A 55,902-nucleotide genomic window follows, 5' to 3' on the forward strand; every position below is an offset into this window, starting at 1 on the left:
CATCTACATCAGTAACCTTGAGTTCCCAAGGTAATTTTTGCTGTTCAACTATTGCACGTATTGCATGATATATAGCGTAATGCGCCCCACCATACCATGCGGTTACAACATTAATCTGAAACTTTTTGTTGGGATGCGATCGCGATGAGAATGCTTTCATTAGTCTTCTTTTCGGGGTGTTGTTTAGCAAATGTGATTTTTTTAATTTATATTGGCTATTTCTTTCTCAAACAATCGCAGCGCTCGAACCACAGCGAGCTTTTAACACATGGCTTTTTATTGATGAAGAAAAGTCTCTTACTCTAAAACTAAAATTTTCTTTCCATTAATACTTGGAGTAACTCAATTTATCGCCGTCACTACCTCTGTTGGAGTAATTCTGTTGCTTTTGTTTGAGCGTTAGTGGTGAGAATATTCTGCAAAATCTCAGGAATTTCAAACACGGCTTGATTATTCACAGCGGCAATATTTGTACGATATTGAGCAAAATGCTCTGGTTGAAGAAACTTTTCAACTGCCTGATCAATATTCCGAAAACTGTTAATTACCAGACCAACCTTTTTCTGTTGAATCCATTCGGTGTTGTATCGTTCTTGTGGTAGTGTAGCAGCATTACGTTGCACAATTACTGGTAATTTCATCGCCAGTGCCTCGCTGATGGAACCGGGGCCTGGTTTACCAATAAAAAAATCGGCAAGGTGCATATAGTAAGGAATATCCTGAGTAAAGCTAGTGACAAACCTCTTTTGAGTACCTTGGCTTTCACGTAGAGCTACAGCTAGTTGTTCATTGCGTCCGCAAATAAATATTAGTTGAAGTTTTTGTTGAAAACACTCTAGACGCTTGGCAATTTCTAGCATTGCCTTCGAGCCAAAACCACCAAATAATACAATCCCTGTCAGACAGTTTGGATCTAAACCTAAACGTTCTCTTTCAGTCTGGCGTAGGCGTAGCCCGTCGCAGGCATCGCCTGCAATCGGTTGATAAAAACGTGGGTGAATAATCAACCCGGAAGTTTTAATAATTCGCTCTGGTTGCACTCCTAAAGAATGAGCTTGCTCGACTGCTTTTTCAGTTGCACAGACAATATAATTTCCGGTTTCTGGTTCGATATAAAAACCAGGGGGTGAATCAGCAAAATCCACACAAACAGTTACTAAAGGCGTGTCTGGTTTGCCTTTCTGTAAGCTATCCCATAGTCCTTTGTTATACAAAGGTAATAAAGAAATCACCAGATCTGGCTGTTGCTGACGCCAATATTCTGCAAAAAATTCGACACCAGCATCGTAATTCAGTTTAAAAAGTAGTTTATCTAAAGCCAAGATTAGCGGATAAAGCCATGTCCACCCGCTTTTGAGCATCCGGTTATACAACTCGCCGCCTGTAAATCCAGTTAGCAGCTTGTAGATATCTACTATCTTTTGTTGTTGGGTGAGGCTTTCTACTAATTCATCTACATCAGTAACCTTGAGTTCCCAAGGTAATTTTTGCTGTTCAACTATTGCACGTATTGCATGATATATAGCGTAATGCGCCCCACCATACCATGCGGTTACAACATTAATCTGAAACTTTTTTTCTGCACATAACGTTGATTGCAATGTTTCCATATATACAAATAATTTCCTCTAAAAATTGGATTACATACTTTTGCGGAACATGATAGCCATCCCCGAATGGAAACTGAGCCAATAGCCGAAAATAGCGTAAAAGAGGAACTTAAAAGAGGTCAAAGCTTTTCCGAGTTTGAGTGGCTCAAAAACAGTGTCCACTGAGCCGTCGAAAAGGCTTACATACGTGCTCATAGCTCGACCATTGAAGCCAAACAAGGGTGTATCGTCAAATCTCCGATCAAAGAAATCTACAGGCTCCCATCCCTGACAACGCCCTAAATATTCAAGGGATTCACGTGTGTATATATGAAGGTGGTAGGGGACATGAACAAAGTTATAATCATCGGGTAAGTCGGGCCGATTGAGGTTGAGATTAGCGGCATCGGGTGTACCGATTAAAATATAACCACCAGGGGAAAGCAGGCTGTTTAATTTGCTTAATAAAACATGAGGATCTTCAACATGTTCGATGACATCTTGGCTCAAGATGTAATCAAATGACCCGCGCTGTAGGGTTGTAGGATCACCAAAGCCGTCCTCTGGCGCGTAAGGATCATAACCGTAGGAATTGGCAAAGCCGCGTTGTCGTAGATATTGTACAAACAAACCGTTAGCACCACACCCATAATCAAGCAATGAGTGAGTTTTGGAAAACCCATGCTTTGTCAACTGACGGCATAAGTTGCCATAGATAATTTGATATATCCATGTCAATTTAGCTTCAAAAAGAGGGAATTTTGCGTAGTAATGATCTAGATCAACGATATCTAGACAATGAATCGTTTGGCAATCAGGACATCGCCACACCTTGAACTTTTCGTCTATAAAGGCTCTGACATTACAAGGGAATGTAGCAAATGCAGATTCATCATTTAAATCAACGCGATAATGGCAAATCGTACACTCAAGGCGTTGCGTTATTGTGGTGGCTTGTTTGTGCTTCATTACTTTTATGAGATTGAATTTGCTATGTCTTTCTCAAACAAACCCAGCGCTCTTGCTACTGCATGATCCATGTCGTAGTATTTATAATCTCCAAGCCGCCCTGCAAATAGTACAGTTCCGTTGAGTTTCTCTACTTCTTTGAGGTATAAGCTCAGGCGATCGCGATTATCTTCATTGAGAATAGGATAATATGGATCGTTTTTTCCTGGAACATAAGCTTGAGGATATTCCATCACCAAAGTGGTTTTAGAAGAAGTTTGTCCTGACAAATACTTCTGCTCAGTGATCCGGGTAATATCGTAGTCGTTGGGGTAATTAACTGTACCAACTTCTTGATATGATTCCTGATCTAAAGTTTCAAACTGAAAGCGCAAGCTACGATACGGCAATTCTCCATACATATAATCAAAGAAAGTATCAATTGAACCAGTACAAAGTATCCGATTAAACTTAACGTCGTTGATAATCTCGCGGTAGTCTGTGTTTAACAATACTTTAATATTTGAATGAGCCAACATCCGACGGAACATTTCTGTATAACCAAGCTTGGGCATAGCTTGGTAGGGGTCTTGAAAGTAACGGTTATCCCGACTAATGTAAACTGGAACACGTCCTGTAACACCGCGATCGAGTTCTTCTGGTTTTACTCCCCATTGCTTCATGGTGTAGCGGAGAAAGACATTTTCATAAATGTAATCAGCTAGAAAGGTTAGTTCCCCGCTAGTACTCTCACGCAGTTTCAAAATAGGTACTTTAACACCAAAACCAAAGTTTTCTAAAAGTAAATTTTCCAGCTTCTCTGCATATTTTGGTGGAAAAAGAGCATAGAGAGAATTTAAATTAAAAGGAATAGGGACTTTCTTGCCTTCCACTACCCCAAGCACATGATGATAGTAGTGTCTCCATTCTGTAAATTCAGACAGATAATCCCAGACTTTTTTTGACTTAGTATGAAAGATATGCGGCCCATATTTATGAACTAAGATGCCATGCTCGTTGTAGTAATCGTAAGCGTTTCCGCCAATGTGATCTCGTTGTTCGACAATTAGCACTCTTTGCCCTAGCTGAGTCGCTATTCGTTCAGCCATTACACACGCTGAGTATCCCGCCCCTATGATCAGCCAATCAAATATCATTTATTTAACTCCAATTATTTTTTCGACAGCATCAATATTTTTGAACCTTAAATTTGGCAATATTACTGTTTAAAGTTTTGGATTTTAACGATTTCAAAAAGGTAGTTACCTTATTAGATGCCCATACATTAGCCCATCCAAATTGGCTCGATGAATTAATTATCTAAGTCTTTCAAGTAGATGCTCTCCTACCCGCAAAGCGTTCGCCATAATTGTTAGCGTCGGGTTCAAAGCAGCACTAGACGGGAAAAAGCTCCCATCAACAACGTAAAGATTATCAACATCGTGGGTGCGGCAATTTATATCAAGTACAGAAGTTTTAGAGTCTTCACCAAAAAGACAAGTACCACATTGATGCCCAACGTCTTTCAAGGACATCTTTGTCGTAATGTAAAGTGAGGATAAGCCAATTTTTTTATCTGACTCGATAGACTTTAAAACATGCTTCCAGCGTTTGATTAAACGATTAAATGCTTCTTCATTGTTATTTGTGTAGTCGAGAAAAATCTTCTGATCTTTAACACGTACACGATTGTTGAGATCTGGCAAGTCTTCAGTCATCAAGAACCAACCAAGAGCACGATTTGTCACTGCCTCATATATTGCGCTGGGTAAAGGTGGGCCATTAATGGCAGCTCTCTCTTTAGAGATATTGCCAAGGGATTGCACGTGTCCCATTGGGTAATCAAAATCTTTTTCTCCCCAATAAAAATCATTAATAGCAAGCGTTTTAGGATAAATTATAGGATTAGGTTTAATATTCAAAACTACGATCGCCCCGATCTTATGCGCCATATAATTGCGTCCAACAAGATTAGAACTATTTGCTAATCCGTCTGGATGTTGGTCATTGGCCGATTTGAGCAACAATACTGCTGAGTTGATTGCCCCACAAGCGACAACAACTATATTCCCCGAAAATGTCTGGCAGTTGCCTGCAATTTCTGCTTCTACTTTCGTAACCTCCCGACCCGACGCACTGGTATGTAAGCGCAATACTTTGGCTTCGGTGAGCAAAGTCAGATTGGGATAAACCATTACTGGACGTACACCGTTAACGTCAGCGTCAGCTTTGGCATTGATTAAACATGGGAAGCCATCGCAAGTATCGCAACGAATACAAGCACTTAAAAACCGATTGACTTCATTGAGCTTGATGCCAAGGGGCTGGTAAGAAGGATGAAAGCCTTTATCCTTAAGAGCATAGTTGATTTGTTGAATGTATGGCTCGTGGCTGATTGGTGGAAAGGGATAGTCTTCATTGCTTGGCGGTTCAGTTGGGTCAAAACCGCGCTGACCATGTACTTCGTAAAGTCTTTCAGCCTGAGTGTAGTAAGGAGCAAAGTCTTGGTACTTTAAGGGCCATTCTGGTGAAATACCATCTTTATGAATGACTTTTTCAAAGTCCCGTTCGCGGAATCTATATAGGGCGCTACCGTAAAATTTGGTGTTACCACCAACGAAATAATGTGTAAGTGGATGTATTACTTTGCCTCTTTTGTCGTACCACACTTCAGAAGTTCGATAGCGGTCTTTTTGAATAACTTCTTTAGAATCCCAATTAGCTTTTTCTTTAAGAAGAAAAGTACCTCGTTCTAAAACCAGAATTTTTTTTCCACTTGGTGCTAGGACATTTGCTAGAGTTCCACCACCTGCACCCGTACCAATAATGATGACATCGTAATGCTCTGTAACCATTTTTGCTGCGTTTTCAAATAAGTTGCGTATTAACTAAGTAAGAAGCTTGGACGCAATTTAGTTGTAGACAAGATTCCCCGCTTGCATTTGCTTTTCTGCACAACTTTGGTTCAACTCCACCACACCAAATCGCTGAAAAACCATATCGCCAAATTGTGGTGAAAGTTGTGAAATCGCAAATAAGATTTTGGAAGCAGTTCCATCTAGTATTACTTCCTTTTGGTTTTGCTTAATAGATTGAAGTACTGCGTCTGCCACTTCTGTTGGTTGAGCAACGTGACCTGCACTGGGCGCTGTGATATCAAGAGCATGATACATTCCGGCATCGGTACATCCAGGACAAACTATCGAAACCCCGACATTAGTATTGGCTAATTCCTGCTGTATTGCATCCGACCACATTATTAAACCAGCTTTACTGGCTGAATAGATGCTGTTATAAGGCGCTCCCTTTTTGCCTGCCGAAGAGGCAATATTGACAATATGACCGCTATTGCGCTCTAGCATGGTCGGTAGTAGCAAACGAGTTAACTCCATCGGTGCTAGAAGATTGGTCGTCAATATAGATTGAAAATCTTCTAAGGTGTAGTTCTGGAAAGGTCGGTATTTTTCTATTGCAGCATTATTAATCAAAATATCGATTGGGCCTGCAAGTTGATGAATCTGCTGCGCTAGAACTGATAATTTTTCCAATTTGCTGAGATCAAATGGAACACTTATTCCTTTACCTCCCGCAGCTTCGACTTCAGCACATATTTTATCTAGACCTTTGGGAGAACGAGAAACGCTAACTACAGTAGCCTGTTCTTTTGCTAGAGCACGAGCAATAAATGCTCCAATTCCACCGGATGCACCAGTCAAAACAACTGTTTTACCTGCTATATTTTTCATCTTTCTCCTTGATTTAATATGAAAATTAGAATGCGATCGCTTTTTAAATTCCTCCAAAATATTTCTAAAAATTTGTACGATAAAATTTGGGATATACTCGACCCATCTTCAAACTGTAAGTGGTTTTTGAGCAGCTTTTAAGTTGGAATTTTTGAGTATTATTTCCAAATTTTCGACAACTTCAAATACAGCCCGATTGTTGTAAGCTTTGACATTAGTTTGATAGCGAGCAAAGTTTTCTGGCTGGATGAGTTCTGTGACAGATTTGTTAATATCACGAAAATTATTAACTACAATACCGAACCCGTTATCTGCGAGCCAGTCAGCGCTAGCCCGTTCTTGAAATAGTGTCGTGGTATTATTGCATTCTGTAATTACTGGTAGATTCATCGCTATAGCTTCGCTGACTCCGACACTACCCGGTTTGCCAATGAAAAAATCAGACAAATGCATGTAGTAGGGAATTTGATTTGTAAAACCTTCAACAAATCTCGGTAAACGACTTTGACTATTTCGCAAATCTCTGGCTAGTTCTTCATTGCGTCCGCAGATAAATATGAGTTGCAGATTTAGTGATGACTGCTCCAAATGCTGGGCAATTTCGAGCATTTCTTTTGAGCCATGACTGCCAAATATAACTAAGCCAGTGGGTAAATCTGGCTTTAGTCCCAAACGTTGTCTTTCAATTTGGCGGACTACGCCACTCACAGGCTCATAAAATCGAGGATGAATTACTATACCTGAAGTCCGAAAAATTCTTTCATCTGGATAATCGCAAGATTGCGCCTGCTTAACTGTTTGTTGGGAAGGACAGATGAGAAATTGCTTTTGGGCTTCTATCCAGAAGTTAGGAGGACAATCAGCAAAATCCGTGATTGAAGTAACAAAGGGAATGCCTGGTAGTTCCGCCTGTAAGCTTTCGTAAAGCACTCGGTTTACTAGTGGAAGCAATGAAACCACTAAATCGGGTTGATGCTCGCGCCAATATTTTCTTAAAAGGTTTCGCCAAGCAGAATGACGGAAGCGAATTTGTAACTTGAACAAAGGAACTGACAAGGGATCGTTAATAATTTTTGCCCACTTTTTTTTCAGTACAAAATTGTTATATATGTACTGGGGCTGAGTTGTTCCAAATATTTCTTTAAAAACTTCGACTACTTGAACTTCCCAAGGTAAGTTTCGCTTTTTAATAACTTCTATTAAAGCATTGGCAGTGCTCCGATGGCCTGCGCCCATATCGTAGATCATGAAATATACTTTTTTCATCTAATTTCATCTCCTCTATTTCTACCTGGTAATTGTTTTTTATTCTGAATACTTATTTATTTAACTAAACTCGATTTTTTCCGAGAATTTTCGGCGCGGATCTGATTTTCTATCCGCATTTTATTTAGCTTCGGTATGCCAATCCACTGATTAACTACATCTCCAAATCGAGGAAAAAATTGTTCAACTGCAAATAACAGCTTTGTCAGATTTTCTGTAATGGGATTGCCATTAACCATTACTTCTGCTTGATTTTGCTCTATTGCTCTGACTACTGCTCTCGCCACATCTGCTGGTGTAGACACACCTCCAACACTTGGTACAGGGACGCCAGTATCAGCGAGCATTCCCTGTTGAGAAACATATCCTGGACAGATTGAGGAAATTCTTACGCCAGTACCAGCTAACTCTTGTCTAACAGCATCAGACCACATGAGTAAACCAGCTTTACTTGCAGAATAAATACTGTCGTAAGGATGTCCCTTTTTGCTAGCTAGAGAGGACATATTAACAATATGACCGCTAGTCTGATTTAACATGCTCGGTAATACCAAGCGAGTTAACTCCATAGCAGCAAGTAAATTAACTAACAAAACTGACTGAAGATCTGCAAGGGAATAATCTGGGAAGGCTCGATAGATTTCTATGCCAGCATTGTTAACTAAAATGTCAACCGAACCGGTAAGCCGCTCAATTTTTTGTAGCAAGATTGGGAGTTCTTCCACATTGCTAATATCAAAGCAAATACCTATGGCTTTACCGCCTAAAGCATCAACTTCCGCACATATTTTATCTAGCCCCTCTTGCGATCGCGAAATGCCAATTATGGTTGCTTGTTTTTTCGCCAGCGCACGAGCAATAAATACACCGATACCCCGTGAAGCTCCCGTTAAAACTACTGTCTTACCTGCTATGGTTGTCATATTCAGTTATTAGTTATTAGCTAGGTTTTCGGTAAAAGAAGCAAAATGTTTTCCACCTAATTCAATTTGTTCTTGTTTAATTCCGGTTTCTAATCTGGCTAATAGATACTCCAAATCACTAGTGATGATATTTGTGCCGTGATCTGGTTCGAGCAAGCTAGCTAAAGTAATGTTGTCATTTTTGCTTGCTAAGGTATGAATGCCGAGAAAGTTGAAAACTCCTGATTCATAAGTTCCACAAGGTACTGAAGGATTATCAACTCCAGTGCAATACTCGTTTGGCTGCAACCACTCCCTTGAAGGATATCCATGAAAATGAATCATTGGTGCGCCGTTTTTAATTAGTTCAGGTGTGTATAAGGCTGCTGCAAGAGCAATCCCAACCAAAACGTAGAGATCGTAAGAAGGTTTAATATCTACTACTGTTGGATCGATTCCTTCCGGTATTTGCAGACATAATTTGTTTTTTAAACCAATTCTGAGAATATCGCGCTCAAGGCTTAAATCTGTTTTATTTGAGCCGGAACGAGAACTTACTAGCCAGATATCAGGAATTTGCTTATAAAAGTATTGATTTCCTATTTTTGTTTTTACATATCGCCTACCTGTATCATTTTGACGAACTTCCTTATTACTGAATCCTTCTACAGCTAATAAATTTTCCCACTCATTCTCAGATATTTCGCGATCGCCTACATATTGCGGTGCTTCTGCATAAGCAACAAAACCGTAAGAAACACCTGTTCTGCCGTTAACAATCGAGTCAACAATATCTTTATGAGATTTCCTTTTAATAATTTCACCTAGCTTAAACCCAGAAGGAAATAAACCTGTTGCTGCTAATTCTTCACTCAATTTTACCAATTTAGCAGCATAAATAGATTCTTGAGGATCGTATTTACCTACTTCAAATCGGCTCATTGGTAAAGGTGCGATCGGAACATAAATTTTAGGAATTAAGGATTTAAAAACAAAGTTATCAAATTTTTCTCTAGAAAAGAGGGAATCGGAAAGATTCATATTTAAAATAGAAATATTGCTATCAGATACGCCAATAACAATCTCTGAAAACGTCTTTACCAGAGTATTTACACCAATGGCTATTTTTTGTTGATATGGAACTTGTGAGTCAACAAAATTCTGATCTAGTTCTGCAATTAAAATTACCAAGGTAGATGTCGGGTCTTCAAGACGTTGCATTGCATGGTCTTCAGCCCAACCAATTAACTTAGCAATTGTTGAAACCGACATTTTGCGATTTTTTAAAATAAAATGACAATAAAGTTGATAAAAATTTTCTGCTACAAAGCTTTTAAATTTGTCTTTTAAATACACAGGTCTTTCAACATCAATGACGCCATTAATATCAGCTTTAACAAACCTCATTTTAAGAGTTTTTTTCCATTTAGTTAGAGGAATATCAATTTCATAGTTAAACTCTCTTGTTGCGTCTTCCCAAGAGACAATTTGCACTCCATAGTTCTGAAGCTTAAGTTCTAATTCTTCTCTAAACTTGGAGATAATTTCGTTTTTAAAACCTTTTGGCAATGGTCTAAAAGTGACTTTGATTTGTTTCGCCATCACATTGGGGTCGATAATCGGCGACTTGAATTGTATAGGCGATGTCTGGCAAAATCCACCAAGTAAACGACCAATTGTCTGGAGGCTAAGTCCCGGCCCATCAGGGATGAAAGTGTCGCAATCATCATTATTTTCACGCAGAAACGAGAGAATTTCTGTTTTACGTGCGGTTATATCTGCTTGAAGTTGTGGTGTCAGAATTCCCTTAGGAGAATTAACCCTGAGCTTGTCATTATCAGCCCACAACTGAACACCCTGCTGAGTAAGATTTGTCAAAAGTTCTGATACGTTCATAATCAACTCAAAATTCAAAAATAATTTTTACAGTGCGGTAAATTATTTCAAAATTGCTAAAATTTTCAAATTTCAAACATTTCTAATTCTGAAGCTTTTAATTCTTCAGCTAAATATTGGGATAATGATTCAATATTGGGATAATTCCACATGATGAGTGGAGATAACTGTAATCCAAAATGTTGTTTTCCTAGGTTAGCAATGTTCATTGTCTGTACTGAATCTAAACCGTAACTATCGAAAGGTGCTCGGGTATCGATTTCATCAGCATCAGTTCCTATCTGTTCAGCAATTTGACAAGTTAGCCAATCTTGCATATCTTCTGCTGTCATCAATTTAGTACTGATTTGTTGATTCAAAGTTTGTTCTTCCATTAATATTTACTCCCTTGATTTTTCAACGGATGTTCCATTTATTAGCTGTATTTGTTGAGCTAATACTTCTAATAATTCCGGCACTAATTTCATTTGGGCTTCTGAGAAATTACCTGTCTCCCTTAACAGCTGAGCTATCTGTTGGGTTTCTCCTGAGTGAAGAAAGTTAGCATCGGCTTGACTATTGTGTTCTAACGTGGTTATTTCTTGGTGTACATTTTCAGTCGTTTTAAACCAGTAACGCTGTCGCTGAAAAGGATAAGTTGGCAGTTGGAGACGACTACGGGGATAATCTCGGTGAAAGCTAGACCAGTCTATTACTGCTCCATGAATAAATAATTCTCCCAAACTGTGGAGTATTTCCAGCCAATCCTCTTGTCCTTGATGCAAGCTAGATAAGCAAACTCCTACTTCCTCTGGTATGGAAGTTAATTTTGAGGCGATCGCCAAAAATACGTGATCACCTGCTAAAGTCTCTATACCAGCAGTCAATTTCCCTGGTTGCTGCAAATGACAACACCAATATTCAGCAGTAGCTATTTCCTTTGTAGTTAGTTCTCGAGGAAGACTAGAAATTAGGGAAATTTGTGGTTGAGAGTAGTTAACTTCTTTGGCGATTTCTGCAAAAGCCTCAACCATCTTTTCCGGCTCCAAAGAAGCTTGCATTAAACGACTTCGTTGTGTAACCAGCTTTAGAGCATCTTCGAGAGCAAACACGCCAGCTACGCAAGCAGCAACATATTCTCCTACGCCATAACCCATAACTACTTTGGGTTTGATGCCCCAAGATTGCCATAATTCGGCCAGGGCATACTCTATAGCAAAGAGAGCAGCTTGATCTAACACAGAACTCTCTTTGCTGGCTGGATACAGAATCTCAAGGAGAGACTTTTCTAAGTCAGGTTGGAGAATTTGGGCGCAGCGGTCAATAGCTCTACGAAAAGTGGGCTGAGTCTTATAGAGTTCCCATCCCGTAGAGCGAGATTCTATCCCCTCACCAAGAAAGAAGAAGGCAATTTTTGGGCGCTTTCTGCCCTTTACCTTACCCTTTAACAATCCAGCAGTTTCCTTTTGAGCGATAAAAGCATTTAACTGCTGGCGTAACTGCACGACGGATTCAGCCACGATACAAAGACGATGCTCAAAATGTGTCCGTCCTGTATTGGCACTAAAACAGACATCTGCCAGGGATACATCAGGATTAGATGCTAAAAAGTCTTGATACCTTTGTGCCAGTTCTCGCAGAGCCAAATCACTTTTTGCTGAGAGTGCGACTAAATGGCCCCGACATTGAACATCTACGGGCACTGGCGCTGATATTGGTGCTTCTTCTAAGATGACGTGAGCATTGGTGCCTCCGAAACCAAACGCACTTACACCAGCCAAACGACTCTGTTTGCCACGATACCATTTCTGAAGCTCCGTTGGAATTGAAAATGAGGTATTTTCCAGAGAAATATAGGGATTAAGCTGCTTCAAATGCAGGTGAGGAGGGATTTCTTCGTGTTGCAACGAAAGGACTACTTTGATCAAAGCAGAAATCCCGGCAGCAGCTTCCAAATGACCAATATTTGTCTTGACTGAACCAATCCAACAGGGTCTATCTGGCTCGCGGCCCTCCATGAGTGCGGCTTTTAAAGCTTTAAACTCGATCGCGTCTCCGATGGATGTGCCAACGGCGTGAGCGTCAATGTAGCTAATCTCTGCCGGTTGCACTTTGCCATTTTCTAAGGCTTGACGAATTACCGCCTGTTGAGCGAGTCCATTAGGTGCAGTAAGACTATTGCTCAGCCCATCTTGGTTAACTGCTGAACCTCTGATGAGTGCGAGAATGTTGTCTTTGTCTCTCACAGCATCACTGAGGCGCTTGAGCACGACTATGCCACAGCCTTCTCCCCTGACGTAACCATCAGCGCTGGCATCAAAAGACTTACACTGACCAGCAGATGACAGCAGGCGCGTCTGAGATGAAGAGATGGTCGAATCCGGCGATAAAATTAAGTTTACTCCACCAGCTAGGCACAAATCCGATTCTCTGTTTCGTAAACTCTGGCAGGCTAAATGGACTGTAACCAGAGACGAGGAGCAAGCAGTATCTATTGCCATACTCGGGCCACGCAAATCTAGCAAATAGGATAAGCGATTGGCTGTAATGCAGGGAGTTGTTCCCGTGCCACTATGTAATCCGATACAAGAGAAGTTTTTATAAAGAAGCCGATGATAATCGATAGTACATAGACCGATAAATACTCCTGTCTGACTGCTAGCTAGACTAGTCGGTACTATGCCTGCATTTTCTAGAGCTTCCCAAGCTACCTCTAAAAATAGTCTTTGTTGGGGGTCTGTATGCTCGACTTCATCTGGAGAAATTCCAAAAAAGTCAGCGTCGAACAAATCCACCTGCTCTAGAAAACCACCCCAACGGGTGCTCATTTTTCCTGGGGTGTTGGGATTAGGATCGTAGAAGGCATCAATATCCCAGCGCTCTTTTGGTACTTGCGCGATCGCATCACTACCATTACGCAATAACTTCCAGAAAGATTCGGGATTGTTCGCTTTGGGAAAACGGCAACCAATGCCAATAATTGCTATGGGTTCCATTAAATTGTTTGCCCAATAGTATTGATCAATGCTGACTAGTGGTCTATCGCATTAATTTTGATAGTCATACATGTTTGTAGTAAGGACTTTAGTCGTTGATTTTTTAAGCACTAAAGTGCTTACTACAAACCTCTCAAAACTTTTACAACAAACCACTAGCGAGATATGAACTCGCCAGTCTAGCCATGAAAGTTGTACTCTAGCTCTCCTGCTCGATGACCGATTGGGAGAACTCTTTAAAGGTCTTAGTATTTTTTTGGAGTGCTTTGCTGATTGAGCCTCCGGCAGCCATAATACCCATTTCGCGGTTTATTTTCCATTGATAATCTAGGCGACTAAATAGTCTTTGCATCAATTCCAGGAGACTTTGATGATATTTGAGTCCGACGTGATAGCCTTCGTGTTCTTGACAGAAGCACTTTTCCATCCAATCGAGGGCTTCTTTGGTTTCCATGCCAAATAGAGGCGATTTCAAGAGTTTGTAGTAAAAGACCATTAGCATGGGGTCATCGTAGACGCAGCGACCGGGTAACACTCCAGAAAGACCGCTCAAAAGGTTGCGTTGCGCCATATAAATCGCTAAACCAGATACAAATTTCTCGTAAGCAGTTGGCTTCGGGAAATCCTTATACATATCTTTGGCGATAGTTTGGGAAATCGTGGTATGAAAAGCTTCGTCTAATAAGTGGTAGTAAGAGACAGCTGTTGGGGTGGGGATATACTCGCCTTTTTGCTCTAACTCTCGGAAATATCTGACATAAGGATATTCTTGGTTTTTGAGAATCGCATTAGCCGTATAACGCAGAGAATAATACTGACACGCCATAAACGGCGACATTCCCCAGTGAACAGTGAAAAACCGTAACCAATGACGTGGTGCGATTCGCCCTCCTAGACCATCTGCTGGTGCGGGGATCGGCTCGCCTCTTTGTTCTAACTCTTGCAAATACTTAGAGTAATACTGTTTTTTATCACTAAGCATCGTCTTAGCGATCGCATTTAAGGCATTGTCTCGGTATTCCGAAAATGTTGAATCACCATGACCTGATGAGGTGAAAAACTCTCGCACAGGATGGGGAATTAAGGGTCTAAGCCAGCTATTACTCTCTTTATCTGATTTGCCATAAAGGGAATTTCCCAATATGGTTTTACCAACTATGGCCATTTTCGTTTTGTAACCAATCTTTTGAAAGGTACGAATGTGGTAACTTTCTTGATCAGTTTCAAAATCGAGTTCGTTACACAGGGTTTCGTAACCACCAAAGGCGCGAAAAACGCCAGATGTTACCATGTTGTAAATGCTTGTAGTGGCTTCGCTAACCGCAGTATGGTTATAGTTGCCAACCCAATAAAGATGATTAAGCGCTAGTTTCTGTGAGGGAGAAATGGCATCGTAGAGAGGCGTTCCATAAAGGAGTGAGAGTTCGGGAGGACTCCAATAATAATTACTGTTACTAGCGTAGTTAAACTCATTACCTAAGTCTCTGAGTTTCTCGGTGTAGTCTGAGTTTGTGTTGTTCTGAAAAGTTTTTTCGATGATTATAGAATGCTTTGTTCCCTGTGCTTCTGACAACGTTGAAGCTGAAATTTGGGAATCTAGAGTTTTGTTTCCAAGGATCATAATTTTATCCTGAAAGAGTCACTGAAAATACTGAAATTTTTTACTTTTCTTGAGCTTTAGCACCAAGAATATTAAGATTAACTTTTAGTTTTTAACTGCGAGCTTAAATGCTGAACCAAAGCCTGAACAGTTGGGTAATCATACATGAGGGTTGGATCAATTTCTCTTCCTAGCCAGTCTTCTAGGTCGCCGGTCAAACCAACTGCTGCTGAGGAATCTAAACCATAACGGTCAAATGGGATCGTAACGTCGATTTCGTCTGAATCTACTTCCAGCAAGTTAGCTACATAGGAAACTATCCAAGCCTGAATTTCTGATGCTGTTGGTATTGGCTTGAATGTATCAACTTTGCTAGTCTCCAAAACCGGACTTATGGTGCTCATTTCTAGATTCTGCATTTCCATCGTTTAATCCTTCGCAAGTATTAATGAATATGTATGCTTCCTGCAATAGAATTGCCGCAGGTTCAGCTACGTAACTTTTTTGCCTCAATCATCTTTGCTGTAGGAATATTGACATTCCAGATCAGGCCAAAAAACTCTAGAAAACGGATAAACCAAGTACCTGGGTCAATTTGCCACCACTCAAATCCAGCAATGGCTGAGTTAGGAAAAGCATGATGGTTGTTGTGCCACGACTGTCCGCAACTGAAGATAGCCAACAATATGTTGTTTGTACTGTGGTCATGACTATCAAAGGGGCGATCGCCATAGAGATGGCAAATCGAGTTGGTACTTGAAATAATTTGCTGTCCGAGGAAAACTCTAACCAGCCCTCCCCATAAGAAACCTTGAAAACTACCTATCCATGTCCATGTCAATATCCCTCCTAGAAGAGTGGGGATAATAAGACCTAAAATTACCCAAATGTAGTGTAGTTGGTTAACTTTACTAATTACAGGATCTTGAAGTAGGTCTTTGGGAATCTTTAAATACCAAAGTAATCCAATTGCTACTACAGTTTTTAAACAAGGAATCAAGAATGTAGCTAAGGCTAACCGCCTGTAAATAGTTTGTAGGTAATCACTTGCGATTGTGATCTTCTGCCCTTGATGCACTCTCAAAAGAAGCTTCTCTTGAGAGATGTTATCTGGCTGTGTTGACATTAGTTAGTCTGTTCTTGGATAGTGTGATTCTTATTCATATCTGTTTACCAGCTGTGAGTTGTTCTAAAATAGAATCGACATCAGCTTGCAGATTCATAAACTTAGATTTATTTTGAGGATTCTCGCTCCAATCCTCTACAACATCTAAACTTCCAGAGAGAAACACAGTTCGACAAGCTAGACGGCGAATCTTACCACTGGAAGTTTTAGGAATACTTCCACTCTTGACGAGTACTGTAGCGCAAACCTCCAGCCCGTGATTTGCTACTACTGCTTCTCTAATACTTGCGATCACTTCTGGGACGTTTAACTTTCGCAAGTAACTGCGCTCTACTTCCTGAACAACAACTAGTCGCTCTAAACCCTTGAAATCAATGGAAAATGCGGCTCCACAACCGCGTCTCAGGGCTGGATGGCTATTCTCAACACTCAGTTCAATATCTTGGGGATAATGATTTTGCCCACGAATTATAATTACATCTTTGATGCGTCCTGTAATAAACAGTTCCCCATCTTGTAAAAATCCGAGATCGCCGGTGCGAAGAAATGGGCCTGACGCTGAGCGATCGCTAATATCTGTATCTGCTAGATATGCACGGAAGGCTGTCTGTGTCTCCTCATCTCGATTCCAGTAACCTTGAGCAATACTTGGCCCAGCTACCCAGATTTCCCCGACTTGCTCAGGAGTACAGAGGGTTAAAGATTCGGGGTTGACAATAATTACCTTTTGCTCTGGATAACTTTGTCCACAACCAATAATTGTCTGGGTATCTGTCTGAGCATTGTTAACCTTGACAATTCGGTTTTGCTCTAGTGCTGCTTTGTCTATATTGCAGGCGATTGGTAGAGCTGTTTTTTCACCCCCAGTTACCAGAAGAGTTGTTTCTGCCATGCCGTAGCAGGGGTAGAATGCTTCTTTACGAAAGCCACAAGGCGCAAAAGTAGAGGCAAACTGTTCCAATGTCTCGGCACGGACAGTTTCAGCTCCAGTAAAAGCAACCTCCCAACTGCTGAGGTCTAGATTTGCCAGTTGTTCGGGTGTAACTTTGCGTGTACATAAGTCGTAAGCAAAATTTGGCCCACCGCTAGTAGTACCTTTATGGCGCGTTATAGCTTCCAGCCAGCGGATAGGCTTTTGTAAAAAGTCCGCAGGCGATATCAGTGCTACAGAAAAACCACCATATAGAGGTTGAAGTATGCCGCCAATCAATCCCATATCGTGGTATGGAGGTAGCCAAATCACGCCTTGGCTATCGGGTGTATGTCCAAAACATCTGTGGATCACATCTGAGTTGTGCATCAGGTTGCCATGACTCACCATGACGCCCTTGGGATTACCCGTAGAACCAGAGGTGTACTGGAGGAAAGCTAAGCTCTCGCTATTTAACTCTGGTTGTTGCCATGCATTGCTCAAATCAGTGTTCAACTCATCTGTCGCCAACCAATGCAATCCAGCCAGTTCTAGACTTCCTTGACTGGAGGCAGACTGGAGGTTGTTCAACAATGTCGTAGAAGTCAGGAGTACCTTTGCTTGAGCATCTGCGGCTATAGTCTGCAACCTAGACAGTTTTTGATTTCGTCTGGGTGGGTAAGCAGGAACAGCGACAACACCGGCATATAAACATCCAAAGAAGGCAGCAATATAATCTAGACCAGGCTGATAAAGGAGTAAGGCACGTTCACCAGAGACATTTAGAGACTGAAGAGTGGCTGCGATCGCCTGCGCCTGGATATGTAACTCTTGATAAGTCAGCGATTCTGCTTCTGTGTCTCTATAGTGCAAAAAAGTATAAGCTTTCTGTTCCGGTTGATTTTGTGCTCTGTAACTCAGTAATTCAACTAATGTTGAGAAATGGTACTCGTTGATCAAATTGGAATAAGTACTCATCTAATGCACCTCTATGGCATTACAGTTATCCCTACAAGATGGAGTTGCCTACCTAGTCTGATGACAAAGCAATGCAACTATCTCGAAACTAGATACCCTATCTCGATCTATTGTTTGAATTTGATATACTACTTACAAATTGTGACTTAGTAGGCAATACTTAGTCAGGTACTATCTAAGCAAACCGCTAAATTACATATCTATAGCCGGAATAATGATAATTTGCAGCCTTGAAAATAGATTGATATTCCTATAAGGTTTTAACTACATCAATTCTGCTACTTGTAAATATCAAAATATTGGGTATTGGTGAGTTACAGTCTCAATCCAGATGTAGAGACACGATATACTGTTCTTCTACAAGAGTTGTGACATCAAACCAAATCACTTTCATCCTCTAAATCAGCAATACCAAATAAATATTGAACCCCAAATTATGATTGATAGATCAGACTAAATTAGTTTGATCATCAGTGCTGCGTTGGATCTGATTTCATCTTTGAATGATTTTTAACACAGATACTACAAACCTGAGCAAATTTACTCCGTGGGTTTAGGAGTGGTGGAATTTGCTCTCAAGCTTCTTGGTACTATGATGAAAATTTTTATGACACTGTAGAAAGCCGAACCTGCTAATCAGGTACTTTCTATACGTTGTGTTTACCTCAATGGATCACTCATCATTTGATATTTTCGCCAAAGTAGAATGATTCCTAACTTTCATAAGACTCTTAAGAAAATTCAGAAGTATTTAACACTACTTGATTTATACAGTATTTGAAAGTTGTTTTCCATCACTTATCCTTTGCTAAAAGTAGCAATTCCTTCTTTTTGTCTCTGATCAGGCTGATTTCGATGCTTTCTTCTCCAAGCGTGGGGAGTTGTTTTGTGATGTTGGCGAAACTGGCGGAAGAAATGAGCCACATTTTGATAGCCTATTTTCACAGAAATCATTTCTACTGTTTCGTCAGTTTTCAGTAGCAAGGTACGAGCCGCTGTCATCCGGTACTCAATAATCCAGTTTTGGACAGTTTGTCCTGTTTGACGTCTCACTAGATTGGTGAGGTAAGTTGAAGAGTAACCAACTTTAAGAGCTACGTCGCTAAGGGTAATTTGGTGGTGATAATTTTCCTCAATAAAGCCAAAGACTTCGTCCAACAATGAGTTTGACGGAAATGTAGACTTAAGAGTTGTTGGTTCTAGAATGTCAGCTAGTAAGGGTTTTGTAAATGGTTGAAACTGATGAATCTCACAGGCAGCGTAATACTGTTTGAGAATGGTTCTTTTTTCCAAACAGGCTGCGATCGCATTTAATAATTCTTCTACAGTACAGGGTTTAGTAAGATAGTCATCTGCTCCCAATTCCATACCTTTACGAATCTCATACCGAGCTTCTTTAGTAGTTACAAAAATCAAGGGGATCATTGCTGTAGAAGGGTTTTGGCGCAGCATGGTTAAGACACTATAACCATCCAATTTGAGAAGCGAAATTTCACTTATGATCAAATCAGGTAGCTCTTGCTGTGCCTGTTGAAAACCAACAAGACCGTTTTCAGCGTCTATCGTACAGAAACCTTCTGCTTTCAAGCATTTTAGGAAAAAATTTTTGGTTTCTACTTCAGGTTCAATTACCAAAATTTTTTTTCCATTTAAAAATCTTCTATTTATCATGGTAAGTAAGAGTTGTGTGGACTCGTCAATGGCCTTACTTTCTACCAAACGTCCTCATTGGTATTAATTTCACTTAAAACCATTTTTGTAAAGCTCTATTGACTCGTTCTAATTCTCATTATTTGGTATTAGAGGCTACCAAAAAATAAATCATCCAATCTTAATTTGTAGGGTATCTTAACGTACCACTGTGGGGAAGCAAGCTAGGCGTAGCGTACCGTAGGCGCGACGCACCATCTTGACTAATGTCTCACGCTGCGTTGGTCAGAGGTATAACGCAATGCCAGTTGCTACTACAAGTTGGATATTTTTTTAATTGGAAGTCATCTAATGAGAATTGGCTATGATGAAAAATCTCATTTGAAAGTAGATCTCAAGACTTTTGGTAAAAAGTCAGCAGCAAAATAAAACTGCGAGAAGCCTTCTATAGTTAATATTTATCCCTCCTTAGCTTCTATAACAATCAGAATCTCCTTAGAAGCATAGATTAGGATTTTGATCAAGGAAGATTGCACATTATGTGTTATTGGCTTGAGTAATTCTATTCCTCATGTAACCTGCACTCCTGTCATTGGTGTTGATGATATTGAACGTCACCATAGAAATACTTTCCTTGTTGAATTAAAGGTTTGTACCACAAGGGCAAACTTATTTATCTAACCAAGTCACCAGAGAACACTATGGAGTATCAAGAGTTACTAAATATCAGTAATTGAATTATTGCTTAGGCGTAGGCTACTGATTGTATCTATACCCAAAATTCATGCTGATATAAACAATAACGGAACATACACAAAAGCTTGGTATTCGTTAATTTAGCAAAAACAAACTTTTTCCATTGTGCTGGAATTATATTTTGTTAGCGCTTTTTAGAAAAGCCACTTTTAACAATACAGTTATTTTGATAATAATGCAACACCCTTACCGTAATCTTACGGGTTATTAAAAAAGATCGGGTTTTTACCCTATACAAAAAGCATCATTTATTTATCATAATTTTTCAGATATCTTTTGAAAATGTTAATTTCACTATGCTCCCTACACTGATAAGTCTCTATCTGTCTAACTTTCGGCTTTTTTGTTATTAGAAAGTCTCGTTCTTATTATCAAATTTTCGAGATAGTTTTTTCTTGTTCAATAAGTAAAAATAATAATATTATTATTCTCATCTATCTAAGGACATATAAACTATTAATCTTATAAGCAATTAAGAATACAAAGATACGCAATTAGATAAAGATTCTGTAAAGTAGAAGCAGGATAATTAAGCTAATATCAACATATCAGCTTAATAAAGGTAGTTTGGGAGAATCAAATAGTAGGGACATACTTCCAGAAAACCTTAATGTAGTGTTGAAAAATCATAATTTATATACTGCTCTTTTTTTCAACCCCTAAGCTATATTTGCCGGAATGGAAATTGCTACCTATTTAAATTAACTGGCAAGTACACATATTACTATTCAAATTAACTGGCAAGTACACATATTGCTATTTTAGAAAATTAACCAGTAAACTGATATTGGTAAATTTCTGAGTGATGAATAAGCTTAATTTAAGCAATACTCCCCCGCTTTCTGGCTTCTTTATAGGAAGTTCCGACATTTTTTAAACCAGCTTTAATCATTTGTTGTTCTAGGAGAGCAAAGAAACGTGCTTTATCTCCACCTTTGACTACGGCTTGATTATGGGCTTCAGCGATCGCTACGGGGTAGCCATATCCTTTTTGCACTTGTGCCAGCATCAGTCCTAGTGCTTGGTCAAACATGGTTGTATTTTCCGCTACCCATGCAGGAATTTCTATCCGGGCAATTTCTGTACCAACGTGGACATAGCAAAAGTAAATAGTTTGATCACCGTAAAGTTCGAGAATAGGAGTATTGCTACGCCACAGAGTGCCACGTTGTCCGGGTTTAAGTCTGGTTGCCCAAAGAGATGTATCTCGCAACTGCTCAAAAACTTTACAAGGTACTTTTTCTAACTGATTTGGGCAATAGCTTTTACAGTCTGGCACTGGATGGATACAAGCTAACAAACGCAAAAAATTCATACCTTCGATGTTACGAGAGGCACTGAGATAACCCATCAAAGGAATTTCGGCATTACGCATCTGCTGCCACGCTTCTAAGATGGGGGGTAAGATGCGATCGCGTGCATCATTAGGTAACTGTTCCAAAAACCAGTAAATTAAAGAACCGTCCACCATCGCCAGCGCTGGTGCTTCTCCCTTCGCCTCACACGCAAGTTCTGCTAACACCGTTGTTTCGGAGGCAGTACGGCGGAAACTCATCCATTCCTCGGTTCTAATGCCCCATTGTCGAGACATGTATAAATCTTCGGAGCGATAAAATACCTCTGGTAAACTATCGAGTAGGGGATGGCGATTTTGACCGTAGTGCAATACTATTCTGCCAATATTCAGGAGATAACAGTAAGCAATTTCGTGGTGATTAGGGGCAATTTGCGAACCATCGGTAGCAATGACAGTGTGTATCTTAGGAGGAACTGGGATATCAATGCAAGTTTCTAGCGGTTCAATGGGTGTAGCATTAGCAAAGAGAATGCGATCGCGCCATTTTTCTTGGCGATCAATTAAATCTTGTTGACATTCGTAGGCATTTTTTAGATGTTGTTGCGCCAATTCTAAACGCTGGCGACTGGCAGCAGCTTCTAAGGTAAGATGCTGACTTAAACCCTGCATTTGCCGCGCTAGTTTCGTAAGATCAAGCATAGGTTTTCAGATTTTATTCTCCCCACTAAAGCTGTTGATAATTTAACGCTCTTTTTCAATACCAAGCAGAAAAATCTTTAGCGAACTGAGACAGTGATAATAGCTGAATTCGCGGATCATTTTGGGCAGCTTCCCTTTCTGCTTGGGTATTATAGCCCCAATCTGCAAGGAAGAGTTTCACATCTTCAAGGTCTGTTTGCTGTTGAACTAACTGCAATGTTTTAAGTCTGTCTTCTACAAACCATACATTAACAGCCTTTTCGTCTGCTGCTTGGATTAATTCGCGTAAAATTTCGTATTTAGGACGCTTGACTTCTTTACCAAAAATTGCTTTTGGCGGTAAGTTTACCCCTTCTTGCTGCAATAACTGCTGTACAAAACGCCCTTCTTTGGTAGTGACGATGTATACCTTTGCACTAGCAACAGTCAACTTAAGTTTTTCTAGCACACCCGGATAAAATCTATGCAGACTCAGCCAACCTTCTAAATCTGTGGTAATCCATTGATCGCGCAGATTGTCTAGTTTTGCACTAATATCTCTTGCTTGTAGGTTGTCATCTAACAAAATCTGTGGGGCGATAGTTACCCATTCCTGAAGAATTTTTTCATCAGGAATACCTTCCATTAACGCTTTAATTAAAACAGGCATTTCCCAACCAGTTTCAATTACAGGTCGTAGGCGATAGAATCTCAAAGCTAAATCATCTGGTGGTGTATCATTAGCAGGCGACCAAATTTGATAGTAGGTGCGCCACGCCACCTCAAAATATTCAATTAGTCCGTCGCAAATTACTCCATCAAAGTCTAGGGCTAAAATTGTCGGGCTACTTGTTATCATTGTTTTGAGGATTAAACTGCTGTTGCCAGCTTACTCGATCCGGGAATTATTTTTCTGTATAAAAATATCTTAATATATCAATTTCAGTAATTAAATATTATTAGCTATTATTTGAAAATTATCATTTAGCATAATATGCGATCGCAATACGAGCCACAGATTTTTTCTGCTGTAATTAAATATTTCGATGTGGAAGAAGAATTTTTATGTGAAATATCTAATAAAGTTATAATTGAAACTTCTCTAAATCAGATTTCTTGGGAAAATCTTCAAATTCCAGAAATCATAGTCTCTGGAATGAAAATTAATGGTTTTCCTAATCTCAAAAAAGAGACTTACAAGAATTTCATCTTGAGCAACAATCAACCTTACTTATTAACTCCATATATAAAAAATCAGCAAGTTACTCTGATTTCTAAAGAAGAGTTTGTCAAAGTTTTAGATGAGCCTGATTATCGGTGGTCTATTATTTATGGATTGACTCGACCAGGCTTTTCTGAGGATTTTTCACAGGCATTAATTCAGATAACTGCCCATTGTCCAGCAGGGCCATCCCAGTATGGAAGTCTACTATATCTGGAAAGAACTGATGAGCAATGGAAAGTCAATTCATTTTATGGTCTGTATAATCAATAGACAAATTTTGATTATCTCCAATTTATTTTTGATTAACACTTGGGATCAAAATCCCATGTCTAGGACTAAATAATAATGCCAATAAAAATAATCCTGATACTACTAAAACGATCGCAGGGCCAGAAGGTAAATTATAAAAGTAGCTAAGATACATACCGCTGATACTAGAAAAGACACCAATTACCGCCCCCAAAATCATTACTTCATGAAGACGTTTAACTAATAGATAAGCGGTTGCACCTGGTGTAATCAAAAGTGATAGCACTAAGATGACACCGACGGCTTTCATACTGGCGACAATTGTTAAAGCAATCAGCACCATCAATCCAAAGTTGAGCCGATTGACTGGCAAACCTGCGGCTTGAGCGCCTAAAGGATCAAAGGTGTAAAATAAAAGTTCTTTATATAATAAAATAACGACTATTAAAACAATCGCAGCGATGATTGCAGTGTCTCGCACTTCGTCAACGGTAACGCCGAGAATATTACCGAAAAGGAAGTGATTGAGGTCAATTTTATTATCTTTTTGAACTACAGTAATTAAGGTGATACCAAGGGCAAAAAATGCTGAAAAAACTATGCCCATTGCTGCATCTTCTTTAATCGGCGATCGCGTTCTAATCCAGGCGATCGCCATTGTACTCAAAACCCCGGCAATAAATGCCCCAATAAATATATTTCCTCCCACCATAAAGGCGATCGCTAATCCTGGTAAAACTGAGTGACTGATAGCATCACCAAGTAAAGCTAGGCGCTGCACCATTAAGTAGCTGCCTACAACGGCACACAGTAAGCCAACTAAAATAGCAATCACTAGCGATCGCTGCATAAAGCCATACTGTAAAGGCTCAATTAATGCTTGTAGCATAAACTGTCTTTCATGACGAATTACGAATTACGTTAGCGCAGCGGGGCGTAGCCCATTACGAATTATTTAAGCGGCATCAGAAAAGTACATTACTTTACCACCATAAGCTTGATACAGATTTGGTTCTGTGAGTACTTGTTGGCGTGAACCTGTGGCGACTAATTCACGATTTAGTAATATTAAATCATCAAAGTGGGTAATTGATTCGCCTAAATCATGGTTGACTACTAGCACGATTTTGTTAGCGGCAGCGAGTTCATGAAAGACTTCAAAAACCACTGATTGAGTTTTTTGATCGATACCGACTAAAGGCTCATCAAAACAGAAAATTTCTGCTTGTTGTGTTAACGCACGGGCTAAAAATACCCGTTGCTGTTGTCCTCCAGAGAGTTGTCCAATGGGGCGATCGCGGTATTCACTCATCCCAACCCTTTCAAGAGCGTCTTTTGCTACCTGGCGGCTAACTGTCGAAAAGCTACGCAACCACCCTGTTTTTTTCACCCGTCCCATCATCACTACATCCCAGACGGTGGCGGGGTAAGTCCAGTCAATTTGGCTGCGCTGTGGCACATAAGCTACTTTCTCTAATTGCTGCATCAAAGGTTTACCCTGATACAGCGCCATACCACTGCTAACGGGAACCAAGCCCAACATTGCTTTCATCAATGTACTTTTGCCAGCACCATTTGGGCCAAAAATTCCCGTCAGTCTTCCTGGTTTGACAGTACAGTTAACGTCCCTTAAAGCTTCTTGTGTACGATAGTGTACCCCCAGATGAGCAATATTAATTGCTGCTGTTGAACTCATATCAATAGGTTTGACAACTTTTGCAGGCAATTTCCCTATATTTGCCTGAGATAAGCTAAATTTCGGGGAAATAGAGACGTTTTTCATAAGTCTGCTTAAATATTCATTTCTTGAGCTTACTATAAAAATGAGAGAAATATGAAAAAATCTATAAATAGAGGTAATGTTCAAGATAAATGAAACTAATACTTAAGATAGACAGTTCTAATACTCACAGCAAAGCACCAGCTAGCAGGATGAAGAGAAAAGCCTTTTTTGCGCTGATTTTTAGACTTTGCTTGGGAATGCTTTTGCCTCTGGCTTTATTCAGTTGTACCCAAAACGACTCTAATCCCGATACTGCCAAGGGAGATAGAAAACCGCGAGTAGTTGCAACAAGCACGATTATTGCTGATTTGACACAAGAGGTTGCAGGAGACGAAATTCAACTGTCTGGAATTCTCAAACCGGGAACTGATCCGCATGTTTACGAACCAGTACCAGCAGATAGTAGGGTTTTAGAAGAAGCTGACTTGATTTTGTACAACGGATACAATCTGGAACCAGGACTAATTAAGTTAATGAAAGCCTCTGGTGGTAAAGCGCGTCAGTTAGCTGTGGGGGAAGTTGTCAAACCTTTGCAGTTAGAAAAAGGCAAAGGCGAAGTTGTGCCAGATCCGCACGTTTGGGGTAGTGCAGAAAATGCGATCGCAATGGTGAATGCGACACGGGATGCTTTGATTAAGTTATCACCTGAAGATCAAGAGCAATTTACGCAGAATGCATTGCAACTTACTAATGAATTAAAGCAGTTGCATAGCTGGATTAATCAACAGATTCAAACTATTCCCGCTCCTCAACGCAAACTTGTAACAACCCATGATGCATTTCAATATTATGCACGTGCTTATGGCATAGCGATCGCAGGGACTTTAATTGGCATTAGTACCGAAGAACAACCTAGTGCTCAAACAGTCCAACGCTTGGTAGAGTCAATTAAAAAGATTGGCGTTCCGGCAATTTTTGCCGAAACCACAATCAACCCAGCTTTAATTAAAACCGTGGCTCAAGAAGCAGGCGTAAAATTAGCGCCACATCCACTTTATTCTGACTCTATTGGTGCTAAGGGTAGTGATGGTGATTCTTACATCAAAATGATGGAGGCAAATACCCGCAGTATTGTAGAAGCATTAGGGGGAAAATATACACCCTTTAAATCAGTAAACAGTAAACAGTAAACAGTTATCAGGGGGTATGGTGGGGGATTTAAACCCGCCAGATAGCGCTTGCCACTAATCGGCTTTGGGTTATTAGTTTTCAGTTGAAAGTACTTGTCCCCTTAGTGGTTCTCCTTAAGCCCAATTATCTTGACTGATAACTGTTAAACCGCAGAAGTAAATCGAGCAGCAATGTTGGGGAGATAAAGGACGAAGTTTTTTACTGACAGTCCATTGTTAAGAGCGGAGCCGGAGATGCTCCGCTTCCGGTAAAGATTCATCATTATACTTTTTGCAAAAATACAGTTATGAGGAATTTGGAACTACAAATAGCCTGTAGTTTAATTCTGACCAAATTGATTTTTGTCAAGATATTTGTTCGTTAATTTTGATTTATTGACTATGATTTATCTCCAAAGTAAGAGATGATTTATAAATGTTTGATTTTATATCTAACTTAAGACATGTAACTTTTAGATTTATTCTCAAACTCTCTCTAGAGAAAGAACTATAAGTATCTTTAATTTTTTAAAATACCATTTAGTAGAGAGCAGATTTTTTAGTTGAAAAAGCCATGACTGATAATAATCAAGAAAGTCAAATTAATCAACCAGTCAGTGAAGATACTCATTTACGACCAGAGCCTAACGTGAAGGAAAGAAATTTAACTGCGAATCCGGGAGATGTAATCTCTGATGAACCTCAATCAGTTGAAGAAAAGGCTAAGCAGGTTGCTGTTGATTCACCAGACATTACAGGCGATCACATCACAGTACCAACTTACTTTGTTGTAGATGAACCCGATGGAGAAAAAAAGGCGCTTCACCATGTTAAAGATGCTGAAGAAATTTCTGATGTGATTAGAGAAGCACGAGTTGACGAAAATGGAAACCGGGTTTGGTGGTAATAACTAGAGCTAGTTAAGCGGAGGCGTAAGCAAGCACGTCTCTGCAACAATTATTGTTTCAATATGAGTAGTGGGTACTTCCAAATCAAATACTATGCCCCTACAAAAACTTATTCACTCTGACAGTTATAACTATCTGCTGTTTGTGCCCGATGTGTCACTACAAGACACTTTGTATCAAGCTAAGGAAATAAAAAAGCGGCTTTTCCCAACAATTCTATTTTTACATGGTGCGCCAGAGCGAGGCTCTAATTTAAATGATGTGAAAAGACAGGGACTTGCAAAGATTGTAGAAGAACAGCCAGACTTTCCGTTCATAGTTATTTCTCCTCAATGTCCCAGTGGTAAACATTGGTCTGAAGAACGGTTGAGTGTTCTTCTTGATGAAGCGATCGCATCTTACCCCATTGATCCGAATCGGGTATATTTGACAGGCTTAAGTATGGGTGGTTACGGAACGTGGCGTTTAGCAGCAGCACAGCCTCAACGATTTGCTGCCATAGCGCCTATCTGTGGAGGTGGTAATCCCCTAGTAGCGCCTAGGCTGAAAAACCTACCTGTATGGACATTTCACGGAACGAAGGATAATGTTGTTCCCCTAAGCGAGTCCGAAATAATGGTTGCGGCACTGAAAACTCACGGCGCAAATGTGAAATTTACAGTTTACCCAGAAGCCACTCATGATTCGTGGACTCAGACATATAACAATCCAGAACTATACAAATGGTTTTTGCAGTATCAGCGAGAGCAAGCTAGAGATTAGATTTACCAGAAATTACGTAAGAGCGATCGCCAGTATCTTCAACATATTTTCATTAAAAACGTTTTTTTATCTATAGAAAGTAAAAGTTTCAAGAAGACGTTACTTGCACCTTTGACACCAGAGTATACAGCCTCAATAATATTTGTACGTGGAAATTCGGGCTAATAGAAACTGGTATTCATAGGGCTGGTCATCTACTATGTTTTTTTTTAATTCAAAACCTAGCTCCAAGAATAGCCGGAATAAAATAGGCAAAGATTTTTGGAATCACAGTAACACTGTGCTCCTCATTGGATATTTAATCACTCTACCAATTTGTACATTGATAACCTTGTCTTCAATATTTCCTTTATTGACTGCCAGTTTATTCACCTCAATAAAATCCTCGCATTACTCTACATCAATTCCTTGGATAGATAATGCATCCGAATGTCAATATAGTGGCAGAAATTGGCGCGATCGCAAGTGTTGGGATGACCAACATAATCCCATGTTTTAAATCGATCTTAGTTTAATCAAGTTTGGAATTAGTTCAAAATGGATATGTAGCCTGTTATATCCAACCTTGAATCAACCTAACCCAGTGCGTAATCTGCAAGAAACCCATTTAAACCGTGCCCGCGCCAGTCTCAGACAAGCGCTATCTTGGTATGGGTATCTTCGCAAGTCAGGACAACTATCATCAAGCCCCGAATTAGCAGGTTTGGTGAAACCTGAATTGGAAGCTTTAAACTCCACACTCAACAAGCTTGACTCTAACGTGATTAGAATTGCCGCCTTTGGTTTGGTAAGTCGTGGGAAGTCAGCAGTATTAAATGCCTTGCTGGGAGACAAGATTCTGCAAACTGGCCCTCTGAATGGTGTCACTCAATGGCCGCGTTCCGTGCGGTGGCAGCCAGGTGGTAAGGTACTGGTGGAGTTAATTGATACCCCCGGATTAGATGAAATCGAAGGCGAGTCACGGGCGCAAATGGCGCGGGAAGTTGTACGTCAGGCAGATTTAATTCTATTTGTCGTTTCTGGTGACATTACCCGCACTGAGTATCAGGCACTTCTAGAATTGCGCCAGTCACAAAAACCCCTGATTTTGGTATTTAATAAGATTGATTTATACCCAGATATAGACCGGGCAGCGATTTACGAAAACTTGCAACAATTAGGTGCAGGTCATAGTCAAGCAAAGCCACTATTACCTGATGAAATTGTGATGGTGGCGGCGGAACCAGCACCAATGGAAGTACGAGTTGAATGGCCGGATGGTCGTGTTAGTTATGAATGGGAAACACCACAAACCCAAGTAGACGAACTTAAAGAGACAATTCTGAATATTCTCAATCGGGAAGGGCGATCGCTTCTGGCTTTAAACGCACTCATCCAAGCACGAGATGCAGAAGAGGCGATCGCTCAAAAAACTATCGACTTACGCGAACAAGAAGCTGAAGAGATTATCTGGCAATTTACCAAATACAAAGCTTTGGCAGTGGCGCTAAATCCGATTGCCTTCTTAGATATTCTCGGCGGAACATTTGCTGATTTAGCTTTAATTCGTTCTTTAGCTAGATTGTATGGTTTACCGATGACTAGCTATGAAGCAAGTAAAATTTTAAAAACGATTTTATTTAGTTCTGGTGGTTTGCTACTAGGAGAATTAGGCAGTAGTTTCTTATTAGGTTTGGGCAAGAGTACAGCTGCAATTGCTAGCGGTGATAATCCCACTAATATTACTGCTTACGCTGGCAGTGCGATCGCTCAAGCTGGTATCGCTGGCTATGGTGCATACTCCGTTGGCAAAGCCGCCCAAGTCTATCTCGAAAAAGGCTGCACTTGGGGACAATTGGGCGCTAGCAGCGTCATTCAAGAAATTCTTTCTCAAGTTGATCAAAATACAATTCTGTATCGTCTGCGACAAGAATTAGGAATAAAGTATTAAGAATAACTAACAATTGTTTTAACTGTTACCGTTTATTAGAGTTTATCAACTTCTATCAAGCTCCTCTGACAATTTATTTATATTCTCAGTTTGAGATACAGAATTGAGAAAATGACTAACGTTGTTTTCATACCTTTTTGAATCAACGATGACAAGACGGGAATTCCTACTCAAGTTTGACAAAAAATGACGGTGTTTACCACAGCATTTTTTGTGAAGCCTATCTAAACTAAAAATATGAGCTTAGTACGGTCATTACAAGCTCTACAGTTAACATCTATCTCAGTAAACAAGGTGAAAGTATCATGACGACAAGCTTAAACGGAAACCAAGCTGCTGAAACTGCAACTATTGAGCACGCTATTCTCGAAGCTATTAACGAAGCTCGTGCAGCTTGTGAGCAAGGTGGCAATCATTCTGCTGGTTGTGCTGTAGCTTGGGATATTGTAGAAGAGTTGCAAGCAGAGAAATCTCATAAACAGCAAGCAAAACACAATAAAACCTCCCTGGAAAACTACTGCGATCGCCATCCAGAAGCAGTAGAATGCTTAATTTACGACGTTTAATTCTTTCGCAAATCAGCTGTTGCTGATTGCGTTATTTGCTTAATTGCTGCTAAATCAGGCGGTGGTGTCTCACTATGTATTCCCAACCATAAAAGATATTCGATATTCCCAGCCGGGCCAGTAATCGGCGACCAAGTTAAACCTTTGTATTTCCATCCTAATTCTTGAGCCGCCTGTAAGACCTGGAAAATGGCATCAGCTTGGTCATTAGGATCGCGCACAACGCCTTTTTTACCCACACGGGATTTTCCGACTTCAAACTGTGGCTTGACTAACAATACAGCTTCCCGGTTAGCTTGAGTTAGCTGCCACAAAGCAGGCAAAATCTTGGTTAAGGAAATAAATGATACATCCACCACCGCCAAATCAGGAATAGGGTCATTCTCCCCATACAACTCATCTGCTCTTAGTTGTCGCAAGTTGGTGCGTTCGCGCAAAATTACCCGTGCATCATTTCGCAACCGCCAATCAACTTGTCCGTAACCGACATCAATACCATAAACTTGTTTTGCCCCAGCTTGCAAGAGACAATCGGTAAAGCCGCCCGTAGAAATGCCACCATCTAAACAAACACGTCCTGCTACGGGAATAGCAAACACCGTCAAAGCTTTGAGGAGCTTTTCACCACCTCTAGAAACAAAAGGCGATCGCTCCTTTATATTTATTTGAGCCGCAACATCAACTTCTGTACCGGGCTTATCAACTAGCTGCTGATTAACAGTAACTTCCCCCGCTTGAATTAGCCGTTGTGCTAAAGCGCGAGAAGAACATAAATTAAGTTCTACTAATAGTGTATCGAGTCGTTGTTTAGCCAATTAACACCAAATTAGGAAAGCATGTATTAAAGACAGACTGTATTAAGTCTTTTTAAAATATGTCTTAATTACGAATTAGTATAACTTGACTTGAAAATTGCTGAAATTTATAGGCGATCGCAAGATTAGCGAATCTAATTCAACTATCCAGTTTACAATAAACACTAAAAGAGTTTTTCCTTCTTAATCAGTGTCTAAGGCTACGGAGGAGTTATTATGCCATTACGGCAACCTCGTTACAGTAAAGAGGAATTTGCTCGTCGCGGTGATGAAATCTACGACTCTCAAGTGCGCCCACAAGTCGAAGCAGGTAATTATGGCAAGATTGTTGCAATCGACATCGAGACAGGTGGCTGGGAAATAGACACTAATGAAATCAATGCCTCAAGGCGTCTTGAGACTCGCTACCCAGATGCACAAATCTGGTTTGTGCGTGTTGGTTCTCGCTATGTCCGTCGGTTTGGATCTAGTCGTATCCACAAAGCAAAATGATTGTTGGAAGTGTGAATGCTGACTACGAGCCAATTATTATTCTGGGTATTTACGGTGCTAATGCTAAAGTACATGAGCAAACCGCTACTGTTGATAAAGGTTTTAACGGTTGGTTATTCTTACCGCCCGATTTCATTGCTGCATTAAAACTACTCTGGAAAAGACGAGGACGAGCAATTCTAGGAGATGGTAGCGAATGTGTGTTTGATGTCTATGAAGCTATTGTTGTCTGGGATGAGCAATTACTAACCATTCCGATTGATGAAGCTGAGTCAGATCCACTTGTCGGTATGTCACTGATGGAAGGTTACAGATTAACGGTAGAGGTAATCGAAGGCGGTCTTGTAAAAATTGAGAAATTGTGACTAGTCTAATGAGTAAATAAGCGATTCGGAGCGATCGCCACTCAATGTATTATTACTCAGCCCGGGCTACGCTAACTAACAGCACTTTAAAAAGCAAAATTATTTTATAGCGGCGTGATGTTGCCCTTTGGCGGCGAAAACTTGGATAAAAAAGCGATCGCTCTTTCCCAACACAGACAAAAGTGCGATCGCTATATTTTATGCTTATTCTTGGATAACTAAATATCCTGCTCGCTCAACTCACGAGTTATGTGGTCAAACGGCTCATCTACAAAAGCAGCATTAGCCACACCTGCTGTTGCTACTTGTTCCTTGACCAAATCCTTCATAATCTGGATACCACGAACCGTCGGCCCAATTGGTACTCCTAAAGAATTGTAAGTTTCGCGTAACCCTTGCAGTACTCGCTCATCCAACACATTTGTGTTACCAGCAACCAGCGCATAGGTAGCATAGCGGAGGTAATAGTCCATATCACGCAGACAAGCTGCATAACGACGAGTTGTATAAGCATTTCCACCAGGGCGAATCAATTCTGGCAGTTCTTCAAACAACTTCAAACCAGCCTGCTTAACAAGTCCCGCTGCATTAGAATTGATCGCTGCCGCCGCTTGTACTCGTGCTGTACCACTGTCAAAATAAGATTTAAGGGTGTCCATCGCATTCCGGTCAAAATACCGTCCGGCTACGTCATAATTCTTAATTAAGCTTGTCACTGCATCGCGCATTCTTTTTTCTCCCAATCATTGCTATCTATGGTTTGATATTTATTTGGCTGCTTTTATGCACCAACAAAAATTTGTGCTATTTAAATATAGATTCGGCACAAAAACAATCCATCCGTTACTTAAGGATTCTATGCCAAAGTTGACCCCTATTGAGATGAACTTTATGGTTTTATGCAGACGGTTAGGAAAGGTTAATCTAACCTGTAAACCAGATAATCTGTAACAAAAACTACAAAATACTGCAATCTCCTATATCTAGGATATTTCAGGAGGATATTCCAGGTGTGTCAAAACTTGGTTCAGATCAACAGGGTTAGAATGCTTTGAAGATTCTAGTTTTACTTTAAGTAATTGGCTAAAGAAGGAGTAACAATGACAACCCCGCAAGAAGTATTAAAGTTGATCCAAGACCAGAAAATTGAACTGATTGATCTAAAATTCATTGATACAGTAGGGACTTGGCAGCACCTCACAGTGTACTATGATCAAATCGATGAGAGTTCATTTAGTGATGGTGTACCTTTCGACGGTTCCAGTATTCGGGGTTGGAAAGCGATCAACGAATCGGACATGACGATGGTACTAGATCCAAATACCACTTGGATCGATCCGTTCATGAACGTGCCAACACTAAGTATAACTTGTAGCATCAAAGAACCCCGTACGGGGGAATGGTACAACCGCTGCCCACGCGTTATTGCCCAAAAAGCAGTAGATTATTTAGTCTCAACTGGTATTGGTGACACAGCTTTCTTTGGCCCGGAAGCTGAGTTCTTTATCTTTGACAGTGCCCGGTTTGCACAAACAGCTAACGAAGGCTACTACTTCTTAGACTCTGTAGAAGGCGCTTGGAATTCTGGTAAAGAAGAAAGCCCCAACCTAGCTTACAAACCACGCTTCAAAGAAGGTTACTTCCCAGTCGCGCCCACGGATTCTTTCCAAGATATCCGTACAGAAATGCTGTTGACAATGGCAAAATGCGGCGTACCCATTGAAAAGCATCACCACGAAGTTGCTACTGGTGGCCAATGCGAACTGGGTTTTCGCTTTGGTAAGTTGATTGAAGCAGCCGACTGGTTGATGATTTACAAATATGTCATCAAAAACGTTGCCAAGAAATACGGCAAAACCGTAACCTTTATGCCAAAACCGATTTTTGGTGATAACGGTTCTGGTATGCACTGTCACCAGTCAATCTGGAAAGATGGTAAACCTCTGTTTGCAGGTGATAAGTATGCTGGTTTGAGCGACATGGGATTGTACTACATTGGCGGCATCCTCAAACACGCACCAGCATTGTTGGCAATTACCAACCCCAGCACCAACTCTTACAAGCGCTTAGTTCCTGGTTATGAAGCTCCAGTGAACTTGGCTTACTCTCAAGGTAATCGTTCTGCTTCTGTTCGGATTCCTCTGTCTGGCACTAACCCGAAAGCCAAGCGGTTAGAGTTCCGCTGTCCAGATGCTACTTCTAACCCCTATTTAGCATTTGCTGCCATGCTTTGTGCTGGTATCGATGGCATCAAGAACAAAATCCACCCCGGTGAACCCTTAGACAAAAATATCTATGAACTTTCACCAGATGAACTGGCGAAAGTTCCTTCAACTCCAGGTTCTTTAGAACTGGCATTGGAAGCACTGGAAAATGATCACACTTTCTTGATAGAATCCGGCGTGTTTACGGAAGACTTCATTGAAAATTGGATTGACTACAAGCTGGCTAACGAAGTTAAGCAGTTGCAACTGCGTCCTCATCCTTATGAATTTAACCTCTATTACGATGCTTAATTAACAGCCAATCTCAATCTAAGAACATAAATTTAGCCACCCTAGTGGGTGGCTTTTTTTTGCAGAGTTATCAATTTAGACTCTTACTCAAAACACCTAGCTCATGGTGGCGTTGCTGCGCCCATAAATCATCCGAGTAGTGGGATCTATTTTTCCTTGAGTGGGGTTCCAGTAGTGGCCTAGTTCTTCATGTAAACCAAGTTCTTGTGCAGCACGCATCAACATTGATTGTTGACGATTCTTAACTTGCTGATGTTGACGTACCATTAATGCACGAGATTTTTCTGCAATAGACATAACCATAGTCCTCCCGATTACTGTAATGAATGTATTATTATTTTTGTCCTCTTGTTAATTATCATAGCAAAAATTCTGTATCATAAGCTACGAAATTAAATATTGTTATAAAATTTTATATTTATCGGAAAAAGCAGTGATTTTTTCCAGCCTTTGGGGGAAAAATCTCTTTCAATCTAACTTTGCCGACTCACATCTTGCTTTAGTTGGGTCTTGCTTTGGGGTATCTACCTTTCCAACAGTAGATAAATTATTCGTTACAATTGTTTACATAGGATAAATAGTAAGTACTCAAAACTCGACCTATCTCTATGTCTGACACTTTTACTAAGCTGACTTATCAGACTCTTCAACAGGGCAAAAATTACTTCAGTCTAGCTCACAAAACGCTCAGTTTACAGTTAAAGAACCTAACCTATCCCACGCTTGGGCAGAATATCAAACCTATCCCAAACGAGATTTTACTCAAACTTCAACAAAGATTGAATCAACTGCTAGAAACAGACTGGCAAGATGCCCAAAAAGGAGTATATCCAGAGAGTTTGCTGTTTGATAACCCTTGGGAGGACTTTTTTTGCTACTATCCGCTAGTGTGGTTAGATTTACCGCAAATCTGGGAACGGGTTAAACAAAATAAATATCAAGACTTTGCGCCGGAAATCGAGACGGATGGTTATCCCAGCTACTACGTGCAGAACTTCCATCATCAAAGCAATGGCTACTTGAGCGACCTATCAGCAAATTTATATGACTTACAAGTAGAGCTTCTCTTTGGTGGCACAGCCGATGTGATGCGGCGGCGTATTCTTGCTCCTCTTAAGCAGGGGTTAAAAGCTTTTGAATCTGTTCCACCACGACAAGTCCGTATTTTAGATGTTGCTTGTGGAACTGGGCGTACTCTGAAGTTAATGCGAGCAGTACTACCTCAAGCTTCTTTATTTGGTACAGATTTATCACCAGCTTATTTGCGTAAAGCAAATGAATCGCTGTCTCAAATCCCAGGAGAATTGCCGCAACTTGTGCAAGCAAATGCCGAAGAGTTACCCTATCTAGATGATTATTTTCATGCTGTAACTTCTGTTTTCCTCTTTCATGAGTTACCAGCGGCGGTGCGTCAAACGGTGATTGAGCAATGCTTCCGGGTGACAAAACCAGGTGGAGTCTTTATTATTTGTGACTCAATTCAGTTGGGTGATTCACCTGAAATGTTGTCTTTAATGGACTCTTTCCCTGAAACTTTCCATGAACCCTACTACAAGCATTACACCACTGATGATTTGGTAGCACGTTTAGAGAAAGCAGGCTTTGAGAATATTGAGATGCAAGTCCACTTTGCAAGCAAATATTTCATTGCTCGTAAGCCAGCTTGAGAGAGTATTTATAAAGTAAATATTAAATAGTGATGTGACAAGCCTTAAATGTTGCAAAAAAATTCTAGTAGCGCGTCTAGCCTAATTGGTTGGGTAAACAAATAGTTATCATCTTGGAGAATTAAGATTCTGCGAATTTTATCAACCCAATATTTGAAGCTTGCTGCGCTACTACATCTACGTCTAACGCACTATTTTAGATGTGTCAGTCCACTACAATAATTTGATTTTTACTTTATAAATTCGTGAAAATGTTAGATCCCCGACTTTTCAAAAAAGTCGGGGATCGGAACACAACAAAGCTATGCTAATAACAAGCTCAAATGAGGCGACAGGAATTTCATGCTTCGGTTAAAGATGCCGAATAGTTGCCACTAAAATTAATTTCCTGATACAAATAACCAGCTACTTGACGCATGAAAAAATCTGTTTGGAAGTAAGATGAGGTTGCTTTAAGTCTATTTTGCAACAAGCGAAATATGTGAATTAGATGTATTTTAGATTAACTGATACCCTAAGTTACATCTATTTTTAGATTGGTTGAAGAGTGAAACGCAGAGTTTACCCGAAATACAAGCAATATTTGTCTGACTTTTGAGAATTTGGTGATGCGTTTGATAAAGACAGTCAATTTTGTGGGCGTTTTGATTGCAAGGGTTTTTGCCAATTATATATACAGAGTTTACAGTTGAAAGACTTGGCGATCGCTCTTTGTTTTTTCTGTGTCAACTGTTGTATTTCTGCTACAGAGGTAGTGTCAAAAATGTCAAGCATCACAATACTCTGTTTTCTTGTACTTTGATTCCCTTGCGATAAGAAGCATGACCCGAAATTACTTAAACAACAGGATAGATATTTACGAAATTTTCTGTTAGCTCTCTGCGTCCACTACCCCGATGAGACGGAATTTTTGGGTTATTCTTGTTCGCCGAGAGCAACTGTTGTGAATCAGGCGTGGAAAGCAGTTGATCGGATAATTGATTGACCATTGCTTGGCAGTTAGAAGCTAAGGGGCCGAACGCCAGACTCGATACTAAAAGTGAAATGGCAGCACGCATAGCAGATGTCTATTTTGGAACTCTCCAATTCACTGATACTTAGCTTTTTAATGAATATCCGGACAATTTGCAGAAAAGTATTGTTCTTTACTGAAAATAAACTACTTTTGTACTCTGTCTAGATGTTCGACTAATAACCAATTACCGACGTGATTTTGACGACCCCATACTGTGATTAATTGATCGTGGGGACAAATTTGCAATTGCTGATTAATATGCGATCGCAAAGTCACAAGCTGCCAAGTTTGCCCTTGATTTTCAGCAGGTGCGGTAATAATAAATCTGTAATTTTGCTGATCTAATCGGTGTAAAATACCTTGGAAGCAGTGACTTTCTCGTATTAATATCTTGTCAAAAGCAGAGTCATAAGATTTATCCCACGATGGGCAATTACCACTTGCTGGATAGGCTTGTGGGTTATCTAAGTAATACAGTTGCCAGTGCAGCCAATCCGAATGATTGGGTGGAAGATTAAATAAAGGAAAAATTGCCGCTCTTGCACGATGATCTTGTAATAAAGCGGCTTGTAGCACTCTAACAGCTAAATCTCTTGGTTGACAGTTTAACTCAACGCACATCGCTGCTGCCATCCCCGCTGCTTGACCAATGCCCATAACCACAGGTTGTAATCTAGTGGCCCCATTGGCGATATGAGAGACAGAAATATTCTTTTCACAGACCAAGAAACCATCTGTTGCGGCTGGAATTAAGCAACTGTAAGGAATTGTGAAGGGAGTCCCAGTCCAACGTCCTCCCCAGCGAAGAGATTTAGGTTGTAGGGTAAACTGAACCCCAGGATAGTGATGGTCATTGGCGTAGTTACCAAAAGCGATCGCTTGGCAAACGTCTTTGGCGATCGCATCATTAAATATAGATGCAACACTACCTCCTGCTACTGGCAAGATATCCTGTTCTCGGACAGTAGTCAGTCCTACTAAGCGGCGGCTTTCGCGGTAGTAGGGATGCAGTGCAAAAGCAGTAGAGGGAGAAGGAAACAGTTGTTCTGCCAAGCCATAGCGACGACCAAGCTGATTTTGGATAAAACGAGCAAAATTTTGGCTGTGCCAGCGACATTCTTGGAGAAATTCCCTTGTGCTTTGTTCTGAATCTATCAGACGCCCTACTCCTTCGCCGTAGTCATTGCCACAGATTGGCCAGTTAATCATGAATCGGTCATCAGGCAAACGCCCGTAATTCAAAAATTTCTCTGCTCCGTAGCCATCCCAAGCACCTGTAAACAGCGATGGATTTTCGTTAGGAGCCGCCGGAATTTCTGGTGCGACGGCTTCACCAAAGTCTTGCATAATCACTACCCAAGTGGGTGCTTGCACTGGATATTTTTTGGTGAAAGAGTCAAAAGTCACTGGTGCGCTGGGTTCTCCCCATTCAGATTGCAGTTCCCAACCCCAGCGGTAAGGTATCTCAGCTAAAGCTAATAAATCTCCTAATTCTGTGGCATCGAGAATAATTTTGGCTGTGACAGTAAAATCAGCAAAGCGGACGCCAGTAATAGAATTACCTTGCCGGAAAACTTCTATTGGCACTTGTCCTGCAATCCAATGCAGATTAGGCAACTCCTGTACCCAGTCTGCAAAAATCTCTGCCCCAATCCGGGGATCGTAACTAAAAAAGCTAACCCAGCTGTTATCTAATCCCCCTGGCTGTCGATGTCGCAATTCTTGCAAAAATGCACCCCATAACCCGGTTTGAAAAGCAACTAATTCGTTACCATCGGGTGCAGACACCCCAGCCGACGTTAGCATTCCGCCTAAACAACTAAATTCGCTCACCAGAATAGTTTTGGCTCCCCGTCGCGCCGCTTGGATAGCCGCAGCAGTACCTCCAGTTCCCCCGCCAACAACTAAAACATCAGCTGTATATGTCTGATTAACCATTGCTTAACCTCAAAGGAGTTCCGACATATTTTCCTAAAAAAAGCGATCGCATACCAGTTTTTACATCAAACTGAGTGCGATCGCTATTCGGATTCCTCAAATCAAAAAAGATTATTAGGATTATTTGTTAAGAAATGGAGGGAGTATATTACTTTGTTAGACCCTCAAACACACCCCTCAAAGCTGCAACAGCATCTTGAGTCCGCGCCCAAACTCCTTGATCTGGATCTTTACCTGTAAGTTCTCTAGTACCCAAAACTTCCAGCACACCTTTCAATTGTTCTTGATGAGCACGATTTTCAAAGTTCACTTGATTGAGTGGGCCAATAGCTTCTTTCACGTCATCACCAACCACCTGAGAAGCCTTATGGATAATTAAACCAGTCATCACAGCTTGGTGCTTAATCCTTTCGTGGGCAGAAACTTTTTGGTACAGTGTCAACTCGTTCCCATCTATTAGACGGTTTACTTGCTCGACGTACTGCCGTATGGTGTCTCTAGGCTGGGGTGAGCCACCACCAAATTTAGAAATAACTTCCTCAATTACTTTGAGGTTTTTTTGGTCATCTTTGAGAAAGTCGTTTAGGCGCTGGCTAATTTCTTCATCGTTGCTGACAACAGGTAGTACTTTTTGTTCGTTAGCAATTAGCAACTCTTGGATAGCTTTCAAATCTGCTAGCTCTGTAGCGATCGCGCTACGCTTGGTATCATCTAAAGCCACAACCATTTCTAGACTTGCCTCAAATAATTTAGAACACGATTAACCTCTCACAATTGTTTTGCTCTATAAATCATTCTTGAGATATATTCTCATTTATTTCTGCCTAAAGTCGTAAACAGGAATACAGTGAATCAGACACACGTATAAACTTCCAGAAGTCGAGTAGCTGTTCTGCTACAAGCTGATACTGGAAAAAGTGAAAGAAATGCCATCCTTCCAAACAAGACCATAAGCGATCGCCTTCCTTCAAATGCGATCGCCATCCTTGCAGTGCATCAGGTTTGACAACAATATCGTTTAAGCTACCACATACCATCAAAGGTACTGAAACTCTGTTTGGCGTCATACTCACCGTCTCAAACAGAGAATGAGGGGAGAGCGAACAATCTAAGTCTTGCTCTAGAAGATGTGTCAGACTCTTGAGAGTGCATGTATCCTGATAACCAAACAAGTTGTAAACCATATCAGTCAAGAGCTTTTGGCGACTTAAAAACTGACGGTGAGTATAGTAATGAGCTTGCCAATCAACTGCTGCATCCACACCCACGGCTAATAGCGTCAAAGACTTAACTGTTTCTGGATAGCGGCGACTATAGAGTAGCCCTAATAATCCTGCTGTACTATGACCAATCAGGTGAACAGGTCGATTACAAGTTTTGAGGTAGTCATGCAGTAGAACAACAGCAGCATCTAGTGAACTTACTTCATCTTGGCTTTGGCGATATTTCCACTCTTGCATCGTCACTTGAGATGACAGGTAACAAAGCAGCGGTTGAGCAAAGTATTGCAAACTAGGGCTTGTATTTAACCAAAGAACATCCGGCAGTTTAGACATCCTGAATTTTCCTGCAAATAGAATAAACTCTCAATACACTAATTAAGAATTTTTGTAACTAATAACTACTGGTTGCTACAATACCTTTCGATATGATCTGGGAAAAGGTGAGCCAGCGCGGTCTTCTCTACTTTGAGGCTGCGCCAAGGGGGTTTCCACGCCACTCCCCACAACGGATAGCGCAGCGTAAAGCCTTCTCTTCTCCTATCGGAGACACTTCGTGAACGAGAGGCTTCGCCTTAAGCGAAGCCATGCCGTAAAGCCTGCGGCATGGCTTCTCTACGAGAGGCTGCGCCAACGCTTAGAGCGAGTCATTGAGCGTCGGGAACCTCCGCAAGGGGGTGGCTCCCCATGAGCGACTGGCGCTAGCGTAGCGGTAGCGACGTTAGGAGCGTCACCCCGAAGGGGTTAAGGGGTAAAGGGTGAATTCAAACCTTCCCCCTTTAACCGAGAAGTATTGCGTGCCATATCTGATTCCAGCTGATTTTTCCAGCCAGGCTCAGCAACGTGTCAAACCTCCTGTCAAAGCTTATTGATAAATATATTCAATATATTTGAGAAAAGCTTACAACATCAAAGTAATTATTGCAAATAATTATTATTAGTTTTTGAATCCAGTAAAATCCTGGTATTTACCGTTTTTGCTTGGGCGATTCGTGATCCGCTCTACCTTGGACTTCCCCGTCGCTCAAGGTAGATTCGCTCTACATCAGAACGAGTAGCAATCGCTTGGATTAACGAAGGAGTGACTTCCGCCACCACCATTGGTGTATAAAGAGATTGATAAATGACTTGCTGGTTACTTTCCTGAAGTTGGTTTACAAGAGGTTGCTGAATTACCGCATACTGAGATCTAAGAGTATTTAAGTAATTTTGATACTCGGCGCGGTTTGGTTGCCCGTAGGGCCTAACTGTTTTCGCTCTCAGAGAAAAAACGACCCTGATTGGGCTATTGCTTCCTTGAGCGATGCGATTAGCCAATTCAGCCTCTAATTTGCCAATGAAGCTTTTATTATTAATTGCCTGAATAGCTTGCTCTAACGTTTCCCGACTAATTTGATTGCCAGCACTATCAAGGGATACATCGTACATATTGCCTTGAATATCTCTTAGCTTAAACCGCGTGATTCCAGTATTAGCGAGAGTTGCTGTGTTAGCTATGCTGAGGTGGTCAGTCGAGATTCCTGTAGTTTTAGAAACCTCTAACCTAGCTTTTTCAGCCAAATTGTTTAATGTCTGGTTTTCTGAGAGCGGAAGACTAAAGGCTACTGTAGGCACACAGATAACAGCAGATAAGCCAATGGTTAAACCTAAGAATTTCTGCATCTTGAACAATAAGCTATTTTATTTTTCGGATATTTCGTTTATGTAGTGGGTAAGATAAACTGTAAATAGGATTGACAGTGTGAAATTGCATTGATGATGACAAGCCCCACAACAAAGTAGGAGACAAATTTATGATGTTAAGACATAACGTGTCTTTAGATTCTGTAATACCTCCAAACCTAGAAGCCCAACCTATCAAGGAACTTGAGCGCATACTTAGCGTTAAAGGTTCCCAGGCGAAACTGGTAGGAGCTAACGGAGAGCAAATTACCATTCCTGATTCGGTGTACCAGGTATTGCATCAAGCTGTTCACGCAATGGCATTAGGTAAGGCTATATCTATAGTTACCCAAGAGCGGGAACTGACAACACAACAAGCGGCTGAATTTCTCAACGTATCACGCCCATACCTGGTCAAGTTATTAGAACAAGGTGACATTCCTTACATTAAAGTGGGTTCACATCGACGGGTTCGTTTCGATGATTTAATGAATTACAAGAAACAACGGGATGAGAAGCGTAGCCAGCTTTTGCAGGAGCTAATCGAGATAAGCGAAGAAGCAGGCTTATATGAAGATGATGAGTAATTACAACAATTAAATGTTATGCTCAGTGTTCTCTTAGATGCCTGCGTTCTATTTCCAATGTATTTACGAGATACCTTGCTATCTACTGCCGAGGCTGGTTTGTACGTACCCTATTGGTCGCAGGAAATTTTAGATGAAGCAATGGGCAATCTTGTCCTTAAAGGGAAAATCTCTACTGAAAAAGCTATAAACCTTGAGGAGACAATAAAAGCAGCTTTTCCTGAAGCAATGGTTAAAGTACCTGTGGAATTAGAGGAAGTCATGACAAATAATCCCAAAGACCGTCATGTTCTTGCTGCTGCGGTGGTAGCTAGAGTGGATATTCTTGTTACCGATAATCTTACAGACTTCGATACAAAAGCTTTGACCCCTTGGAATATCAAAGCACAATCACCAGATGACTTTCTGAGTAACTTATTCGATGACTACCCTGAAGAAATGGTTCAAGTAGTGCGGAAACAGTCTCAAAAGTATAGAAAACGCGCCCTGACTCTTGCCGAATTACTTTCTTTCTTGAGTAAAACAAAGGGAGCGAATTTAGTTAAATTTGCTGGGAAAGTAAGCTCTTTTGAATTTGGTGATCATGTTGTTTAAATTATCGACACAAGATAAAAATCAACTAGAATCACAAACCTGCTAGCTTAACGTTGCTGCTAATGTTACATCTAGTATCGTTGAGCGGTGAAAAACCAACGTGAAAGCACAGGTATTTAGAGGCGTCAATCAGCTGTCTTACGAAGATATCCCAGTCCCAGCGCTGGAACCAGATGAAGTGCTGGTACAAGTGCGGGTAGTGGGGTTGTGTCAGTCAGATATTAAAAAAATTCGTTATCCCTTGTATGAACCGCCACGCATTTTTGGACATGAAACTGCTGGGACGATCGCAGCATTAGGAAATAATGTCACAGGTTGGCAAGTAGGACAACGGGTAGCGGTAATGCACCACATACCGTGTATGCGTTGCGCTTACTGCCTAAATGACAATTTCTCAATGTGCAATGTCTACAAAAATATTTCCACGACCGCAGGCTTTAACGCCAGTGGTGGCGGTTTTGCCGATTATGTCAAAGTACCAGGACATATTGTACAAAATGGTGGGCTAATTCCCATCCCTGATCATATCAGTTTTGAAGAAGCGAGTTTTGTAGAACCGACTAACTGCTGTTTGAAAGCAGTGAAAAAAGCTCAAATAGCTCCAGGACAAACTGTTCTAGTGACTGGTGCTGGGCCAATTGGCTTAATGTTTATCATGTTGGTGAAGTATTTCGGGGCAAAAGCGATCGCCACCGACTTACTACCATCTAGAATTGACAAAGCATTGAGTGTTGGTGCAGAGGCGGCTTTTGATGCTCGTGATGCTGATTTACCCGCTAAAATTCACGCCCTTACCGATGGATTGGGTGTTGATGTCACTCTGCTGGCTGTCCCCAGTGAAAAAGCTTTTTTTCAAGCAATTGACTGTACCCGTAAAGGCGGCAAAATCTTGTTTTTCGCAGAATTTCCCGATGAGGTAGAAATTCCCGTCAATCCTAATATCCTTTATCGCCGCGAAATTGACTTAATGGGCAGTTACAGTTCATCTTACCGCCTGCAAAATCTGTCCGCTGATATCGTATTTAATCGCCGGATTGATGTAGAAGCACTGATTAGCGATCGCTATCCATTAAAAGATTTATCAGCAGCAGTTGCACAAGCGATCGCACCCACAGCAGAAACTTACAAAATCTTAATTTATCCGTAAAATCTTCTAGGGAGATCAAGAAGACAAGGAGGACAAGGGAGACAAGGTAGAATTTTCTTCTTCATCTTCCCCTGCTCCCTCATCTCCCCCTACTCCCTCATCTCCTAAGCTATGCCCTACACCCTACTTTTCGTCGCTCTCCTAGCCTTCTACCTCGCCTTCAATCTCGGAGCTAACGATGTTGCTAACGCAATGGGAACTTCGGTTGGTTCCAAAGCTGTCACCCTGAAACAAGCGTTAATTATTGCAGGGGTATTAGAGTTTACGGGTGCTACATTATTTGGACATGAGGTAACAGAAACCCTTGCGACAAAAATCACTAATCCTGCTTTATTCGCCGCTACGCCTCAAATATTGGTAACTGGGATGGTAACGGTGTTACTGGCGAGTGGGGTGTGGTTACAAATTGCCACCTCACGTGGTTTACCTGTATCCTCTTCTCATGCAGTTGTTGGTGCGATCGCTGGATTTAGTTGGGTAGCTTTGGGAGTAGGTGCAATTGATTGGTCATCAATTGGCTCAATTACTATTGGCTGGATTTTAACGCCGATTATCAGTGGCGCAATTGCGGCTTTATTTTACAGTCAAATTAAGCGCTGGATTTTGGATCAACCAAATCAATTGGTACAGTTACAAGAGTGGATTCCCTGGTTGAGTGCAGTTCTTCTGGGTGCGTTTGGCGTGATTGTACTACCCTCACTGACTCAACCACTAACTAATTTTTTAATTGAGCTTGGTTTTAAAATACCCGCTCACGACATCCCCCTGTTAACAGGTGCAGTCGCAGCAGTCGGACTCACCATCATCAGCTGGCGACAGCTAGATAATGAGAGATACAAGGAAAATAAGAGCAAGAAATCCCCAATCCCCAGTCCCCAATCCCCAGTCCCCAATCCCCAGTCCCCAATTCCCAATCCCGTCGAACACTTATTTGCTCGATTCCAAGTATTGAGTGCTTGCTTTGTGGCCTTTGCTCATGGTTCTAATGATGTTGGAAATGCGATCGCTCCTTTAGCTGCGATCGTCTACATCAATCGCACTGGTAGCGTACCCACAAATGGTATCACCATCCCTATATGGATTTTAATCCTTGGCGGTGCTGGTATTGTTGCTGGTTTAGCCGTCTGGGGAAAAAAAGTCATCGCCACCATTGGCGAAAGCATCATTTCCTTGCAACCTAGTAGTGGATTTTGTGCAGAAATTGCTACTGCTACTACCATCCTCCTAGCCTCCCGGCTAGGTTTACCCGTCTCCACTTCCCACGCTCTTGTCGGTGGTGTAGTTGGTATTGGACTGGTACAAAACATCAAATCTATTCAGTTCAAAACTCTAAAAGGTATCGCCGCCGCATGGCTAATTACAGTCCCCGTAAGTGCTGTTCTCAGTGCTGCCATCTTTAGCATTGCCCGAATTTTGTTTTTCTAATAATTATTAATATTTTCCTGATGTTTTCCATTCAATATATTTGCTCACAGCAAAAAATAGACTGCTACAATGCCAAAGTCAAGGCGCATTTTTGCAGAATGGCTGCTCATTCACTAAAATATTGTGCAGGGGATGGAAATAGTTTAAATTTCCATAGTAAAGATACTCTAATCTCCATTTAAAGATGTAAACTGTCACACAAGTTACATTCCACACTAATTTACAGATTAGTCTTACAAGTCAGATAATTTGGTTATAGCAAGGCACGCATCTGCAAGTCTTTGATAATTACTATTGCCATCAAAACAATAGATATTTATTTAGCGTGAGATTTTTTTAGGAGCAAAAATCTCCTGGCTAATAGTTGATAGAAATTAAACTGACTAGATGCTCATCAATGCCAAAAATAACACCGTATAGTAGGCAGTGGGGCAAATTTGACCAGAAGAGATCAGCAACAGGGGTACATGCCCCACACACAATTTTTAACTTATGCGCCTGTAATTAAAAACGGGTGAAATCTCCTTTTAATTCTCTCTTCTGCTCCTCTGCCTTTTTCAAACTTTACCAACCATGTGTTTAGAATGACAGAATTACGTTGATATGCGGAAGTACTGTTAAAATTTTTAGTTTATCTGACAAAATACAGGAAATTAGTATGAGCGCCAGTCAAGTGTACGGGAAGCAGCTTTATCGTCAAGGTGTCAGAGGTTAGAAGCTAATGGGGCGATTCGAGAAGCAACCAGAAAACCCGCGAGCCAGAGGTGAGCTATCCAGAGCAGCAGAAAATGCCCTCTGGGCTGTAGTTGAGGATTTAGAAAATCTCCAGCAGAATGTCATCAGATCCTTGCAGGAAGACGTAAAGCGGCTTCAATCGGAAAAAAACCGATTAACTGATGACATTCAACACTTGCTAGAGGAAAAAGAACATTTGCAACAAGTACGGCAAATTACCGAACAGCAAGTGTTAATCCGTCAGCTAGCAGAAGTTCTGGCAAAGCATATATCTTCACAATTACAATCCTCTCTAACGACTTTAGCAACGCAAGCAGACGAAAACTCCTATGAACGTTCTGCGTTGAAGTCAGCTGAAGTGAGTAACAAGATAACAGGTGAGATCAATGAAAAAGTCGAACACATGTTTGGCAGTCTGGATGACACTGTTACTATCACCTTTAACTCACTGCAACAAGAACTAAAGAACTATCAAAGTAATCTTTCCCAACAGTTGTCTCGGATGTATAGCCAGCAGCAGCAAGGGGAAGAGATTTTGGCGGAGTTTGTTAATCGCCTACAGGGAAAACTAGAAAAGACAATAGAAGAAACTTCACGAAAAGCAGCAGCAGTAAGTCCGCCTACTGTGTTGCAACCGACTGAGCCACAGAAGAAGAGTTCTGAGACATCACCGCAGCTTGGCGAAGTAGCAAGAACGGCTGCTGAGCCAATTTCTGTCATCCCTAGGGAATTACCAGAAAGCAAAACTACGTCAAAGCCGCCTGCTGCGATCGCGCCACCAATAGAAAACGCTCCCAAACCAATTTCTATTGTCTCTAGAGAATCCTCAGAAAGTGAAGCGACGCCAAAGCCGCCTGCTGCGATCGCGCCACCAATAGAAAATGTTGTCGAACCAATTTCTATCCTCAGCAAGGACTTGCCCAAGAGCGAAGCTGTATCCCCACCTGCTACACCGACGCCACAACAGGGAGTAAAACAACCGCCATCAATGCAAAACGTTACAGAACCAATTTCTGTTATTCCTAGGGAATTATCAGAAAACGAAACTGTGTCTCCGCCTGCTACGCGAACACCACAGCAGGGAGGAAAACAATCGTCACTCAGGCGAAACCAAAGCGAACCAATTTCTATACTTAGCAAGGAATCTTCAGCAAGCGATATATCCCCGCCTGCTACGCCAACGCCACAACAGGGAGGAAAACAACCGCCACCAAAGCGAAACCAAAGCGAACCAATTTCTGTGCTCAGTAGGGACTTGTCAAAGAGTAAAACTACCCTAGAGCCTCCGACTACACCAGCGTCACGCCAAAGAGCAAAAACTCCGCGATCGCCTAGCTCCCAAACCTTATCATCTATCCAAATAGGTTTATTGCTAGTCGTGTTGTCAACGGTGATATCGTCACTTTACAACGTAGCTATCAAAATAATTTTCCATGAAGGTTCCCAAATTTTTGGAGTGGTAGAGGTGGAGCGCTTACTATCACCGAGTTTGGGCAATATTCTGTTAATTATGACGTTGCGGTTTATGGTCGTAGTACCATTAATGGTACTTTTGGCTCCCATACTACATCCAAGAGTGTGGCAAGACATCCAAAACTTAGCTGATTCAGTTCGAGGAAATTCCACGCCTGCTAATGTAACTACACAACGGACTTTGGTGATGTCTGTTGCAAGTGGATGCTTTTTGTTTGTATCTCAGGTACTAATCTACACTGCCATCGGTCAAGTAGCGACTGGAATGGCGATCGCACTTTTCTTTATCTATCCAATTGTGAGCGGACTATTGGCATGGTTTCTGTTTCGCGATCGCCCAAGCGCATTGGGTGCAAGTGCGATCGCCTCGATTTGCTGCGGTGAATTGTTGGTTTTAGCAGGTTCTCTCAGCACTGGTATGGGCAATAATATTCCTCTAGGAAGCAGCGCAGCAATCATTTCTGGAGCTGCTTTTGCTGGTTATGTCATCCTGACGCGGATATGCGCTGACCAATTACATCCCGTAACTTTTACTTTAATTAACTTCGCCACCATGTTGCTGTTGAGCTTTATCTGTTTGATGCTACCTTTACCAGGCGAATGGAACTTGCTAGTTGACCCCTCTAAGATGCTGGAACTTGTCTTAAGTGCGTTTATTTTGGGTGTATTGACCCTCTCTGGCTATTTATTTAATATTTTTGGCACACGTAACTTAGGTGCTTTACAGTCACCAATCATCGGTGCTAGTGTCCCGGTTCTAACCGTGATTTTCGCTGGGTTCATTATTCAAGAAAACTTGGATATTGTGCAAATTTTGGGAGTGTTATTAGTGACTTTTGGCGCAGCTGCTTTCAGCTTGGAAAAAATGCGAAATCAGGTTAAATCTTCTAGTTCTACGAATTAAATGATGCGTCGCAATCAGCTTATGCACGGTGGGAGTTACTGAACTTCCACCACTTTCAACCCAGAATCTAAGCTAATGTACATGCTCGTAACTCCTCTGGATTAATGCCTTCCATAGATATATTAATCCCATTGTCAAAGAGAAGATAGGAGTAGCCTGCGTTAATGGGATTCAGTTTGAAATACACCAGTAAAATCTTTGCAGTCATATCTTTTGGATAGCTAAATAGCTAATAAATCCTATAAATAAGCGATTAATATTTACCACTTATAAGAGATTTTTGTATATTTATCCTGATAAGCGTGAGGGAACCACGTAAGTATAAGTTGTAATTAGGAATAATTGTGTTGTAGAAAGCTGTTGCTTGTTTAATTTACATAATTATGCGTGATGGCTATCAGGAGCAGAATTAAAAACTCTGAGAGCTACGGACAAATGTCCTCTAGTCCAGAGTAAAGACTGACTCTTAAACGCCAGTTTATTCAACGGGGGGAACCACTCACACATGACCTTTGACAACCTCTTACTGTGGTCGCCGCTATGCGTAGCTTGCTTAAGCGCAAGGGTAGACAAAAAATGTGCTTGAACACGCAACAGCTTATTTACTACGTTTGAATAATTGAGAGACTCAAATGACAAACAACTCTAATGCTAAGCTCACAAATGCTTTTGATGATTCAGGCTTTGATCTAGAGGCACAGAATGAGGTTGAACATACCAATCGTGTCCTTAAGCGGAATTTACCAAGCAATAATGCGTTAGGCGGATTTCAAGTGGAAATCTTCACTGCTGATGTAAATTCAGTGAATATCAAAATTGATCGGTTTTTTCAGATAACAGAAGCGATCGCCCATCACAAAGTTAGTTAACTTGAGATGCGATCGCCTAAATAGGTAGATTTTTTTTACACTATCCTGCTGTAGGTATTAACAACTCATCCACACAGATCTAGTTACCCAAACAGGTTAGTCAGTAGATAAGCAACCTACTTGAAAGCAACAAATAAATTAGCTCAATGACAAAAGTCTAATTTTTTGTTGTTATCAAAAGTCAGAAACTTATCTGGTAAAATTTTACAAACAGTCATGAAACCAAAACCAAAATATGATTTTGTGATGTTTAGTTACTCGTTCACTCTCTGGTTGCCATAGTGCTGTAGATATAAATATTAGTCTGGGTTGATACACCCTGAATTCTCCATAACCCTTGTCAGCAAAAAAGAATGAGTAAAAATTTTGCCTGTTAGCATATCTCCAAATCTCAAGAAACCTTGATGATTGGAAGTATAAATTATCGAAATTATTCAGCAATTAGTTAGGTTAAAAAAGCATGACTTTATTTCTATTTAAACATTACTTTATACCTATTTAATAGAAAAAATGCTATGGTGGGAAGTAATGATGTTGGAAAAACCTAAAGGTATTTTAAAATTGGAATTACCTGCTTTATTTGATGTCTACTATTTGCCCTCAAGTCAACTGCCTATACTGCCAAGATATTACTGGAGGTTGTAAACGAGATGATAATTCACAACATACCCTGTGAATGTTGCTACACCCAGTAAGAGAGTTCCTCTTAATTTCCTCCTAAATTCCTATCACCTGTGTACTACCAAAAGTTGCCAAGACCAATTAAAGGTCATCTTAATTTGAGTAGTAGACATTGGGGAAAAACTTAATAGACTTTGTAAGTTACGAGGAATACAGTTGACTTGTAGAACGCAAATCGCATCAAGCGAGGTTTGGCGATGTCCGTGATTTTTCGGTTACATACAGGAAAAGCTATATTGACAATATTGCTTCTACCTGTTTGCCAGAAGAAATACGTAAATAAAAATTTTGGCTACCAAAAATCTCATAGTTATTGCATACTAAATAGTTTGAAATAAAGACATTGCCTTCAAGAGGGTGTATACTACCTATTTTCACTTGACTAATAACCGTGTAAACGTGCTATTCAATTGTCTGTAATATGAGTAACGACATAGATCTGATCAAACGTCTTAGCCCCAGTGCGATGGATCAGATCATGCTTTATCTGGCTTTTAGTGCCATGCGGACGAGTGGGCACAGGCATGGGGCATTTCTAGATGCAGCTGCAACGGCGGCAAAGTGTGCAATTTACATGACCTATCTAGAGCAGGGGCAAAACCTGCGAATGACAGGACATTTGCACCACCTGGAGCCGAAACGTGTAAAAATTATTGTCGAGGAAGTTAGACAAGCGCTAACAGAGGGCAAACTGTTGAAAATGCTGGGTTCTCAAGAACCTCGCTATTTGATTCAGTTGCCTTATATCTGGTTAGAGAAGTATCCTTGGCAACCGGGGCGATCGCGCGTTCCCGGTACAAGTTTGACGAGCGATGAAAAAAGACAAATTGAGCAGAAACTACCAAGTAATCTGCCAGACGCTCAGTTAGTTACCTCTTTTGAGTTTCTGGATTTAATTGAGTTTTTGCACAAGCGATCGCAAGAAGACTTGCCACCTGAGCACCAAATGCCTTTGAGTGAAGCTTTAGGTGAACATATCAAGCGTCGTCTGATTTATTCAGGTACAGTAACACGCATAGATTCTCCTTGGGGAATGCCCTTCTACGCTCTGACTCGTCCTTTTTATGCCCCAGCAGACGATCAAGAGCGCACTTATATCATGGTGGAAGATACTGCTCGGTATTTCCGAATGATGAAAAATTGGGCAGAAAGACGACCAAATGCTATGCGCTTGTTGGAAGAGTTTGATATCCAACCAGAACGATTGGAGCAAGCTATGGAAGAATTGGATGAAATTATCCGTGCTTGGGCAGATAAATATCACCAAGATGGTGGCATTGCAGTAGTTTTACAGACTGCTTTTGGCAAAAAAGAAGATTGATAATTCAAGAGTCATAAGACTATCGATGATTCTTGAATCAACAACTTTTACCGAAGTATATGCGTTAAAGTCCTTAAATTTTATTCTAGGATTTAGACGCAGGTAATTTTAATGCTTGTTATTAATGCCATGAGCGTGGCAAGTATTCGTAAGGCAAATTTTCAAGTGACTTGATTACTTCCTGGCATTAAATAGGGTTGGCGAACAGCCAACCCCAGACTCAATTTAGATTTCAGTCAATTGCAAAACCCTGTGTAATTTAGTTAGTACCTGGCTGCACAGGAACGCTTGGCTGCGTTGGAATATTGGGCTGCACAGGAACGCTTGGCTGCGTGGGAACTGGGGTAGTATCAAAAGTTGGATTTAATCCCCCAGGTAGTCTAGATGGTGGTGTAGACGAAGAAATGCCGCTAACGCTGTCACTAGCATCGATACAAGTATCTAACGCCTGAGCGGGGGTCAATTCCTCGATTTCGCTACGCAAGCCAACCACACACTGAGCATAGGTTACAGGTAACAAACTACGACCACAGTAAGTTAAAACTGCTGGGTTAATTGCCTCTTGGGTGTTCTGGCTAATACCAACTACACAGGAGGCTAAATCATTGGGACGGCGGGCTTGTCCACAGGAAGAAAGCGCATCCGCCGCTGCAATTTGCGTCTGCCTCTCAATCTTAACCACACAAGAAGCCAAGTCCCTCGGACGCAGTGCTGTTGCACAACCTTGTGAAGCAGCTTGTGCCGTGACGCCCACGCTCAGGAGTCGAGCAGCACAGACACGATAATCGTTGCTATAAGAAGCGGTGACAGCCATACTAGGCAGGATCATTGTTAACCATCCAGCCACAGCTAAAACTGGTGCTGTCAAAATTCTAGAGGCAGAACCGCCTTGTTTGTTTCTACCTCTGCTAACCACTTTTTTGCTCTGTAACATTGCTGTTCTCCAAACACCCAAAGTTATGCTAACTCAAATGTCTTGTAAATCCTCTGTAACAACAGAATTTCGCCTGTAGCATTAAATCAGTGAACAGTAAACAGTAAACATTTGTCTTGAAAAGTTTCTTAGGTTGGGAAATCCCGTTCGCATGATTGTGTCTTCCCTTCTCTACGAGACGCTACGCGAAGGGAGAAGTTCTGATGCCTACGGCGTCCGGCGTTGGCGCACCCTGCGGGATCTTGCTACAGACTTCTCTTTGCCGGAGAGAACTTTCCGCTATCACAGTTTCAGTCGCTTCTTCATGGCGACAAGTCCCTTGCCGAACCACTTAACCACTTAAATATATTAATAATTTCTAACTATTTATCAAAAGTTACTTGGAAATTATTGAAGATATGGCTCGTCATTAAGACACGTCTGTGCTGTAAGCAAAAATTGATTTTTTCCCTAATTATGTTAGAGTAGTGGATTGTAAAGATAAGTAAGCAGCGTAAAAAGTATTTCAGAGTGAAAACACTGCGTAAACCAATCTCACGATTGAGTAGCTTACGAAACTAAATAAACAGAAAATAATTGGTACGAGTACGGCGGGACAGCCCGGAATTTACGCTTGGGGAGAAGATGCATCTACTTTGATAGGATACGTCATGTCAAAGCAAGCGGCTTCGTAGAACCAAGAATTTCCTGATTTATAATCAGGGGAGTGTCAAAATGGTACGTCTGAGTAAAATTTAAACAGGATTAGATTAAGGAAACACATGTCCCGATATAGAGGGCCACGCCTCAGAATTGTACGTCGCTTGGGCGACTTACCAGGATTAACTCGTAAAAGCGCTAGACGCGCTTACCCACCAGGTCAGCATGGTCAGAACCGTAAGAAGCGCTCTGAGTATGCTATCCGTCTAGAAGAAAAGCAAAAGCTCCGCTTAAACTATGGTCTGACAGAAAAGCAACTGTTGCGCTATGTGCGGAAAGCCAGACGTGTTACTGGTTCTACCGGACAAGTGCTACTACAATTGCTAGAAATGCGCTTGGATAATACCGTTTTTCGGCTGGGTATAGCTCCGACCATTCCAGCAGCACGTCAACTGGTAAATCATGGTCATGTAACTGTTAACGGTCGTGTAGTTAACATTGCCAGCTACCAGTGCCGTCCCGGTGAAGTAGTTGCTGTCAGAGATCGAGCACAATCGCGGAAGTTAGTGGAAGCTAACTTACAATATCCCGGCTTAGCCAACCTCCCCAGTCATTTGGAGTTTGACAAAACTAAGTTGGTTGGTAAAGTCAACGGTGTTATTGAGCGAGAATGGGTAGCACTACAAGTTAACGAACTACTTGTAGTGGAATACTACTCACGGCAAGCGTAAGAAAGTGCTGAGTGCTGAGTACCTAGTGCTGAATTTTATTACTCAGAACTCAGGACTCATTACTCAGGACTATTTTATCCGCCAATTTGCGACATAGTGCGGGTGTATGTGCTAACACCAGATATAACACCAGAGTCGCGCTCTTTGAAGTTAATTTCTGGCTTGATTGCCAATAAGTTCTTGACTTGCTCTTGTAATTGAGCGGTGCTAATACCAGAACGGAGAGCAGTTTTTAGGTTTATTTGACCAGTTTCATTTAATAAGCAGGGTCGCAGCCAGCCATCAGCACTGAGCCGCATCCGATTACAACGATCGCAAAAACATTCTGACATTTGACTAATAAATCCCAGTGTCCCCAATGCTTTGGGAATTTTAAAGACATCAGCAGGGCCATAACCACGAACTTGAGATTCTGTCAAGCCCCAGCGATCGCGGATGCGTTGTCGTAATTCGGCTGAAGATACCCAACCGCGATCGCTAAATAAATGCAAATTGCCAATCGGCATAAACTCAATAAACCGGACGTGCCACTGTCTATCAATTGTGAGGGCAGCTAAATCTAGAATTTCGTGATCGTTGACACCAGGAATCACCACCACATTTAACTTCAGTGGGTCAAATCCGACGCTATAGGCAGCTTGAATACCATGCCATACCTGTTGCCAACGGCGACGACCATGATTACCAATAATTTGGTCAAAGATGTCGGGATCGAGAGAGTCTAGACTAATATTAATTCTTCGTAGCCCCGCATCGTAGAGGTTTTGTGCCATTGGGGCGAGTAAAAACCCATTGGTCGTCATCGATAAGTCTTGAGTTTGAGCAAGAGAGGCGATCGCTTTTACCAAATCCACCACACGGGGACGCAGCAAAGGTTCCCCTCCTGTCAAACGAAACCGGGTAAAACCTACAGGGATAAATACCTCTTGAATCAGGGTTAGCAACTCCTCATCAGTCAACAACTGTTGCTTGAGGATATAATCCAATTCTGTACCCTCTGGCATACAGTATTGACAACGAAAATTGCAGCGATCAATCAAGCTAATCCGAAGGTAGTCTACCTGGTTCATCGTTTTATTTTTATTGTGTTTGATCAGTTTGATAACTTGCTAGGGTGGTTTACCCCTTCCTACCTTGGGTATAGAAATGAAAGTATAACAGTTCTTATTTGTATCCAATATAGGGTAAAGGCGCACAGCTATAGCAATCCTAAATCAGTTATGAGAAAATGCTTAAAAGTACTAAAGTAGTAATTAGTACAAAAATATGGTTATGCAGGGATGTGGATACAATCATTAGAAGATTTTATTAAAGAAAGCCTAG

Annotated in this window: 48 protein-coding genes and 1 pseudogene; 19 read left to right on the forward strand and 30 right to left on the reverse strand. The window is 41.1% G+C overall.

The window, feature by feature from the left end; all coding sequences use genetic code 11:
- Nucleotides 1-359: 359 nt before the first annotated feature.
- The 17 genes from FNW02_RS28335 to FNW02_RS28415 form a co-directional block, all read right to left on the reverse strand.
- Nucleotides 360-1,610 carry a glycosyltransferase gene (locus FNW02_RS28335; RefSeq protein WP_191760802.1) on the reverse strand — a complete coding sequence of 417 codons (1,251 nt, stop codon included), beginning with the start codon at nt 1,608-1,610 and terminating at the stop codon, nt 360-362.
- 30 nt (nt 1,611-1,640) lie between these two features.
- Nucleotides 1,641-2,327 (reverse strand): class I SAM-dependent methyltransferase, encoded by a 687-nt coding sequence (locus FNW02_RS28340; protein ID WP_225225956.1) that lies wholly within the window; start codon nt 2,325-2,327, stop codon nt 1,641-1,643.
- Nucleotides 2,328-2,563: 236 nt separating this feature from the next.
- Nucleotides 2,564-3,694, reverse strand: coding sequence for a UDP-galactopyranose mutase (gene glf / locus FNW02_RS28345; RefSeq protein ID WP_191760804.1), 1,131 nt, complete (start codon nt 3,692-3,694; stop codon nt 2,564-2,566).
- A gap of 159 nt (nt 3,695-3,853) precedes the next feature.
- On the reverse strand, nt 3,854-5,392 hold the full coding sequence (locus FNW02_RS28350; RefSeq protein WP_191760805.1) for a GMC oxidoreductase: 1,539 nt from the start codon (nt 5,390-5,392) through the stop codon (nt 3,854-3,856).
- A 57-nt stretch (nt 5,393-5,449) separates the two neighbouring features.
- Complete coding sequence (locus tag FNW02_RS28355) at nt 5,450-6,283, reverse strand: SDR family NAD(P)-dependent oxidoreductase (RefSeq protein ID WP_191760806.1); 834 nt, start codon at nt 6,281-6,283, stop codon at nt 5,450-5,452.
- A 108-nt stretch (nt 6,284-6,391) separates the two neighbouring features.
- Nucleotides 6,392-7,549 (reverse strand): MGDG synthase family glycosyltransferase, encoded by a 1,158-nt coding sequence (locus tag FNW02_RS28360; RefSeq protein WP_225225957.1) that lies wholly within the window; start codon nt 7,547-7,549, stop codon nt 6,392-6,394.
- Nucleotides 7,550-7,605: 56 nt separating this feature from the next.
- Nucleotides 7,606-8,472 carry an SDR family NAD(P)-dependent oxidoreductase gene (locus FNW02_RS28365; RefSeq protein ID WP_191760807.1) on the reverse strand — a complete coding sequence of 289 codons (867 nt, stop codon included), beginning with the start codon at nt 8,470-8,472 and terminating at the stop codon, nt 7,606-7,608.
- A gap of 9 nt (nt 8,473-8,481) precedes the next feature.
- On the reverse strand, nt 8,482-10,347 hold the full coding sequence (locus FNW02_RS28370) for a TubC N-terminal docking domain-related protein (RefSeq protein ID WP_191760808.1): 1,866 nt from the start codon (nt 10,345-10,347) through the stop codon (nt 8,482-8,484).
- 65 nt (nt 10,348-10,412) lie between these two features.
- A complete protein-coding gene (locus tag FNW02_RS28375; protein WP_191760809.1) occupies nt 10,413-10,721 on the reverse strand; it encodes an acyl carrier protein in 309 nt (102 codons plus the stop codon).
- Between the two features lie 6 nt (nt 10,722-10,727).
- Nucleotides 10,728-13,322 carry a type I polyketide synthase gene (locus FNW02_RS28380; protein ID WP_191760810.1) on the reverse strand — a complete coding sequence of 865 codons (2,595 nt, stop codon included), beginning with the start codon at nt 13,320-13,322 and terminating at the stop codon, nt 10,728-10,730.
- 199 nt (nt 13,323-13,521) lie between these two features.
- Nucleotides 13,522-14,943, reverse strand: coding sequence for a hypothetical protein (locus FNW02_RS28385; protein WP_191760811.1), 1,422 nt, complete (start codon nt 14,941-14,943; stop codon nt 13,522-13,524).
- A 77-nt stretch (nt 14,944-15,020) separates the two neighbouring features.
- Complete coding sequence (locus FNW02_RS28390) at nt 15,021-15,326, reverse strand: acyl carrier protein (protein ID WP_225225958.1); 306 nt, start codon at nt 15,324-15,326, stop codon at nt 15,021-15,023.
- Between the two features lie 83 nt (nt 15,327-15,409).
- Complete coding sequence (locus FNW02_RS28395; RefSeq protein WP_191760813.1) at nt 15,410-16,048, reverse strand: fatty acid desaturase; 639 nt, start codon at nt 16,046-16,048, stop codon at nt 15,410-15,412.
- Between the two features lie 34 nt (nt 16,049-16,082).
- Nucleotides 16,083-17,936, reverse strand: coding sequence for a fatty acyl-AMP ligase (locus FNW02_RS28400; RefSeq protein WP_191760814.1), 1,854 nt, complete (start codon nt 17,934-17,936; stop codon nt 16,083-16,085).
- 798 nt (nt 17,937-18,734) lie between these two features.
- Nucleotides 18,735-19,571 (reverse strand): response regulator transcription factor, encoded by an 837-nt coding sequence (locus FNW02_RS28405; protein WP_348535462.1) that lies wholly within the window; start codon nt 19,569-19,571, stop codon nt 18,735-18,737.
- 1,591 nt (nt 19,572-21,162) lie between these two features.
- On the reverse strand, nt 21,163-22,338 hold the full coding sequence (locus FNW02_RS28410; protein WP_191760816.1) for a DNA double-strand break repair nuclease NurA: 1,176 nt from the start codon (nt 22,336-22,338) through the stop codon (nt 21,163-21,165).
- Between the two features lie 55 nt (nt 22,339-22,393).
- Nucleotides 22,394-23,176: an HAD family hydrolase gene (locus FNW02_RS28415; protein WP_191760817.1), complete on the reverse strand. Its 783-nt coding sequence runs from the start codon at nt 23,174-23,176 to the stop codon at nt 22,394-22,396.
- A 135-nt stretch (nt 23,177-23,311) separates the two neighbouring features.
- On the opposite strand from FNW02_RS28415, the gene FNW02_RS28420 reads away from it, so the two are divergent.
- Nucleotides 23,312-23,812: a hypothetical protein gene (locus tag FNW02_RS28420; protein ID WP_191760818.1), complete on the forward strand. Its 501-nt coding sequence runs from the start codon at nt 23,312-23,314 to the stop codon at nt 23,810-23,812.
- Between the two features lie 22 nt (nt 23,813-23,834).
- Here FNW02_RS28420 and FNW02_RS28425 read toward each other — a convergent pair whose 3' ends face one another.
- On the reverse strand, nt 23,835-24,680 hold the full coding sequence (locus tag FNW02_RS28425) for a metal ABC transporter permease (protein WP_191760819.1): 846 nt from the start codon (nt 24,678-24,680) through the stop codon (nt 23,835-23,837).
- A gap of 66 nt (nt 24,681-24,746) precedes the next feature.
- On the reverse strand, nt 24,747-25,574 hold the full coding sequence (locus FNW02_RS28430; protein ID WP_191760820.1) for a metal ABC transporter ATP-binding protein: 828 nt from the start codon (nt 25,572-25,574) through the stop codon (nt 24,747-24,749).
- A gap of 149 nt (nt 25,575-25,723) precedes the next feature.
- Between FNW02_RS28430 and FNW02_RS28435 the strand changes: the two genes are divergently transcribed.
- The 5 genes from FNW02_RS28435 (at nt 25,724) to FNW02_RS28460 (ending at nt 30,849) form a co-directional block, all read left to right on the forward strand.
- Nucleotides 25,724-26,704 carry a metal ABC transporter substrate-binding protein gene (locus FNW02_RS28435; protein ID WP_225225960.1) on the forward strand — a complete coding sequence of 327 codons (981 nt, stop codon included), beginning with the start codon at nt 25,724-25,726 and terminating at the stop codon, nt 26,702-26,704.
- A gap of 553 nt (nt 26,705-27,257) precedes the next feature.
- The gene (locus FNW02_RS28440; protein WP_191760822.1) at nt 27,258-27,590 is read left to right on the forward strand and encodes a hypothetical protein; all 333 of its coding nucleotides are present in this window, start codon (nt 27,258-27,260) and stop codon (nt 27,588-27,590) included.
- Nucleotides 27,591-27,684: 94 nt separating this feature from the next.
- Nucleotides 27,685-28,353, forward strand: a complete 669-nt coding sequence (locus FNW02_RS28445; protein WP_191760823.1) for a carboxylesterase family protein — start codon at nt 27,685-27,687, stop codon at nt 28,351-28,353.
- A 583-nt stretch (nt 28,354-28,936) separates the two neighbouring features.
- Nucleotides 28,937-30,283, forward strand: coding sequence for a DUF697 domain-containing protein (locus tag FNW02_RS28455; protein ID WP_191760849.1), 1,347 nt, complete (start codon nt 28,937-28,939; stop codon nt 30,281-30,283).
- Between the two features lie 305 nt (nt 30,284-30,588).
- Nucleotides 30,589-30,849: a Calvin cycle protein CP12 gene (locus tag FNW02_RS28460; RefSeq protein ID WP_191760825.1), complete on the forward strand. Its 261-nt coding sequence runs from the start codon at nt 30,589-30,591 to the stop codon at nt 30,847-30,849.
- On the opposite strand, the gene FNW02_RS28465 is transcribed toward FNW02_RS28460, so the two are convergent.
- Nucleotides 30,846-31,664, reverse strand: a complete 819-nt coding sequence (locus tag FNW02_RS28465) for a TlyA family RNA methyltransferase (protein ID WP_191760826.1) — start codon at nt 31,662-31,664, stop codon at nt 30,846-30,848. The two genes, FNW02_RS28460 and FNW02_RS28465, sit on opposite strands and share 4 nt — an antisense overlap.
- Nucleotides 31,665-31,880: 216 nt before the next feature.
- On the opposite strand from FNW02_RS28465, the gene FNW02_RS28470 reads away from it, so the two are divergent.
- Nucleotides 31,881-32,156, forward strand: a complete 276-nt coding sequence (locus FNW02_RS28470) for a hypothetical protein (RefSeq protein ID WP_191760827.1) — start codon at nt 31,881-31,883, stop codon at nt 32,154-32,156.
- Nucleotides 32,153-32,521: a clan AA aspartic protease gene (locus FNW02_RS28475; RefSeq protein ID WP_191760828.1), complete on the forward strand. Its 369-nt coding sequence runs from the start codon at nt 32,153-32,155 to the stop codon at nt 32,519-32,521. The genes FNW02_RS28470 and FNW02_RS28475 overlap by 4 nt, the downstream gene beginning before the upstream one ends.
- Before the next feature lie 218 nt (nt 32,522-32,739).
- Here the strand turns inward: FNW02_RS28475 and apcB are convergent, their stop codons facing one another.
- Complete coding sequence (apcB, locus tag FNW02_RS28480; RefSeq protein WP_191760829.1) at nt 32,740-33,249, reverse strand: allophycocyanin subunit beta; 510 nt, start codon at nt 33,247-33,249, stop codon at nt 32,740-32,742.
- Nucleotides 33,250-33,621: 372 nt separating this feature from the next.
- Between apcB and glnA the strand changes: the two genes are divergently transcribed.
- Nucleotides 33,622-35,037 (forward strand): type I glutamate--ammonia ligase, encoded by a 1,416-nt coding sequence (gene glnA / locus FNW02_RS28485; RefSeq protein ID WP_191760830.1) that lies wholly within the window; start codon nt 33,622-33,624, stop codon nt 35,035-35,037.
- Nucleotides 35,038-35,133: 96 nt separating this feature from the next.
- Here glnA and gifA read toward each other — a convergent pair whose 3' ends face one another.
- Nucleotides 35,134-35,334, reverse strand: coding sequence for a glutamine synthetase inactivation factor IF7A (gene gifA / locus FNW02_RS28490; protein ID WP_191760831.1), 201 nt, complete (start codon nt 35,332-35,334; stop codon nt 35,134-35,136).
- Nucleotides 35,335-35,645: 311 nt separating this feature from the next.
- Between gifA and FNW02_RS28495 the strand changes: the two genes are divergently transcribed.
- Nucleotides 35,646-36,704 (forward strand): class I SAM-dependent methyltransferase, encoded by a 1,059-nt coding sequence (locus FNW02_RS28495; RefSeq protein WP_191760832.1) that lies wholly within the window; start codon nt 35,646-35,648, stop codon nt 36,702-36,704.
- Between the two features lie 627 nt (nt 36,705-37,331).
- Here the strand turns inward: FNW02_RS28495 and FNW02_RS28500 are convergent.
- From FNW02_RS28500 to FNW02_RS28520, 5 genes and pseudogenes are all read right to left on the reverse strand, one after another.
- On the reverse strand, nt 37,332-37,478 hold the full coding sequence (locus FNW02_RS28500) for a hypothetical protein (protein ID WP_191760833.1): 147 nt from the start codon (nt 37,476-37,478) through the stop codon (nt 37,332-37,334).
- Between the two features lie 62 nt (nt 37,479-37,540).
- Nucleotides 37,541-37,762: a heterocyst-inhibiting protein PatX gene (patX, locus tag FNW02_RS28505; protein WP_162395992.1), complete on the reverse strand. Its 222-nt coding sequence runs from the start codon at nt 37,760-37,762 to the stop codon at nt 37,541-37,543.
- A 101-nt stretch (nt 37,763-37,863) separates the two neighbouring features.
- Nucleotides 37,864-39,657 carry an FAD-dependent oxidoreductase gene (locus FNW02_RS28510; protein ID WP_191760834.1) on the reverse strand — a complete coding sequence of 598 codons (1,794 nt, stop codon included), beginning with the start codon at nt 39,655-39,657 and terminating at the stop codon, nt 37,864-37,866.
- A gap of 169 nt (nt 39,658-39,826) precedes the next feature.
- Nucleotides 39,827-40,384 (reverse strand): annotated as a pseudogene (locus tag FNW02_RS28515) (hemerythrin HHE cation-binding protein); the annotation flags it as partial.
- A 97-nt stretch (nt 40,385-40,481) separates the two neighbouring features.
- Nucleotides 40,482-41,213 carry an alpha/beta fold hydrolase gene (locus tag FNW02_RS28520; RefSeq protein ID WP_191760836.1) on the reverse strand — a complete coding sequence of 244 codons (732 nt, stop codon included), beginning with the start codon at nt 41,211-41,213 and terminating at the stop codon, nt 40,482-40,484.
- Nucleotides 41,214-41,433: 220 nt separating this feature from the next.
- Between FNW02_RS28520 and FNW02_RS39675 the strand changes: the two genes are divergently transcribed.
- A complete protein-coding gene (locus tag FNW02_RS39675) occupies nt 41,434-41,568 on the forward strand; it encodes a hypothetical protein (protein ID WP_263627828.1) in 135 nt (44 codons plus the stop codon).
- A gap of 311 nt (nt 41,569-41,879) precedes the next feature.
- Here the strand turns inward: FNW02_RS39675 and FNW02_RS28525 are convergent, their stop codons facing one another.
- Nucleotides 41,880-42,539 carry a hypothetical protein gene (locus tag FNW02_RS28525; RefSeq protein ID WP_191760837.1) on the reverse strand — a complete coding sequence of 220 codons (660 nt, stop codon included), beginning with the start codon at nt 42,537-42,539 and terminating at the stop codon, nt 41,880-41,882.
- 134 nt (nt 42,540-42,673) lie between these two features.
- Here FNW02_RS28525 and FNW02_RS28530 point away from each other — a divergent pair, with 134 nt between their 5' ends.
- From FNW02_RS28530 to hetR, 7 genes are all read left to right on the forward strand, one after another.
- Entirely contained in the window at nt 42,674-43,126 is a 453-nt protein-coding gene (locus FNW02_RS28530; protein WP_191760850.1) for a helix-turn-helix domain-containing protein, read from the forward strand.
- Between the two features lie 18 nt (nt 43,127-43,144).
- Nucleotides 43,145-43,720 carry a PIN domain-containing protein gene (locus FNW02_RS28535; RefSeq protein WP_191760838.1) on the forward strand — a complete coding sequence of 192 codons (576 nt, stop codon included), beginning with the start codon at nt 43,145-43,147 and terminating at the stop codon, nt 43,718-43,720.
- 100 nt (nt 43,721-43,820) lie between these two features.
- On the forward strand, nt 43,821-44,867 hold the full coding sequence (locus FNW02_RS28540; protein WP_191760839.1) for an alcohol dehydrogenase catalytic domain-containing protein: 1,047 nt from the start codon (nt 43,821-43,823) through the stop codon (nt 44,865-44,867).
- 111 nt (nt 44,868-44,978) lie between these two features.
- Complete coding sequence (locus FNW02_RS28545) at nt 44,979-46,292, forward strand: inorganic phosphate transporter (RefSeq protein WP_191760840.1); 1,314 nt, start codon at nt 44,979-44,981, stop codon at nt 46,290-46,292.
- Between the two features lie 721 nt (nt 46,293-47,013).
- Nucleotides 47,014-49,404, forward strand: a complete 2,391-nt coding sequence (locus tag FNW02_RS28550; RefSeq protein WP_191760841.1) for an EamA family transporter — start codon at nt 47,014-47,016, stop codon at nt 49,402-49,404.
- A 632-nt stretch (nt 49,405-50,036) separates the two neighbouring features.
- The gene (locus tag FNW02_RS28555; protein ID WP_191760842.1) at nt 50,037-50,273 is read left to right on the forward strand and encodes a hypothetical protein; all 237 of its coding nucleotides are present in this window, start codon (nt 50,037-50,039) and stop codon (nt 50,271-50,273) included.
- A 1,102-nt stretch (nt 50,274-51,375) separates the two neighbouring features.
- Complete coding sequence (gene hetR, locus FNW02_RS28560; protein ID WP_191760843.1) at nt 51,376-52,275, forward strand: heterocyst differentiation master regulator HetR; 900 nt, start codon at nt 51,376-51,378, stop codon at nt 52,273-52,275.
- Between the two features lie 259 nt (nt 52,276-52,534).
- Here the strand turns inward: hetR and FNW02_RS28565 are convergent, their stop codons facing one another.
- On the reverse strand, nt 52,535-53,209 hold the full coding sequence (locus FNW02_RS28565) for a hypothetical protein (RefSeq protein WP_191760844.1): 675 nt from the start codon (nt 53,207-53,209) through the stop codon (nt 52,535-52,537).
- A 761-nt stretch (nt 53,210-53,970) separates the two neighbouring features.
- Between FNW02_RS28565 and rpsD the strand changes: the two genes are divergently transcribed.
- A complete protein-coding gene (gene rpsD / locus FNW02_RS28570) occupies nt 53,971-54,579 on the forward strand; it encodes a 30S ribosomal protein S4 (RefSeq protein WP_191760845.1) in 609 nt (202 codons plus the stop codon).
- Between the two features lie 74 nt (nt 54,580-54,653).
- On the opposite strand, the gene moaA is transcribed toward rpsD, so the two are convergent.
- Nucleotides 54,654-55,649: a GTP 3',8-cyclase MoaA gene (gene moaA, locus FNW02_RS28575; RefSeq protein WP_191760846.1), complete on the reverse strand. Its 996-nt coding sequence runs from the start codon at nt 55,647-55,649 to the stop codon at nt 54,654-54,656.
- Nucleotides 55,650-55,902: the final 253 nt, after the last annotated feature.

The organism is Komarekiella delphini-convector SJRDD-AB1, assembly GCF_014831675.1.
Classification (GTDB): domain Bacteria; phylum Cyanobacteriota; class Cyanobacteriia; order Cyanobacteriales; family Nostocaceae; genus Komarekiella.

What these genes read in the sequence shown, in the direction of transcription:
- FNW02_RS28395 (WP_191760813.1), bottom strand. Translation starts at nt 16,048, where the DNA reads ATGTCAACACAGCCAGATAACATCTCTCAAGAGAAGCTTCTTTTGAGA.
- FNW02_RS28470 (WP_191760827.1), top strand. Translation starts at nt 31,881, where the DNA reads ATGCCATTACGGCAACCTCGTTACAGTAAAGAGGAATTTGCTCGTCGC.
- FNW02_RS28445 (WP_191760823.1), top strand. Translation starts at nt 27,685, where the DNA reads ATGCCCCTACAAAAACTTATTCACTCTGACAGTTATAACTATCTGCTG.
- FNW02_RS28535 (WP_191760838.1), top strand. Translation starts at nt 43,145, where the DNA reads ATGCTCAGTGTTCTCTTAGATGCCTGCGTTCTATTTCCAATGTATTTA.
- FNW02_RS28425 (WP_191760819.1), bottom strand. Translation starts at nt 24,680, where the DNA reads ATGCTACAAGCATTAATTGAGCCTTTACAGTATGGCTTTATGCAGCGA.
- FNW02_RS28335 (WP_191760802.1), bottom strand. Translation starts at nt 1,610, where the DNA reads ATGGAAACATTGCAATCAACGTTATGTGCAGAAAAAAAGTTTCAGATT.
- FNW02_RS28525 (WP_191760837.1), bottom strand. Translation starts at nt 42,539, where the DNA reads ATGCAGAAATTCTTAGGTTTAACCATTGGCTTATCTGCTGTTATCTGT.
- FNW02_RS28495 (WP_191760832.1), top strand. Translation starts at nt 35,646, where the DNA reads ATGTCTGACACTTTTACTAAGCTGACTTATCAGACTCTTCAACAGGGC.
- FNW02_RS28460 (WP_191760825.1), top strand. Translation starts at nt 30,589, where the DNA reads ATGACGACAAGCTTAAACGGAAACCAAGCTGCTGAAACTGCAACTATT.
- FNW02_RS28510 (WP_191760834.1), bottom strand. Translation starts at nt 39,657, where the DNA reads ATGGTTAATCAGACATATACAGCTGATGTTTTAGTTGTTGGCGGGGGA.
- FNW02_RS28530 (WP_191760850.1), top strand. Translation starts at nt 42,674, where the DNA reads ATGTTAAGACATAACGTGTCTTTAGATTCTGTAATACCTCCAAACCTA.
- FNW02_RS28355 (WP_191760806.1), bottom strand. Translation starts at nt 6,283, where the DNA reads ATGAAAAATATAGCAGGTAAAACAGTTGTTTTGACTGGTGCATCCGGT.
- FNW02_RS28370 (WP_191760808.1), bottom strand. Translation starts at nt 10,347, where the DNA reads ATGAACGTATCAGAACTTTTGACAAATCTTACTCAGCAGGGTGTTCAG.
- glf (WP_191760804.1), bottom strand. Translation starts at nt 3,694, where the DNA reads ATGATATTTGATTGGCTGATCATAGGGGCGGGATACTCAGCGTGTGTA.
- FNW02_RS28565 (WP_191760844.1), bottom strand. Translation starts at nt 53,209, where the DNA reads ATGTTACAGAGCAAAAAAGTGGTTAGCAGAGGTAGAAACAAACAAGGC.
- FNW02_RS28500 (WP_191760833.1), bottom strand. Translation starts at nt 37,478, where the DNA reads ATGCTTGACATTTTTGACACTACCTCTGTAGCAGAAATACAACAGTTG.
- gifA (WP_191760831.1), bottom strand. Translation starts at nt 35,334, where the DNA reads ATGTCTATTGCAGAAAAATCTCGTGCATTAATGGTACGTCAACATCAG.
- FNW02_RS28475 (WP_191760828.1), top strand. Translation starts at nt 32,153, where the DNA reads ATGATTGTTGGAAGTGTGAATGCTGACTACGAGCCAATTATTATTCTG.
- FNW02_RS28390 (WP_225225958.1), bottom strand. Translation starts at nt 15,326, where the DNA reads ATGAGCACCATAAGTCCGGTTTTGGAGACTAGCAAAGTTGATACATTC.
- moaA (WP_191760846.1), bottom strand. Translation starts at nt 55,649, where the DNA reads ATGAACCAGGTAGACTACCTTCGGATTAGCTTGATTGATCGCTGCAAT.
- FNW02_RS28545 (WP_191760840.1), top strand. Translation starts at nt 44,979, where the DNA reads ATGCCCTACACCCTACTTTTCGTCGCTCTCCTAGCCTTCTACCTCGCC.
- FNW02_RS28385 (WP_191760811.1), bottom strand. Translation starts at nt 14,943, where the DNA reads ATGATCCTTGGAAACAAAACTCTAGATTCCCAAATTTCAGCTTCAACG.
- FNW02_RS28520 (WP_191760836.1), bottom strand. Translation starts at nt 41,213, where the DNA reads ATGTCTAAACTGCCGGATGTTCTTTGGTTAAATACAAGCCCTAGTTTG.
- apcB (WP_191760829.1), bottom strand. Translation starts at nt 33,249, where the DNA reads ATGCGCGATGCAGTGACAAGCTTAATTAAGAATTATGACGTAGCCGGA.
- FNW02_RS28555 (WP_191760842.1), top strand. Translation starts at nt 50,037, where the DNA reads ATGACAAACAACTCTAATGCTAAGCTCACAAATGCTTTTGATGATTCA.
- hetR (WP_191760843.1), top strand. Translation starts at nt 51,376, where the DNA reads ATGAGTAACGACATAGATCTGATCAAACGTCTTAGCCCCAGTGCGATG.
- FNW02_RS28400 (WP_191760814.1), bottom strand. Translation starts at nt 17,936, where the DNA reads ATGAGTACTTATTCCAATTTGATCAACGAGTACCATTTCTCAACATTA.
- FNW02_RS28380 (WP_191760810.1), bottom strand. Translation starts at nt 13,322, where the DNA reads ATGGAACCCATAGCAATTATTGGCATTGGTTGCCGTTTTCCCAAAGCG.
- FNW02_RS28375 (WP_191760809.1), bottom strand. Translation starts at nt 10,721, where the DNA reads ATGGAAGAACAAACTTTGAATCAACAAATCAGTACTAAATTGATGACA.
- FNW02_RS28435 (WP_225225960.1), top strand. Translation starts at nt 25,724, where the DNA reads ATGAAGAGAAAAGCCTTTTTTGCGCTGATTTTTAGACTTTGCTTGGGA.
- patX (WP_162395992.1), bottom strand. Translation starts at nt 37,762, where the DNA reads ATGCGTGCTGCCATTTCACTTTTAGTATCGAGTCTGGCGTTCGGCCCC.
- FNW02_RS28550 (WP_191760841.1), top strand. Translation starts at nt 47,014, where the DNA reads ATGGGGCGATTCGAGAAGCAACCAGAAAACCCGCGAGCCAGAGGTGAG.
- glnA (WP_191760830.1), top strand. Translation starts at nt 33,622, where the DNA reads ATGACAACCCCGCAAGAAGTATTAAAGTTGATCCAAGACCAGAAAATT.
- FNW02_RS28410 (WP_191760816.1), bottom strand. Translation starts at nt 22,338, where the DNA reads ATGCTTGATCTTACGAAACTAGCGCGGCAAATGCAGGGTTTAAGTCAG.
- FNW02_RS28365 (WP_191760807.1), bottom strand. Translation starts at nt 8,472, where the DNA reads ATGACAACCATAGCAGGTAAGACAGTAGTTTTAACGGGAGCTTCACGG.
- FNW02_RS28430 (WP_191760820.1), bottom strand. Translation starts at nt 25,574, where the DNA reads ATGAAAAACGTCTCTATTTCCCCGAAATTTAGCTTATCTCAGGCAAAT.
- FNW02_RS28440 (WP_191760822.1), top strand. Translation starts at nt 27,258, where the DNA reads ATGACTGATAATAATCAAGAAAGTCAAATTAATCAACCAGTCAGTGAA.
- FNW02_RS28350 (WP_191760805.1), bottom strand. Translation starts at nt 5,392, where the DNA reads ATGGTTACAGAGCATTACGATGTCATCATTATTGGTACGGGTGCAGGT.
- FNW02_RS28415 (WP_191760817.1), bottom strand. Translation starts at nt 23,176, where the DNA reads ATGATAACAAGTAGCCCGACAATTTTAGCCCTAGACTTTGATGGAGTA.
- rpsD (WP_191760845.1), top strand. Translation starts at nt 53,971, where the DNA reads ATGTCCCGATATAGAGGGCCACGCCTCAGAATTGTACGTCGCTTGGGC.
- FNW02_RS28360 (WP_225225957.1), bottom strand. Translation starts at nt 7,549, where the DNA reads ATGAAAAAAGTATATTTCATGATCTACGATATGGGCGCAGGCCATCGG.
- FNW02_RS28420 (WP_191760818.1), top strand. Translation starts at nt 23,312, where the DNA reads ATGCGATCGCAATACGAGCCACAGATTTTTTCTGCTGTAATTAAATAT.